Source organism: Kitasatospora sp. NPDC059327, assembly GCF_042752535.1.
Taxonomy (GTDB): Bacteria; Actinomycetota; Actinomycetes; order Streptomycetales; family Streptomycetaceae; genus Kitasatospora.
Genome location: NZ_JBHYYB010000023.1, coordinates 1 through 55,954 on the forward strand (window position 1 = coordinate 1; position 55,954 = coordinate 55,954).

Genomic DNA, 55,954 nt, shown 5'->3' on the forward strand with positions numbered 1-55,954 from the left:
GGGGGTCGGCGGCCGCCCCTGGCCCTGTGCGGGGGGCCCGCCCGCGGGGGGGGGGGGCCCCCCCCCGGGGGGGTGGGGGGGGCCCCCGCCGCCGGCTGTCCGCCGGCTCAGCCGTGCCGCGTGCCGTAGCGCAGGTGGAAGCGCTCGACGCGGCCGGCGGTGTCCAGGACACGGGACCGGCCGGTGAAGAAGGGGTGGCTCGCCGCGGAGATCTCGACGTCGACCACCGGACGGGTGGTGCCGTCCTCCCAGGTGGTCGTCCGGTCGCCGGTCAGGGTGGAGCGGGTCAGGAAGGTCGGACCGCCGGCCGTGTCGCGGAAGACGACCGGGCGGTAGGCGGGGTGGATGCCGGGCTTCATCAGCGGGGCTCCTCTCGGATCGCGGGGCGGGGGTCGGGGGGTGTGCCGGGCTCAGCGCTCCTCGCGGAAGTCGACGTGCCGGCGCGCGGCCGGGTCGAACTTGCGCAGCACGAGCCGGTCCGGGTCGGTGCGGCGGTTCTTGCGGGTCACGTACGTGAAGCCCGTTCCGGCCGTGGACCTGAGCCTGACGACGGGGCGCAGTTCGCTGCGGGCCATGGGTCCTCCTCCTGATGGGGGCGGCCCGGCGGGGCCGCCGAGGCGACCGGTCGGGCCGGTCGCCGAAATGGAAGTCGTTTTCGTGTCCGCTCCAACGCGGCCGCCACCCGGCCCATTCCCGGGCCGTCGGGGTCGGGCCGCGGGCCGTCGGGGATGCCGCCGTCGGCCGCGCGCGACCGCGTACGCGCGGGGGCTCGCGCCGACCGGCCCGCTCCGACCGCTCGCCCGTACGCCCGGGCCGGGCCCGTCCGGCGCCCGGTCGGATCCGCTCGGCGGGCGGATCGTGGTGCGGCTCCGTAGGCTCGACGCATGTCTGATGCGTACGCGGGCCGGCGGGAGCGTCTGAGGGAACACTGCAGTGCGACCGGGGCCGACGCGGCGCTGATCACCCGGGCGGCCAACGTGCGGTACCTGACCGGGTGCCCGCCGTGCGGCGCGACGCTGCTCCTCACCCGGGAGCAGGTGCTGCTGGCGCTGCCGGACGACCTGCCTCCGGACGACACCGGTGAGCACCTGATCGCCGAGGACGTCAGCCGGGTGCCGGTGGCGGCGGGGGCGGACACCGCGCTGGCCGCCGCCGCGGCCGCGGCCCGGCTCCGGGTCGGCGACCTCGCGGTGGAGGAGCACGACCTGACCGTCACCCGGCACCGGGCGGTGGCGGGCCTGGTCGAGGGCGTCCGGCTGGCCGACCTCGGCCAGGCGGTCGAGCGGCTGCGGGTGGTCAAGGACGAGCACGAGATCGCCGACCTGCGGATCGCGGCCGAGATCGCCGACCAGGCGCTCGGCGAACTGCTGGAGTCGATCCTGGTCGGCCGCACCGAGCGGCACCTGGCGATGGAACTGGAACGCCGGATGATCGACCACGGCGCGGACCGGGCGGCCTTCCCGGTCTCGGTCGGCACCGGCAGCCACTCCGGTCAGCAGGCCCACCAGCCCACCGACCGGCGGGTGGAGGAGGGCGACTTCCTCACCGTCGTCCTCGGCGCGCAGTACCGGGGGTACGGCGTCTCCACCGCCCGGACCTTCGTGATCGGCGCGGCCCCCGCGCCCTGGCAGGTGGAGCTGCACCGGCTGGTGTTCCGGGCCCAGCGGGCCGGGCGGGAGGCGCTCGGTCCGGGCGTCGAGCAGTACGTGCCCGACCAGGTCGCCCGGGAGATCCTCCACGCGGCCGGGCACACCGAGAGCTCGCCGCACCCCGTCGGGCACGGCATCGGGCTGGAGATCCGGGAGGCCCCGCGCCTCGGGCCGTCGGACATGGGTAAACTGGACAGCCGCGTGCCGGTCACCGTCGGTCCAGGGGTTCACCTCCCGGGCAGGGGCGGTGTCCGGATCGAGGACACGCTCGTGGTGCGCCCCCTCGAAGAGGGCGGGCCCGAGCTGCTCACCATCACCACCAAGGAGCTCCTCGCCCTGTGATCCGTGACCGCCCGGAGGCGGCCGCGGGCGGCAGGACGCACCCCTTGGTTCCTTGACAGCTATATCCAGGAGTAAGTGCGCCCGTGGCTTCCACGAACGATCTCAAGAACGGCATGGTTCTCAAGCTGGACGGCGGCAAGCTCTGGTCCGTCGTCGAGTTCCAGCACGTCAAGCCCGGTAAGGGCCCGGCCTTCGTGCGCACCAAGCTCAAGGAGGTCCTGACGGGCAAGGTCGTGGACAAGACCTTCAACGCCGGCACCAAGGTCGAGACCGCGAACGTCGACAAGCGCGGCATGCAGTTCTCGTACAAGGACGGCGAGAACTTCGTGTTCATGGACACGGACACCTACGACCAGACCACGATCGAGCCCGCCGTCGTCGGCGACGCCGCGAAGTACCTGCTGGAGGGCTTCGAGGCCCTGGTCGCCATGTACGAGGGCGCCCCGCTGTACATCGAGCTCCCGGCCTCGGTCGAGCTGACCATCTCCCACACCGAGCCGGGTGTCCAGGGCGACCGCTCCACCGGTGGCTCCAAGCCGGCCACCCTGGAGACCGGTGCCGAGATCGCCGTGCCGCTGTTCATCGTGACCGGCGAGAAGATCAAGGTCGACACCCGCGACGGCAGCTACCTCGGCCGGGTGAAGTAAGTCCGTGTCGGCCGCACGCAGCAAGGCCCGTACGCGAGCCTTCCAGATCCTCTTCGAGGCCGACCACCGCGGGGTCGACCCCCAGCGGGTTCTCGCCGACTGGGTGGCCCGGGCCCGGGAGCCCAAGCCGGACGAGGGCACCCCGCAGGTCGGTGAGTACACCATGGAGCTGATCGAGGGGTACGTCCAGCACGCCCGTCGGATCGACGACCTCATCTCCGAGTACGCGGTGGGCTGGACGCTCGACCGGATGCCGATCGTGGACCGCAACGTCCTGCGGCTCGGTGCGTACGAGCTCATCTGGGAGGACGGCGTCCCGGACGCGGTCGTCCTGGACGAGGCCGTCGAGATCGCCAAGGAGTTCTCCACGGACGACTCCCCGGCCTTCGTCAACGGCCTGCTCGCCCGCTTCCTGGAGCTCAAGCCGAGCATCCGCCGGTAGCGGCACCCGACGTACGGCCGCCGGACCCCGAACAGGGGTCCAGCGGCCGTCGTGCGTTCGGGCCGGGTGGCGTATGTTGGGGCTACTCGCCAGTAACCCTGGTGCGCCGGTGACCCCGCTCACCGGTGATCCCGCAGCGAAGGGCAGGCCACCCCCCATGACCACGGCGATCCGCAGCGAGTTCGACCAGGGCATCGCCCTCACCCGGCACCCGGCCGAGCCGGGCCGGTACGACGGCGACCTGGGCGCCGGCTGGCAGATCGGCGGCGGCGTCAACGGCGGGCTGCTGCTCGCGATGGCGGGCCACGCCCTCTCCCTGGAGCACGGCGGGCACGCCGACCCGGTCTCGATCAGCGGTTACTACCTCTCCGCCTCGCACCCCGGCCCGGCCACCGTCCGCACCGAGGTGCTCCGCAGCGGCCGCTCGCTCTCCACCGGTACCGCCTCGCTCAGTCAGGGCGGCGTGGAGCGGCTGCGGGTGGTCGCCACCCATGGCGACCTCGCCGACGCGGCCGGCGACGTGCGGACCACCGCGGTGCCGCCGCAGCTGCCGCCGCCGGACCAGTGCGTCGGCGTCGAGCACGCCCCCAAGGAGCTGATCGCGCAGGCCGCCCTGCTGGAGCGGTTCGACCTGCGGCTCGACCCGGCCACCATCGGCTGGGCACTCGGGCAGCCCTCCGGCAACGGCCGGATCCAGGGCTGGTTCCGGCTCGCCGACGGCCGCCAGCCCGACCCGCTGCTGCTTCTGCTGGTCGCCGACGCGCTGCCGCCGGTCACCTTCGACCTCGGCATGCCCGGCTGGGCCCCCACCATCGAGCTGACCGTCCACCTGCGGGCGAGGCCGGTGCCGGGCTGGCTGCGCGTCACCCACGCCACCCGCAACGTGGCCGGCGGCTACTTCGAGGAGGACGCCGAGGTCTGGGACGAGTCCGGCCGCCTCGTCGCCCAGTCCCGCCAGCTCGCCCGGGTCCCGCGCCCGGCGTGACCGGCGCGGCCCGGCGGACGTGCCGCGCCCGGCCCGGCGGGCGCGCGACACGCCGGTCTCACGGTCGGTTACATTCCTGTGACACGCCGTACGTGTGCGACACGCGGGGCTGGGGAGGACAAGGTCGGCGGCACCCCCGCCGCTGACCGCCACCGCCCCAGGAGCCTCCGATGAGCCGCAACGGCCGCGCCCGCCGCACCCCCGACTGCACCGCCGCCGGCCCCCGCCCGCGGGCGCGGGCGCGGCACGAGCGCCGCCGGACGGACGGCGCCGAGCAGGCCTTCGTCATCGGTGTCCTGACCAGCGCCGCCGACTTCGAGCGCGCCGGCGCCTGGCGCCTCTCCGACGCGCCGGACTACGGGACCTACCTGCGGGAGACCGCCGAGCTGCTCACCGAGGCCCGGCGCGGCTTCGACACCGTCCGGGCCCGGATGTTCCACCCGCAGGACTTCGAGGAGTTCTGCCTGCTGCACGGCCTCGACCCGGCCGAGCCGGGCGCCCGCGACCGCTACCTGGTCAATCCGCCGCTGCAGACCCAGCTGCTCGCCTACCAGGGCGAGGAGCTGGCCGGGGACTTCGTGCCCCGGCTGGTCCGGGCCCGGGAGAACGGGCTGACCCTGCGCCACGCGGACCTGCTGCTGGACGGCGGGCTCTACGAGGAGCGCGGCCGCGCCGTGCGGGAGGCGTACCAGCGCGGCGCCGAGGTGTTCCGGCGGATGCTGGTCGGCGCCGGCGCCGGGGTGTACGAGCTGCGCCTCGCGGTGGACGCGCCCGGCGGCCGGCTGACGGCCGCCGCCCGGGTGCTCCAGTGGGAGGACGGTGTGGTGCGGATCAACGACGAGGACCTGGAGCTGGTCTGCGCGGTGCTCTGCGCGGGTCTGGCCCGGGAGCTGCCGGGGCTGGCGGTGCTGCACGGCACGCGGGGTTCGACGGCGGACGGCGGGGGCCCCGAGGAGGCCGCCGACCGGTCCGGCGACGGGGTCGGTGGCGGGGCCGGCGACCAGCGCTTCCGCCGGACGGCGTGGGCCTGGACCAGTGGCGGGCAGGGCTGGGTGCCGCCCTCGGCGGCGGTGCGACTGGACGGGGTGGCGGCGGAGCCCGGGTACAGCCTGGGCACGGTCCGCTGAGCCCGGCCGTCGGGCCCGCGCCCGTGGCCCGACGCGCGACGGCGCGGCCCCCGGTCCGGGGTGCCGCGCCGTGACGTTTCTGCTGGGCCCTGCCTTGTTCCTGCTGGTGGAAGCCGGTGGGGCGAGCCTCAGCTCGCCTCCTCCTCGCGCACCGCACGGCGCGCGTCGGGGTTGAGCACGCCCCAGGAGATCAGCTGCTCGGTCAGGATCGACGGGGACTGGTCGTAGATCACGGCCAGGGTGCGCAGGTCGTCCTGGCGGATCGAGAGCACCTTGCCGTTGTAGTCGCCGCGCTGGCTCTGGATGGTCGCGGCGTAGCGCTGCAGGGGACCGGCCTTCTCGGAGGGGACCTGGGTCAGTCTCTCCAGATCCAGCACCAGGCGCGGCGGCGGCTCGGCCGCACCACCGGGCGTGCCGCCGGGCAGCAGCTCCTGCACCGGGACGCCGTAGAACTCCGCCAGCTCGGCCAGCCGCTGCACGGTGACCGCACGGTCACCGCGCTCGTACGAGCCGACGACGACTGCCTTCCAGCGCCCCTGGGACTTCTCCTCGACACCGTGCAGGGAGAGCCCCTGCTGAGTGCGGATCGCTCGGAGTTTTCCTCCGAGTTGCTTCGCGTAGTCGCTGGACATTGATCTCCCCGGACGAGATTGCTTCGCGTTCAGTGGTGGGTCACGGGCGATTGTCGACGCCGTTACCGGTGGGTTCGACGTCAGTCTCGTAACTCACTGTGAGGTTACGTAGAGTGAGGTAGCTGCGTCAAGCCGAATGGGGCAGTCGTGCGAATGGCCCGCGTCGGCGGTGCGTCGAGGACGTTAACCCGATGAAGCGGAATCATGGACGCCTGTTTGCGGTCCCGTGCGCTGGTACGATGACCGGAGCCCGCGCCGCGTCGGCGGGGGCGTTCCAGACATCCTTTAAGGCCCGTCCAGTGAGGCGGGGAAGGAGGTCCGCTTCGGCATGACCACACATCACGAATCCACGCCGCGTCCACCGCACCAGGTGCTGGACGGCACGGACATCGCCCGGGTGATCACCCGGATAGCGCACGAGATCGTCGAGCGCGCCAAGGGCGCGGAGGACGTCGTGCTGCTGGGCATCCACACCAGGGGCGTGCACCTCGCCCGCCGCCTGCGCGACCGGCTGGTCCAGATCACCGGCCGGGAGATCCCGTTCGGGACGCTGGACATCACCATGTACCGGGACGACCTGCGGCTGAAGCCCGCCCGCGCCCTGGAGCACACCGAGATCCCGGCCGGCGGCATCGACGGCAGGCTCGTCGTCCTGGTCGACGACGTGCTCTTCTCGGGCCGCACCATCCGGGCCGCGCTCGACGCGCTCAGCGACATCGGCCGCCCGCGCGCCGTGCAGCTCGCCGTCCTGGTCGACCGGGGCCACCGCGAGCTGCCGATCCGCGCCGACTACGTGGGCAAGAACCTCCCCACCTCGCTGCGCGAGGCGGTGCAGGTCCGCCTGGCCGACAGCGACGGCGTGGACGCCGTCCTGGTCGGCGACCGTGACCACGCGGCCTCCTCGCGGCCCACGCGCGGTGAGCGCACCCCGCCGGCCCCCGCCTCCCAGCCGTCCGCACCGCACCTCCCGGAGTAGCCCGCGTGAAGCGCCACCTCGTCTCCGCCGCCGATCTCACCCGCGACGACGCGCTGCTGATCCTGGACACCGCCGAGGAGCTGGCCCAGCTCTCCGGACGGGCCGTCAAGAAGCTGCCTACGCTCCGTGGTCGAACGGTCGTCAACCTCTTCTTCGAGGACTCCACCCGCACCAAGACCTCCTTCGAGGTCGCCGAGAAGCGGCTCTCCGCCGACGTCATCAACTTCTCCGCCAAGGGCTCCTCGGTCTCCAAGGGCGAGAGCCTCAAGGACACCGCGCTGACCCTGCAGGCGATGGGCGCGGACGCGGTCGTCATCCGGCACCACGCCTCCGGCGCGCCGGCCCGGCTCGCCCAGTCCGACTGGCTGCACGGCAGCGTCATCAACGCCGGTGACGGCACCCACGAGCACCCCACCCAGGCCCTGCTCGACGCCTTCACCATGCGCCGCCACCTCAACGCCGGCCTCGGGCACGACCTCGCGGGCCGCCGGGTGACCATCGTCGGCGACATCCTGCACAGCCGGGTCGCCCGCTCCAACGTGCACCTGCTCACCACCCTCGGCGCCCAGGTCACCTTCGTGGCCCCGCCGACCCTGGTGCCGATCGGCATCGAGAACTGGCCCTGCGAGGTCAGCTACGACCTGGAGAGCGTGCTCCCCAGGACCGACGCGCTGATGATGCTCCGGGTGCAGCGCGAGCGGATGAACGCCGCGTTCTTCCCGACCGAGCGCGAGTACAGCCGCCGCTACGGCCTGGACGGCAGCCGGATGGCGCAGCTGCCCGACCACGCCATCGTGATGCACCCGGGCCCGATGGTCCGCGGCATGGAGATCACCGCCGACGTCGCCGACTCGCCGCGCTGCACCGTGGTCGAGCAGGTCGCCAACGGCGTCTCCGTCCGGATGGCCGTCCTGTACCTGCTGCTCGGCGGCGCCACGCTCGCCGACGCCGCCCCCCGCACCGACTCCGTGGAGACCGCTCAGTGACCACCTACCTGATCCGCAACGCCCAGATCCTCGGCGGCGCCCCGCAGGACCTCCACCTCGCCGACGGCGTGGTCAAGGAGATCGGCACCGGCCTCGCGGTCGAGGCGGACATCGAGATCGACGCCACCGGCCTGATCGTCCTGCCCGGCCTGGTCGACCTGCACACCCACCTGCGCGAGCCCGGCCGCGAGGACGCCGAGACGGTGCTCACCGGCACCCAGGCCGCCGCGATGGGCGGTTTCACCGCCGTGCACGCGATGGCCAACACCTTCCCGGTGGCCGACACCGCCGGCGTCGTCGAGCAGGTCTGGCGGCTCGGCCAGGAGTCCGGCTACTGCGACGTGCGCCCGGTCGGCGCCGTCACCGTCGGCCTGGAGGGCAAGAAGCTCGCCGAGCTGGGCGCGATGCACGACTCGGCGGCCGAGGTGCGGGTCTTCTCCGACGACGGCAAGTGCGTGGACGACGCGGTGATCATGCGCCGGGCGTTGGAGTACGTGAAGGCCTTCGACGGGGTCGTCGCCCAGCACGCCCAGGAGCCGCGGCTCACCGAGGGCGCCCAGATGAACGAGGGCCAGGTCTCCGGCGAGCTCGGGCTCGGCGGCTGGCCGGCCGTCGCCGAGGAGGCGATCATCGCCCGCGACGTGCTGCTCGCCGCGCACGTCGGCTCCCGGCTGCACGTCTGCCACGTGTCGACGGCCGGTTCGGTGGAGATCATCCGCTGGGCCAAGGCCAAGGGCTGGAACGTCACCGCAGAGGTGACCCCGCACCACCTGCTGCTGACCGACGAGCTGGTCCGCTCCTACGACCCGGTGTACAAGGTGAACCCGCCGCTGCGCACCGCGGCCGACGTCCAGGCGCTGCGCAAGGCGCTCGCGGACGGCACCATCGACGCCGTCGCCACCGACCACGCCCCGCACCCGTCCGAGGACAAGGACTGCGAGTGGGCCGTCGCCGCGATGGGCATGGTCGGTCTGGAGACCGCGCTCTCGGTGGTGCAGCAGACCATGGTCGACACCGGCCTGCTGAACTGGGAGGGCGTCGCCGACCGGATGTCGCACCGCCCGGCCCGGATCGGCCGCCTCACCGGCCACGGGCGGCCCGTCTCGGTCGGTGAGCCCGCCAACCTGGTGCTGTTCGATCCCGCGTACCGTGGTGCCGTGAATCCCGACAGCTTCGCCACCCGCAGCCGCAACACCCCCTACCGCGGTCTGGACCTGCCCGGACGGGTGCACGCCACCTTCCTGCGCGGCGCCGCCACCGTGCTGGCCGGCGAGCTGGTCGAGCAGGGCGGGCTCGCGTGAGCACCGTCACCCGGCTCGCCCAGGAGCAGGCCAGGGTCACCGACTGGCCCGCGTACATCGGCTGGGCCGTCGGCCTGCTGCTGGTGATCGGGCTGATCTACTGGCTGATGCGCCAGGGCTGGAACTGGCGGCGCACCCTGCAGTCCGGCATCCCGCCGCTGCCCGCCGTGCCGGCTCGCGCCGGCCGGACCATCCTGGAGACCAGCGGCCGGTACCACGGCACCACCACCGCCGGGAACTGGCTGGACCGGGTCGTCGCGCACGGCCTGGGCACCCGCAGCCGCGCCGACCTGACCCTCGGCGCGGACGGCCTGCTGGTGCAGCGCCCCGGCGACATCGACTTCTGGATCCCGGCCGAGCACCTGACCGGCGCCCGGACGGACTCCGGGATCGCCGGCAAGGTCGTCCCGTCCGGACTCCTCGTCGTCACCTGGACGCACGAGGGCACCGCACTGGACTCCGGTTTCCGGGCCGACCACCCCGACGAGCACACCGCCTGGGTCGAGGCGATCGCTCACCTCGCAACACGTACGCAGACGAAGACGGAAGAGGCCGCTCAATGACCGCACCTGCCCCCACCACGCAGCGCCAACGGCGGGACCGTGTCCCCGCCGTGCTCGTCCTGGAGGACGGCCGGACCTTCCGCGGCCAGGCCTACGGCGCCATCGGCGAGACCTTCGGCGAGGCGGTCTTCAACACCGGCATGTCCGGTTACCAGGAGACCCTGACCGACCCCTCGTACCACCGCCAGGTGGTCGCGATGACCGCCCCGCAGATCGGCAACACCGGCTGGAACGACCAGGACGACGAGTCCCGCCGGATCTGGGTCGCCGGCTTCATCGTCCGCGACCCCGCCCGGGTCGCCTCCAACTGGCGCTCGCGCCGCTCGCTCGACGAGGAGCTCGTCAACCAGGGCGTCGTCGGCATCAGCGGCATCGACACCCGCGCCCTCACCCGCCACCTGCGCGAGCGCGGCGCGATGCGCTGCGGCATCTTCTCCGGCCCGGCGCTGGCGGACGACACCGCCCTGCTGGCCCGGGTGCAGCAGTCGCCCGAGATGAAGGGCGCCGACCTCTGCCCCGAGGTCGCCACCACCGAGGCGTACGTGGTGCCCGCCGTCGGCGAGAAGAGGTTCACCGTCGCCGCGCTGGACCTCGGTATCAAGGCGATGACCCCGCAGCGGATGGCCGAGCGCGGCATCGAGGTGCACGTGCTGCCGGCGAACTCCACCCTGGAGGACATCTACGCCGTCGACCCGGACGGCGTCTTCTTCTCCAACGGTCCGGGCGACCCGGCCACCGCCGACCACCAGGTCGCCGTGGCGCAGGGCGTGCTGGAGCGCAGGACCCCGTTCTTCGGGATCTGCTTCGGCAACCAGATCCTCGGCCGGGCGCTGGGCTTCGGCACCTACAAGCTCAAGTACGGCCACCGCGGCATCAACCAGCCGGTGCAGGACCGCACCACCGGCAAGGTCGAGGTCACCGCGCACAACCACGGCTTCGCCGTGAACGCGCCGCTGGACAAGGTGAGCGACACGCCCTTCGGCCGGGTCGAGGTCTCCCACGTCTGCCTGAACGACGACGTGGTCGAGGGCCTCCAGGCGCTGGACGTGCCCGCCTTCAGTGTCCAGTACCACCCCGAAGCGGCAGCCGGCCCGCACGACGCGGCCTACCTCTTCGACCGGTTCGTCGAGCTCATGCGAGGCGACGACAAGAACAGTGTTGAGCTCATGGAGGGCCAGCGTGCCTAAGCGCACCGACATCAAGTCCGTCCTGGTCATCGGGTCCGGCCCGATCGTGATCGGCCAGGCCGCCGAGTTCGACTACTCGGGCACGCAGGCCTGCCGGGTGCTCAAGGCCGAGGGCCTGCGGGTCATCCTGGTCAACTCCAACCCGGCCACGATCATGACCGACCCGGAGATCGCCGACGCCACCTACGTCGAGCCGATCACCCCGGAGTTCGTCGAGAAGATCATCGCCAAGGAGCGCCCCGACGCGCTGCTGCCGACCCTCGGCGGGCAGACCGCGCTCAACACCGCGATCGCGCTGGACGCCAACGGCGTCCTCGCCAAGTACAACGTCGAGCTGATCGGCGCGAAGGTCGACTCGATCCACAAGGGCGAGGACCGCGAGCTCTTCAAGGGCGTCGTCGAGGCCGTCAACGCCAAGATCGGCCACGGCGAGTCCGCCCGCTCGGTGATCTGCCACACCATGGACGAGGTGCTGGCCGGGGTCGACACGCTCGGCGGCGGCTACCCGGTCGTGGTCCGCCCCTCCTTCACCATGGGCGGCGCCGGCTCCGGCTTCGCCCACAACGAGGAGGAGCTGCGCCGGATCGCCGGCCAGGGCCTGACCCTCTCGCCGACCACCGAGGTGCTCCTGGAGGAGTCCATCCTCGGCTGGAAGGAGTACGAGCTGGAGCTGATGCGCGACAAGAACGACAACGTCGTGGTCGTCTGCTCCATCGAGAACTTCGACCCGATGGGCGTGCACACCGGCGACTCGATCACCGTCGCCCCGGCGATGACGCTGACCGACCGCGAGTACCAGATCCTGCGCGACGTCGGCATCGCCGTCATCCGCGAGGTCGGCGTCGACACCGGCGGCTGCAACATCCAGTTCGCGGTCGACCCCGTGGACGGCCGGGTCATCGTCATCGAGATGAACCCGCGCGTCTCGCGCTCCTCGGCGCTGGCCTCGAAGGCGACCGGCTTCCCGATCGCCAAGATCGCCGCGAAGCTCGCCGTCGGCTACACCCTGGACGAGATCCCCAACGACATCACCGAGCAGACGCCGGCGTCGTTCGAGCCGACCCTCGACTACGTCGTGGTGAAGGTCCCGCGGTTCGCGTTCGAGAAGTTCCCGAGCGCCGACGCGACGCTGACCACCACCATGAAGTCGGTCGGCGAGGCCATGGCCATGGGCCGCAACTTCCCCGAGGCGCTCAACAAGGCGCTCCGCTCGCTGGAGAAGAAGGGCTCCCAGTTCACCTGGGCCGGCCCGGTCGGCGACAAGGCCGCGCTGCTGGAGAAGGCCGTGGTCCCGACCGACGGCCGGATCAACACCGTCATGGAGGCCGTCCGGGCCGGCGCCACCCCGGAGGAGGTGTTCGAGGCCACCAAGATCGACCCGTGGTTCGTCGACCAGCTCTTCCTGCTGGACGAGATCGCCGCCGAGCTGGCCGAGGCCGACAAGCTCACCCCCGAGCTGCTGCGCCACGCCAAGCGGCACGGCTTCTCCGACCAGCAGATCGGCGAGATCCGCGGGCTGCGCCCCGACGTGGTCCGCGAGGTCCGGCACGCGCTCGGCATCCGCCCGGTGTTCAAGACCGTCGACACCTGCGCCGCCGAGTTCGCCGCCAAGACCCCGTACTTCTACTCGTCCTACGACGAGGAGAGCGAGGTCGCCCCCCGCACCAAGCCCGCGGTGATCATCCTCGGCTCGGGCCCGAACCGCATCGGCCAGGGCATCGAGTTCGACTACTCCTGCGTGCACGCCTCCTTCGCGCTGGCCGCCGCCGGGTACGAGACCGTCATGGTCAACTGCAACCCGGAGACCGTCTCCACCGACTACGACACCTCCGACCGGCTCTACTTCGAGCCGCTCACCCTGGAGGACGTGCTGGAGATCGTCCACGCCGAGCAGCAGGCCGGACCGCTGGCCGGCGTGATCGTCCAGCTCGGCGGCCAGACCCCGCTCGGCCTGGCGCAGGCGCTCAAGGACAACGGCGTGCCGATCGTCGGCACCCAGCCCGAGGCGATCGACCTCGCCGAGGAGCGCGGCGCGTTCGGTCGTGTGCTGCGCGACGCGGGCCTGCCCGCCCCCAAGCACGGCACCGCCTTCTCCTTCGAGGAGGCCAAGGCGATCGCGGACGAGATCGGCTACCCGGTGCTGGCCCGCCCCTCGTACGTGCTGGGCGGCCGCGGCATGGAGATCGTCTACGACGAGCCCTCGCTGGCCTCCTACCTGGAGCGGCACGCCGGTCTGATCTCCGAGCACCCGGTGCTGATCGACCGCTTCCTCGACGACGCGGTGGAGATCGACGTCGACGCGCTCTACGACGGCACCGAGCTCTACCTCGGCGGCGTGATGGAGCACATCGAGGAGGCCGGCATCCACTCCGGCGACTCCGCCTGCGCGCTGCCCCCGATCACCCTCGGCGGCTACGACATCAAGCGGCTGCGGACCTCCACCGAGGCGATCGCCCGCGGCGTCGGCGTGCGCGGTCTGATCAACATCCAGTTCGCCCTCTCCGGCGACATCCTCTACGTGCTGGAGGCCAACCCGCGCGCCTCCCGCACGGTGCCGTTCACCTCCAAGGCCACGGCGGTGCCGCTGGCCAAGGCCGCCGCCCGGATCTCGCTCGGCGCCACCGTGGCCGAGCTGCGCGCCGAGGGCCTGCTCCCGGCCGAGGGCGACGGCGGCACCCTGCCCGCCGACTGCCCGATCTCCGTCAAGGAGGCCGTGATGCCGTGGAGCCGCTTCCGCGACATCCACGGCCGCGGCGTGGACACCGTGCTCGGCCCGGAGATGCGCTCCACCGGCGAGGTCATGGGCATCGACAAGGTCTTCGGCACGGCGTACGCCAAGTCGCAGGCCGGTGCCTACGGCGCGCTGCCGACCAAGGGCAAGGTCTTCGTCTCCGTCGCCAACCGGGACAAGCGCAACCTGGTCTTCCCGGCCCGCGCGCTGGTCGGCCTCGGCTTCGAGCTGCTCGCCACCGCCGGTACCGCCGAGGTGCTGCAGCGCGGCGGCATCCCCGCCACCGTGGTGCGCAAGCACAGCGAGGGCGAGGGCCCGAACGGCGAGCAGACCATCGTCCAGCTGATCCACGCCGGTGAGGTCGACCTCATCATCAACACGCCGTACGGCACCGGTGGCCGTCTCGACGGCTACGAGATCCGCACCGCCGCCGTCTCGCGCGGCGTGCCGTGCCTGACCACCGTCCAGGCCATGGGCGCGGCCGTCCAGGGCATCGACGCGCTGCTGCGCGACGAGGTCGGGGTGATGTCGCTCCAGGAGCACGCCCAGCTGATCAACGCCGGTCGCGCGAAGTAGGACCGACGCAGTGGGGGGCACCGGACCGACGGGTGCCCCCCACTTCCCTTGCCAGCTTCCCCCAGCCCTCGGCCGGGGGTACCCCCAGGCCCGCCACCACCGTTCTTTCGACGGGCTGGGCCCGCCCCCGACGGAGACCGTCTTGTACAAGCTCCTGTTCGACCTCGTCTTCAAGAAGATGGACCCCGAGAAGGCCCACCACCTGGCCTTCTTCTGGATCCGACTGGCCTCCTCGGTGCCCGGCCTGCGCGGCCTCGCGCGGCTGGCGCTCGCCCCGCGCGACCGCGCGCTGCGGACCACCGCCCTCGGTCTCGACCTGCCCGGCCCGTTCGGCCTCGCGGCCGGCTTCGACAAGAACGGCGTCGGCATCGACGGACTGTCGATGCTCGGCTTCGACTACGTCGAGATCGGCACCGTCACCGGTGAGCCGCAGCCCGGCAACCCGGCCCCGCGCCTGTTCCGCCTGGTCGAGGACCGCGCGCTGATCAACCGGATGGGCTTCAACAACCAGGGCTCGGCCCGGGTCGCCGCCCGCCTCGCGCAGCGCCCGCACACCAGCTCCACCCCGGTCGTCGGCATCAACATCGGCAAGACCAAGCTGGTCGAGGAGGCCGACGCGGTCGCCGACTACGTGAAGTCGACCGAGCGGCTGGCCAAGTACGCCGACTACCTGGTGGTCAACGTCAGCTCCCCGAACACCCCGGGCCTGCGCGACCTCCAGGCCGTCTCGCACCTCGGCCCGCTGCTCGCCGCCGTCCGCGAGGCCGCCGACCGCTCCACCGCGCACCACGTGCCGCTGCTGGTCAAGATCGCCCCGGACCTGGCCGACGAGGACGTCGACGCGGTCGCCGACCTCGCGCTGGAGCTGGGTCTGGACGGCATCATCGCCACCAACACCACGATCGGCCGCGAGGGCCTGCGCGAGAGTGCCGCCCGGATCGAGGAGATCGGCATGGGTGGCCTGTCCGGCGCCCCGCTCAAGGCCCGCGCGCTGGAGGTGCTGCAGCGCCTGCGCGCCCGCACCGAGGGCCGGCTGACCCTGGTCTCGGTCGGCGGCGTCGAGACCGCCGAGGACGCCTGGCAGCGCATCATCCACGGCGCCGACCTGGTCCAGGGCTACAGCGCCTTCATCTACCAGGGCCCGTTCTGGTGCCGGCGCGTCCACAAGGGCCTCTCGGCGCGCGTCCGGGCCGGCGGCTTCCGCGACCTGGCGGCCGCCGTCGGCAGCGCCAAGGCCTCCTGAGGCCCGCCGGCGGGCCGCACGCCCCCGCCACCCCCCTCACCCACGTTCCACGCCCCGGAAGGACGTCATGACCCTCGCCCCCTTCGGCGCCCGCCTGCGCCACGCCCTCGACACCCGCGGCCAGCTCTGCGTCGGCATCGACCCGCACACCTCCCTGCTCGCCGCCTGGGGCCTGGACGACTCCGTGGCGGGCCTGGAGACCTTCAGCCGCACGGTGGTGGAGGCCCTGGCCGACCGGGTGGCCGTGCTCAAGCCCCAGGCGGCCTTCTTCGAGCGCTTCGGCTCCAAGGGCGTCGCGGTGCTGGAGAAGTCCGTCGAGGAGGCCAGGGCGGCGGGCGCGCTGGTCCTGATGGACGCCAAGCGCGGCGACATCGGCTCCACCATGGCCGCCTACGCCGAGGCCTTCCTGGCGCCGGGCAGCCCGCTCTTCTCGGACGCCGTCACCGTCAGCCCCTACCTGGGCTTCGGCTCGCTGCGCCCCGCGCTCGACCTGGCGGCGGCCAACGGCGCCGGGGTGTTCGCGCTGGCGCTCACCTCCAACCCGGAGGGCGCCGAGGTGCAGCGCGCGACCGGCGCGGACGGCGCCTCGGTGGCGGCCTCGGTGCTACGGCAGCTGGCCGCCGAGAACGCCGGCGCCGAGCCGCTCGGCTCCTTCGGCGCGGTGGTCGGCGCGACGCTGGCCGACGCCGGTGTCGACCTGGCGATCAACGGCCCGCTGCTGGCCCCGGGGATCGGTGCCCAGGGCGCCACGATGGCCGACCTGCCGCGGGTGTTCGGCGCCTCGGTGCGCAACGTGGTGCCCAGCGTCAGCCGCGACGTCCTGCGGCACGGCCCGTCGGTGCCGGCCCTGCGGGAGGCCGCGGAGCGCTTCGTCGGGGAGTACGCGGACGCGGTGGAGTAGCGGGCGCCGCCGCGTCGTCGGAGGGCGCGCGACGGCCGCCGCGAAGGTGGCGTGATGTGCTGCGATGGCGCGACGGGGTGGCGCGAGGTCTCCGGACTTGACGTGAGCGCCGTCACATCGGCGGCCCCAAAGGTCCGCAATCGCGGTCATTTTGCCCGGGAAAGTCCTGGTCGGCCTTGGCTGACCAGGACTTTTCGTGTTCTTTTCCTGACGCGGCGCCGCAATCCGGGTAGTGTCCGGCGATAGGTCATCGAAGAGCCGCGATTCCCGTTGCTCTCGCAGGTCAGGAGCCGTGAGGTTCCCCTGTGGCCGGTGCCCTGGGAACCAAACCAGTCATAGCTCAATCCCTTCCTTCCACACCCTGAGGTGAACGGCGTGGCTCTTCCGCCCCTTACCCCTGAACAGCGCACCGCCGCGCTCGCCAAGGCCGCCGAGGCTCGCCGGGAGCGCGCCGAGGTCAAGAATCGGCTCAAGCACTCCGGCGCCTCCCTGCACGAGGTGATCAAGGCCGGCAAGGCCGACAACGACGTGATCGGCAAGATGAAGGTCTCCGCGCTGCTGGAGTCCCTCCCCGGCGTGGGCAAGGTCCGCGCCAAGCAGATCATGGAGCGCCTCGGCATCAGCGAGAGCCGTCGTGTCCGTGGCCTCGGTACGAACCAGATCGCCTCCCTGGAGCGGGAGTTCGGCGGCGGTGCCGCCTGACCGTGCCCCCGTGGTCCCGGGAGCGTCCGCGATCCGGGATAATCGGTGCATGAGTGAGCGTCCGCGGCTGACCGTGCTCTCCGGCCCCTCGGGGGTCGGCAAGAGCACGGTCGTCGCTCATATGAGGAAGCAGCACCCCGAAGTCTGGCTCTCGGTGTCGGCGACGACCCGCCACCCGAGGCCGGGCGAGCAGCACGGGGTCCAGTACCACTTCGTCGACAACGACGAGTTCGACAAGCTGATCGCCAACGGTGAGCTGCTGGAGTGGGCCGTGTTCGCGGGCAACCGCTACGGCACCCCGCGCCAGGCCGTGCTGGAGAAGCTGGAAGCCGGCGTGCCGGTCCTGCTGGAGATCGACCTGCAGGGTGCCCGCCAGGTGCGCGAGTCGATGCCCGAGGCGCAGCTGGTCTTCCTGGCTCCGCCGAGCTGGGACGAGCTGGTCCGCCGGCTCACCGGCCGGGGCACCGAGCCGCAGGACGTGATCGAGAAGCGGCTGGAGGCGGCCACCGTCGAGCTGGCCGCCGAGCCGGAGTTCGACACGAGTCTTGTCAACACCTCGGTCGAGCAGGTAGCGGCCGAACTGCTAGCCTTGCTCGGTGTAGCCTGACCTGTCTGTCTTTTCCACCCTTTCGGAAGGTTTTAGCGTGTCCTCTTCGATGACCGCGCCCGAGGGCATCATCAACCCGCCGATCGATGAGCTGCTTGAGGCCACCGACTCCAAGTACAGCCTCGTGATCTACGCCGCCAAGCGCGCGCGCCAGATCAACGCGTACTACTCGCAGCTCGGTGAGGGCCTGCTGGAGTACGTCGGCCCGCTGGTCGACACCCACGTGCACGAGAAGCCGCTGTCGATCGCGCTGCGCGAGATCAACGCCGGCATGCTCACCGCCGAGGCGGTCGAGGCGGCCTGACCCGGTCCCCTCATGCTGTTCGAAGGGCCCGCCGGACTCGTTCCGGCGGGCCCTTCGGCGTTCCCGCGGCGGGACGGGGTGCACCGCGCCGCCGTCCGGCGGGGGGCCGTAGGGTGAGCACGTCCCGAGCGAGGAGAGAGTGGGAAGCATGAGCGCGAGCACGGACCGGGCGGTCGCCCCGCGCGTCGTCCTCGGCGTCAGTGGCGGCATCGCCGCCTACAAGGCGTGCGAGGTGCTGCGGCGGTTCACCGAATCCGGCCACCAGGTCACCGTGGTGCCCACCGAGGCCGCGCTGCACTTCGTCGGCGAGGCCACCTGGGCCGCGCTCTCCGGCCGGCCGGCCGCCACCGAGACCTGGGAGCGGGTCCACGAGGTGCCGCACGTGCGGATCGGGCAGAGCGCCGACCTCGTCGTGGTCGCTCCGGCGACCGCCGACCTGATGGCGAAGGCCGCCCACGGGCTGGCCGACGACCTGCTGACCAACACCCTGCTCACCGCGCGCTGCCCGGTCGTCCTGGCGCCCGCGATGCACACCGAGATGTGGGAGCACCCGGCGACCCGGGAGAACGTCGCCACGCTGCGCCGCCGGGGTGTCGTCGTGCTGGAGCCCGCCGTCGGACGGCTCACCGGCAAGGACACCGGCAAGGGGCGGCTGCCCGAGCCGTCCGCGATCGTCGACGCCTGCCGGGCGCTGCTGCGCCGGGGCGTCGCCGCCGCCGATCTGGTCGGCCGGCACGTGGTGGTCTCGGCGGGCGGCACCCGTGAGCCGCTGGACCCGGTGCGCTACCTCGGCAACCGCTCCTCCGGCAAGCAGGGCTACGCGCTCGCCGCGACCGCCGCCGCGCGCGGCGCCCGGGTGACCCTGCTCTCGGCCAACGCGGAGCTGCCCGACCCGGCCGGGGTGGACGTGGTGCACGTCTCCACCGCGCTGGAGCTGCGGGAGGCCGCGGTGAAGGCGGTCCAGGACGCCGACGCGGTGGTGATGGCCGCCGCGGTGGCCGATTTCCGACCGGCCGAGTACGCCGCCGGCAAGATCAAGAAGGTCGACGGGGTCGAGCCGGCGCCGGTCGCGCTGGTCCGCAACCCGGACATCCTGGCCGAGCTGTCGGCCCGCCGACCCCGTTCGGGCCAACTGGTGGTGGGTTTCGCGGCGGAGACCGACGACGTGCTGGCGAACGGTCGCGCCAAGCTCGCGCGCAAGGGCTGTGACCTGCTGGTGGTGAACGAGGTCGGCAACGGCAAGGCGTTCGGCACGGACGTCAACGAGGCCGTGGTGCTGGGCTCGGACGGCAGTGAGACGGCCGTGCCGGTGGGGCCGAAGGAGGCGCTCGCCGACGTGGTCTGGGACCTGGTCGTGAAGCGGTGGCAACCGGTCGCCGACTGATCTCAAGAGGTGGGCATCCGGTCTCCTTTTCCGGAATCGAGTCCCGATAGCCGGTAGCTGACCGTTACACTCCAGGAATCAAGTCTTTCCGGATGTCCCCGGTTCGCCGGGGGCCTTCAGTCAGCAGCCGCTGCAACCCCAGGGAGCGCTGTGTCTCGCCGCCTGTTCACCTCGGAATCCGTGACCGAGGGACACCCCGACAAGATCGCTGACCAGATCAGCGACACCATCCTTGACGCTCTCCTGCGAGAGGACCCGACGTCCCGGGTCGCCGTGGAGACGCTCATCACCACCGGCCAGGTGCATGTGGCCGGCGAGGTGACCACCAAGGCGTACGCGCCGATCGCGCAGCTCGTCCGGGACAAGATCCTGGAGATCGGCTACGACAGCTCCAAGAAGGGCTTCGACGGCGCCTCCTGCGGCGTCTCGGTGTCCATCGGTGCCCAGTCGCCCGACATCGCACAGGGTGTCGACACGGCGTACGAGGCCCGGGTGGAGGGTGACGAGGACGACCTGGACAAGCAGGGCGCCGGTGACCAGGGCCTGATGTTCGGCTACGCGTCCGACGAGACGCCCGAGCTCATGCCGCTGCCGATCACGCTGGCCCACCGCCTCGCGCGTCGCCTCTCCGAGGTCCGCAAGAACGGGACCATCCCGTACCTGCGCCCCGACGGCAAGACCCAGGTCACCATCGAGTACGACGGCGACAAGGCCGTCCGCCTCGACACCGTGGTCGTCTCCTCGCAGCACGCGAGCGACATCGACCTCGACTCGCTGCTCACCCCGGACATCCGCGAGTTCGTCGTGGAGCCGGAGCTCAAGGCGCTCGCCGAGCAGGGCATCAAGCTGGTGACCGAGGGCTACCGCCTGCTGGTCAACCCGACCGGGCGTTTCGAGATCGGCGGCCCGATGGGCGACGCCGGCCTCACCGGCCGCAAGATCATCATCGACACCTACGGCGGCTTCGCCCGTCACGGTGGCGGCGCCTTCTCGGGCAAGGACCCGTCCAAGGTGGACCGCTCGGCCGCCTACGCGATGCGCTGGGTGGCGAAGAACATCGTCGCCGCCGGCCTCGCCAGCCGCGCCGAGGTGCAGGTCGCGTACGCGATCGGCAAGGCCGAGCCGGTCGGCCTCTTCGTGGAGACCTTCGGTACCGAGACGGTGCCGGTGCTCGCCATCCAGAAGGCCGTCACCGACGTGTTCGACCTCCGTCCGGCCGCGATCATCCGCGACCTGGACCTGCTCCGCCCGATCTACTCGCAGACCGCCGCGTACGGCCACTTCGGCCGTGAGCTGCCGGACTTCACCTGGGAGCGGACCGACCGGGTCGAGCAGCTGAAGAAGGCCGTGCAGGACTGACCCGCGGTCGGCTGATCGGATCGGACCGCAGGCGGCGGTCGCCCCGAACCGGGGCGGCCGCCGCCTGCGGCGTTGTGGTGCGCGGTGCGGGCGCCGCGGGCGTCCTGTCGGTGTGACCTGGTAGTACTGGGAGCGATGAGCAACACGCAGGGGAGTGACGAGGCCGGGGCGGCGCCGGAGCAGCTTGCCTTCATCCGGGACACGGTCCGCCGGGCCAAGCCCCGGACCTGGCGCGGGGCCAAGCGGGCCGAGCACCTGCCGGTGGCCCGGGTGGTGGTCGACAAGGGCGTCCTGACCATCGACAAGTTCTTCGACTACGAGGTGCCCGCCGTGATGGCGCAGGACGCCCGGCCCGGCGTCCGGGTGCGGGTGCGGTTCGGGGCGCGGGTGGTGAAGGGGCAGCGCGAGGGCGGGGAGCTGCACGACGGGTTCATCGTCGAGCGGCTGGAGAAGAGCGACTTCCCCGGTCCGCTGGCGCCGCTGGCCCAGGTGCTCTCGCCCGAACCGGTGCTGACCCCGCAGCTGCTGCGGCTCTGCCGCACCGTCGCCGACCGGTACGCGGGCACCCTGGCCGACGTCCTCCAGCTGGCCGTCCCGCCCCGGCACGCCAAGGCCGAGGCCGAGCCCTCCCCGCCGCCCGCGCCGCTGCCGCCGGCGCCGCAGCCCGGCGGCTGGTCCCGCTACCCGGCCGGACCCGACTTCCTCGCCTCGCTGGCCGGCGGCGGCCAGCCGCGCGCGGTCTGGACGGCGCTGCCCGGCCCCGGCTGGCCGTACGAGATCGCCCGGGCCGTCGCGGCCACACTGGCGGGCGGGCGCGGCGCGCTGGTCGTCCTGCCGGAGGGCCGGTCGGTGGCGCGGGTGGACCAGGCGCTGACCGAGCTGCTGGGCGAGGGCACGCACGCGACCCTGGTGGCCGACCTCGGCCCCCGCGAGCGCTACCGGCGCTGGCTGACGGTGAGCCGCGGTTCGGTGCGCGCCGCCATCGGCACGCGCGCCGCCATGTTCGCGCCGGTGCGCGATCTCGGGCTGGTCGTCGTCTGGTCGGACGGCGACGGCAGCCACAGCGATCCGCGCAGCCCGCACCCGCACGTGCGGGAGGTCGCGCTGCTGCGCGCGGCGGAGGAGGGCGCGGGCGTCCTGCTGGGCGGGCACGCCGTCACGGTCGAGGGCGCGCAGCTGGTCAGCACCGGCTGGGCCCGGCCGCTGGTGGCCGACCGGGAGACCGTCCGGCAGGTGGCGCCGAGGGTGCGCACCGTCACCGACCAGGACCAGCACCGGGACGCCGGCGCCCAGGCCGCCCGGCTGCCCTCGGTGGCCTGGGAGGCGGCGCGGGAGGCGCTGGCGAGCGGTGGCCCGGTGCTCATCCAGGTGCCGCGCCGCGGCTACGTGCCCCGGCTGTCCTGCGGGAACTGCCGGGCTCCCGCGCGCTGCCGCCGGTGCGAGGGCCCACTGGAGTCGCCGGCGGCCGACGCCCCGCTGCGGTGCGGGTGGTGCGGGGAGGACGCGGCCGACTGGCACTGCCAGGAGTGCGGCTCGTTCCGGCTGCGGGCCCAGGTGATCGGTGCCCGGCGGACGGCGGAGGAACTGGGCAAGGCCTTCCCGCGGATCCCGGTGCGGACCTCCGGGCGGGACGCGGTGCTGGCGACCGTCCCGGCGGAGCCCGCGCTGGTGATCTCCACCCCGGGGGCCGAGCCGGTGGTCGAGGGCGGCAGCGGCTACGCGGCCGCGCTGCTGCTGGACGGCTGGGCGCTGCTCGGCCGGCCGGACCTGCGGGCGGGGGAGGAGACGCTGCGGCTCTGGCTGGCCGCCGCCGCGCTGGTGAAGCCGTCGACGGAGGGCGGCACGGTGGTCGTGGTGGCCGAGCCGACCGCGCGGCCGGTGCAGGCGCTGGTCCGCTGGGACCCGCTCGGCCACGCCGGGCTGGAGCTGGAGGAGCGGGCGCAGCTGCACTTCCCCCCGGTGTCGCGGATGGCCTCGGTCAGTGGCAGCCCGGCGGCGGTGGCGGATCTGCTCGGGCTGATCCGGCTGCCCTCCGAGGCGGATGTGCTGGGGCCGGTGCCGGGGCCCGCGCTGCGGGGGGAGGAGCAGGAGCGGGCGCTGCTGCGGGTGCCGCCCGGGCAGGGCGCGGCGCTGGCGGCGGCGCTGAAGGCGGCGCAGATCGCGCGGATCGCGCTGCGAACGCCTGAGGTGGTGAAGGTGCGGATCGATCCGACCGACATCGGCTGAGCCGGCCGGTGCGGTGGTCGGAGGGGGCGTGCGGGATCCGGTGGGTGCGCGCGGGGCTCGCGGGCGCCCGGTCCCGGCCCGAGGGCCCGTGCGGTGCGGCGCGCTCGCCCGGACCGCACGGACCCCTGGGGGCTCAGCCGCGCAGCGGGATGCCGGGGCGGTCCAGCGGGCCCCGGTCGTGGGTAGGGCGGTCGTGCGCGGACCGTTCCAGCGCGGCCCGGTCCAGGGCGCTGCGGTCCAGGCCGCCCTGGCGGGCCGCGGGGACGGTCGCGGCCAGTCCGGTCGGCGCGGGCGCGGCGGCCGGCACCTCCTCGGAGCGGTCCGGCCGGGCCGCTCCCGGCACCCCCGGGACGGCGCCGGCGGGCACCCCACCGGCCGCCAGCAGCTCGCTGGTCGGCCGGCGCATCCCGTAGCGCCGGTGCACCGCCTGCTTGGTGACCCCGAGAGCCGAGCCCACCGAGTCCCAGGAGAAGCCCAGCGCGCGGTCGAACTCGACCGCCGCCGCCACCAGCGTCTCCACGCTCTCGCGCAGCTCCTGCGCCAGCCGCACCGTCGGCGCGGGCGCCCGCCCGTACACCACGAACCCGGCCGAGGTGCTGGGGCGGCGCGGACGGTAGACGTTGCCCAACTGGGCGGTCAGCGTCCGCAGCGCGTCGACCTGCCGCCGCACCCGCTCGATGTCCCGCACCAGCAGGTGCAGGCTCGCCCGCGCCCGGGCGTCGTGATTGATCTGCTCGGCCATGGCCTACGTGCCACCTTCCGTACGGTTCAGCTCGGCCGGAACGCGGTGTCCCGCACGTTCCGGCCCCGGTCAATCTCACTTGACCAACGCCGGACCGGCCGCCGGGGTCACGCAGCCGGGCCGACTCGGGATATGCCAGAACACCCTGCCGGGGGCCGAAGACCTGCGCGGCAGCGGGCCGGAGGGGCGGGCAGTGCCCCGGTCCGATTGCATAGAATCGGTCGGCGGCCGGCTCGTGCGCGGGTCCGCGCCCGGCGCGTCCGGGGGGCGGGGCGCGCGAACGCCCGCCGTCCCGAACGACCGCAGTCCTGAACGCCCGCAGTCCCGAACGACCGCAGTCCTGAACGCCCGCAGTCCCGAACGCCCGCAGTCCTGAACGCCCGCAGTCCCGAACGCCCGCAGTCCTGAACGCCTGCAAGCCCGCATGCCCGAACCCCCGACGGACAGGAGCCCGTACGCCGTGGCGATCCAGCCGATCCGCATCTTCGGAGACCCCGTCCTGCGGGCGACCGCCCAGCCGGTGACCACCTTCGACAAGGAACTGCGCACCCTGGTCCGGGACCTCACCGAGACCATGCTCGACGCGCCCGGCGCCGGCCTGGCCGCCCCCCAACTCGGGGTTTCCCTCAGGGTGTTCACCTATCACGTGGACGGCGTCGTCGGTCACCTGATCAACCCCGACCTGTCGTTGACCGAGGAGGAGCAGGACGGCCCGGAGGGCTGCCTCTCGCTGCCCGGCCTGCGCTACGACACCAAGCGCGCGTACGGCGTGGTCGCCAAGGGCTTCACCATGTACGGCGATCCGATCACCGTCGAGGGCACCCAGTTGCTCGCCCGCTGCATCCAGCACGAGACCGACCACCTCGACGGCATCATCTTCATCGACCGCCTCGACCGCGAGCGGCGCAAGGAAGCGCTGAAGGCGATCCGCGAGGCGGACTGGGGCGAGGGCCCCGCGCCCGTCGTCCGGGTCTCCCCGCACAGCACCTTCGGCTCCGCTCGCTGACCGCCGCCGGGCCGGCACTGCTACCGAATTCCCTTTACCAGAAAGGCACTTGATGCGCCTCGTGTTCGCCGGCACCCCCGAGGTCGCCGTTCCCGCCCTGGACGCCCTGCTCGCCTCCGACCGGCACGAGGTCGTCGCGGTGGTCACCCGCCCCGACGCCCCCGCCGGACGCGGCCGCAAGCTGGTCGCCAGCCCCGTCGCCCAGCGCGCCGAGGAGGCCGGGATCGAGGTCCTCAAGCCGGTGAAGCCCAGCGACCCGGAGTTCATCGCGCGCCTCACCGAACTCGCCCCCGACTGCTGCCCGGTGGTCGCGTACGGCGCGCTGCTGCGCCCCGGCGCGCTGGAGATCCCCGCGCACGGCTGGGTCAACCTGCACTTCTCGCTGCTCCCGGCCTGGCGCGGCGCCGCCCCCGTGCAGCACGCGGTGCTGGCCGGCGACGAGGTCACCGGCGCGTCCACCTTCCGGATCGAGCAGGGCCTCGACTCCGGCCCGGTCTACGGCGTCATCACCGAGGAGATCCGCCCGACCGACACCAGCGGCGAGCTGCTCGACCGCCTCGCGCACTCCGGCGCCCGCCTGCTGGCCGCCACCATGGACGGCATCGCCGACGGCTCCCTGCACGCCGTCCCGCAGCCCGTCGACGGCATCACGCTCGCGCCGAAGATCAACGTCGAGGACGCCCGGATCGACTGGGCTCACCCCGCGCTGCGGATCGACCGGGTGGTGCGCGGCTGCGCCCCCGCCCCCGGTGCCTGGACGCTCTTCCGCGGTGAGCGGCTCAAGGTGTCCGGCCCGGTGAAGCTGGTGACGGACGCCGCCGCGCTCACCCCCGGCGAGCTGGCCGTCGGCAAGAACAGCGTCCGCGTCGGAACCGGCAGCCATGAGATCGAGCTCGGTGAGGTGCAGCCGCAGGGCAAGAAGCCGATGCGTGCCGCCGACTGGGCGCGGGGGGCGCGGATCGAGTCCGGCGAGCGCTTCGGGGACACCGCGGGCTGACGCCGCGAGCCGACACCGCCCGGGACCGCCGCACCGCCGGACCGGCCGGTCATGACCGGTCATGACCGGTCATGACCGGTCACGGCCGGGCCGGGCGGCCGGCGCACGGGGGTGTACCGTCAAACTGGCACCCCTCGGGGGCCACCGTTCGTCCGATAACCACCGCAGCACTTTGAGGCACCTGTGAGCACACCCAGCGCCGGCCGCGCGCCCCGTCCGCACCGTCGTCCCAAGAAGGACCCGGCGCGCATCGTCGCCTTCCGCGCCCTGCGGGCCGTCGACGAGCGCGACGCCTACGCCAACCTGATCCTGCCCTCGCTGCTGCGCGAAGCCGAGCAGAAGGGCATGGACCGGCGCGACGCCGCCCTCGCCACCGAACTCGTCTACGGCACCCTGCGCCTCCAGGGCACCTACGACGCGGTCATCGCCGCCTGCATCGACCGTCCGCTGAGCAAGGTCGACCCGCCGGTCCTGGACGTCCTGTCGCTCGGCGCCCACCAGCTGCTCACCACCCGCATCCCCAGCCACGCCGCCGTCTCGGCCACCGTCGAGCTGGCCCGGGTGGTCCTCGGTGACGGCAAGGCCAAGTTCGTCAACGCCGTGCTGCGCCGGATCAGCGCCCACGACCTGGACACCTGGATCGGCAAGGTCGCCCCGCCCTACGAGAAGGACGCCGAGGACCACCTGGCCGTCGTCCACTCGCACCCGCGCTGGGTCGTCGCGGCCCTCTGGGACTCGCTCGGCCGCTGGCAGCCGGACGCCGCCGGCCGCACCGCGATCGAGGAGCTGCTGCGCGCCGACAACGAGCGGCCCGAGGTGACCCTGGTCGCCCGCCCGGGCCGGATCGCGGTGACCGACCTCGCCGAGGCCCTGCCCGAGGCCGAGCCCGGCCGCTGGTCCCCGTTCGCGCTCCGGCTCGCCGAGGGCGGCGACCCGGGCACGCTCCCCGCCGTCCAGGAGAACCGCGCCGGTGTCCAGGACGAGGGCAGCCAGCTGGTCGCGCTCGCGCTGGCCGCGGCACCGGTCGACGGCCCGGACCGGCTCTGGCTGGACGGCTGCGCCGGCCCCGGCGGCAAGGCCGCGCTGCTCGCCGCCCTGGCCGCCGAGCGCGGCGCCGCCCTGGTGGCCAGCGAGAAGCAGCCGCACCGGGCCCGGCTGGTCGCCCGCGCGCTGGAGGGCAACCCCGGCCCGTACACCGTGATCGCCGCCGACGGCACCCGCCCCGCCTGGCGGGCCGACGGGTTCGACCGGGTGCTCGTGGACGTCCCCTGCTCAGGTCTCGGCGCACTGCGCCGCCGTCCGGAGGCGCGCTGGCGCCGCCGGCCGCAGGACATGGCCGCCTTCGGTCCGCTCCAGCGCGACCTGCTCCGTGGGGCCATCGACGCCACCCGGGTCGGCGGCGTCGTCGGCTACGCGACCTGCTCGCCGCACCTCGCCGAGACCCGGGCCGTCGTGGACGACGTGCTGCGCGAGCAGGGCGGCCGGGTGGAGTGGATCGACGCCCGCCCGCTGCTGCCCGGGGTGCCGGCCCTGGGCGACGGCCCGGACGTCCAGCTCTGGCCGCACCTGCACGGGACGGACGCGATGTACCTGGCGCTGCTGCGCCGCACCGCCTGACGCACGCGGTGCCGGAGGGGCGCCCGGGCCGCCGTCGGGGGAGATCCCCGGTGGCGGGCCGGGCGCCCCTCGGCGTTGGCGGGGGCGATCGGTCGGGCCTGGGCCGAGGCCGGTGCTGAGCGGTGTCGGAGGACCGGGTGAGGCCCCGGGGTCAGGCTTCCGGGAGGGACCGGCCCAGGGCGCGCCGCTTCCGTGCGAAGGCGAGGGTGCGGCGGCTCGTGACAGTGTCCGGGTGGTCCTCGCCGAGGAGCTGTTCGCGTTCGGCGAGGACGGCTTCCAGCAGACGGACGGCGCGGTCGAGGTCCCCGGCTTCGAGGTAGGCGGTGGCGAGGTTGTCGCGGCTGGTGAGGGTGCGGCGGTGGGTGGGGCCGAGAACCTGCTCGGACTGGGTGAGGGTGGTTTCCAGCAGTGGGACGGCGCGGTCGAGGTCGCCGGCCGCGAGGTAGGCGGAGGCCAGATTGTTGCGGCTGACCAGGGTGGCGGGGTCGTCTGGGCCGAGGACTTGCTCGTACTGGGTGAGGGTGGTTTTCAGGAGCGGGAGGGCACGGTTGAGGTCGCCGGCCCAGCGGTAGGCGGAGGCGAGGTTGTTGCGCGTGCTGAGAGTGTCGGGGGCGAGGGGGCCGAGGACCTGCTCGTGTTGGGTGAGGGTGGTTTTCAGGAGCGGGAGGGCACGGTTGAAGTCGCCGGCCGAGCGGTAGGCGGAGGCGAGGTTGTTGCGGCTGACCAGGGTGGAGGGGTGGAGGGGGCCGAGGACTTCTTCCCGGGCGGCGAGCGTGCCTTCGAGCAGCGGGAGGGCCCGTCCGAGGTCGCCGGCCTCCTCGTACGCGTAGGCGAGGTTGTGGCGGCAGGTCAGGGTCTTGAGGTGGGTCTCCCCGAGAGTCCGCTCGTGCAGGGCCAGGTCGGCGAGCAGCAGGGGGATGGCGCGGGCGCTGTGGCCCAGATCGTGGAGGTACTGGGCGGCGGACTGGTAGTGGTCGGTCGTGAGGGCGTCGGGGAACTCGGCCTTGGCGGTACCGGCCAGCGCTATGAGGTGGGGGAGCACGGCGTCCCAGGCGGGGGAGGGGTTGCCGTCCGGCTCGGGGAGGTCGTCGAGGGCACGGGCGACGGCGTCCTCGGCCTCGGCGCGGCCGGGCCGGTCGGGGGCACCGCGCAGGACGGTCTGGACGAGGCGGTGGATGCCGACGCTGGTCGGGGTGAGGGTGACCATGCTGTACGAGGCGAGGGTGCCGAGGGCTTCGGCGACGGCGTCCTCGTGCGCGTCCTCGTCCGGATCCTCGCCGGTGTCCTCGTGCTCGGTGAGCCGGCTCAGCAGGGTCACGGGGATGTCGTCGGGGGCGAGCCAGGCCAGGGTGTGCAGGACGGTGACGGCGAGCGGATCGTGGTCGGCGAGGGCCGCGAGGGTCTGCGTCCAGACGCGCGCGATGGTGCGCCGGGCGTCGACGCCGTCGGCGGCCTTGTCGAGCTTGCTGCCCAGTCGGCGGCGGTAGGCGGCGATGTCCACCGTGCGGTTGCGGGCCAGGTACGCGCCGGCCTGGTCGAGGGCGAGCGGGAGGTGTCCGAGGTCGGCGGCGAGCAGCCGGGCCTCGCGGAGTTCGCGCGGGTCGGGGTCGGGGCCGCAGAGGAGGGCCGCGGCCTCGTCGGGGGCCAGCACACCGAGGGCGCGGGTGGGGGTGCCGCGGGGCCAGCCGGTGGCCCGGCGGGTGGTGACGAGCAGGTGGCCACCGGTCAGTGAGCCGAGGTAGGGGTGCAGGTCGCGGGGGTCCTCGGCGTTGTCCAGGACGAGCAGCCAGCCCTGGTGCCAGTGCAGCCAGTTGAGCGCCCAGGTGGCCTGTTCCCGTTCCGAGGCGTGCGGGGCCCAGGCGGGGGCGAGGCGTGCGGCGAGGGCCGCGAGGGACTGTTCGATGCGGGCCGGGGACTCGGCGTGGATCCACCAGAGCAGGGTGTAGGAGGTGCGGTGCAGATGGGCGTAGGACAGCGCGAGGGTGGTCTTGCCGATGCCGCCGAGGCCGTGGACGGTCGGCGACTGGGTGACGGCGGAGCTGCCGTCGGTGTCCAGGACGCGGCGCAGCCAGGCGAGTTCCTCCGCGCGGCCGACGCAGACCGGTCGCGGGCCGAGGTTGTTGCACTCGGGCGGCGCCGGGGTGTCGCGGGCGGAGGCGAGGACGACGGGGGGCAGCACGAGGTCGCCGGTGACGGCGGTGCCGATGGTGTGGGCGGCGACGGACCGCGGGCCGGTGGCGGCGGCGAGGGGGTCGGGAGCGGTCACGAGTCGGTGCGGTGCCCGTCGCCGGTGATGGCGGTGCCGATGGTGTGGGCGGCGACGGAGCGCTCGCCGACGGCGGTGACGGTGATCGTACCGGTGGACTGATGGCTGATCAGTTCGCGCATGTCGCGGCGCAGTTCGGTGTCCTCGCGCAGGGCCGCCCGCAGGTGCAGGCGCAGCGCTGCGGTGGCCGACTCCGGGTCCTCCTCCGCGTCCGCCACGGCGGCCTCCAGTGCGGCGCGCTCGGCCGCGTCACCGCGTCGCCAGACGCGCTGGAGCAGGCGGCGGCCGGCGTTGGCGGTGGCGTCCGCCGCGGCGTCCTCGGCCCGGGTGAGGACGGTGGTCCCGTAGGCGCCGAGCGCCCCCGTGAGGAACGGGCCCGTCTGGGTCAGCAGTTCGGCGATCTCGGTGCTCAACTGGTCCACCCCGAGGAGAAGTCGGTCGATTGTCGGCGACCATTGTGGCACCCGGGTGGCGGTGGTGGTGCCGCTCGGCCTTCGCCGCCGGTCGGGGTACTCGCGGGGCCGGGGTGGTCACCGTTCCGGGGGGCCGGGGTGGTCGGGGGTGGTCACCGCTCCGGGGTGGTGAGCGGCCGGTCGGTGAGGCCGGTGCCACCGAGGCGGGTGGTCAGATCGGCGAACAGGGCGATGTCCTCCGGGTTCCAGGAGGGCGCGGCGAACACCTGGTCGGCGACGTGTTCCGCCGTGGCGCGCATGTTCCGGAGCAGGGTACGGCCGGTGTCGGTGAGTGCCGCGTAGGCGACCCGGGCGTCCCGGGCGTCCGGTTCGCGGGTCACCAGGCCGATGCGCTCCAGCGGGGCGAGCCCCCGGGTGACCCCGGAGGCGGTGAGGCCGAGTGCCTCGGCGAGGTCGACCCGGCGCATCCGTCCGTCGGGTGCCTGGCCCAGCCGCAGCAGCAGGGTGAAATCGGCCAGGCTGACCCCGTGCAGCCCGCCCAGGCTCGCGTCGAACCGCCGTACCAGGGCCGCCTGGGCCCGGACCAGGCGCAGGGCCGCGTCCAGCGTGGAACTCATTGCCACCTCCTTGACTACTCAAGTATATCCCCTGGATCCGGCGATGGTCGAGGAGGTGGCGGAGCGGGAGTGCGGGATCAGGCGGTGCGGGCGGCGCGGCGTTGGCGCTTGCCCACGGCCGCCTGGGAGAGGTCCTCGGCCTGGGAACGGAGGTTCTTGTAGCCGTAGCCGCGTTCGTCGAGCCAGGCCCGCGCCGCCTCCTCGGCGCGTTCGGCGGCCGCCAGGATGTCCTCCTCGGCCTCGCCCGAGTCCAGGAAGCGGAAGGTGAAGGCGGGTCGGGCGGCGAGCTCGTAGCTGAGATGGCCCTCGGGCGTGAACGAGGCGTAGAGGACGTCGTGCTCGCCCGCGCGGGCGAGGAGTTCGGCGTGCTGGTCGGCGTCGAGGCCGTCGAAGGAGCCGCGGACGGTGACGCGGAAGGTGCGAGTGGTCATCCCTCGACCCTAGCCAGCGGGGTCGGTCCGGTTCCACCGCGTTTTCGCCGGCGGCCCCGGTCGGGGCGGGGCCGCCGGACGCGGGGCCGGGCCCCGACCCGGGCGTCCGGGTGGGGCCCGACCGGGGCTCGGGGCGGGGCTCAGGCCTCGCGCAGGGCGGGCGCCTCGGGCGCGGCGGGCACGACGTCGGCGTCGTCGGAGCCCGCCCCGGGTGCGGTCGGCTCCTCGGCGCTCGGCGCGCCGTCCTTCCCGGCCAGGGCCGGCCAGCGGATCTGGGTGGCGCAGAGCGAGACGACGGCGGCCGACGCGGCCACCGCGGCCATGCCCCAGACCAGGCCGCCGGCGTCGGCGATGAAGCCGATCACCGCCGGTCCGGCCAGCAGGCCGGTCGTCCCGGTGGCGGCGACCAGCGCCAGCGCGTCCGAGCCCTGCCGGGCCGCGGCCACGTAGATGCAGGGCGTCACGGCCGCGACGCCCAGCCCCACGCAGGCGAACCCGAGGAGCGTCGGCACCACGCCGCCGGCCAGCAGGGCGAGCGCCAGGCCGGTACCGGCGAGCAGACTGCCGAACCGCACGATCCGTCCGTCGCCGAAGCGGGTGCGCCAGCCGTCGGCGAAGATCCGGGCCGTCACCATCATCACCGAGACGACCGCGATGCCCAGCGGTGCCAGCTGGGGCGAGGCGTTGACGACGTCCTTCAGGTAGAGGGCCGACCAGTCGTTCATGGCGCCCTCGGTGACGGTGCCGAAGACCATCGCCAGACCCATCCAGATCGTCACCCGGGAGGGCAGGCCGAGCCCGCGCTTCTTCTTCGGCGTCTGCGGCTCCGCGCTCTCGGGCGACTCCTCCCCGGTCGTCCGGTCGTCCGTCAGCATGCCGGTCTGGGCCAGCCCGAGCAGCAGCAGGAGGACGACGGCGGCCAGGCCGAAGTGTGCGGAGAGGGTGGTGGTGAAGGCACTGACGCCGGAGGCGAGCAGGGCGGCGAGCAGCGAGCCGGCGCTGAACGTGGCGTGCAGCCTGGACATCGCGGTCCGCCGGTACCTCACCTCCAGGGCGGCGCCCTGCGCGTTCATCGCGACGTTGAGGCAGCCGACGGCGACGCCGTCGAAGCAGGCGACCGCCAGGGTCACCGGGTAGTTCGGCGCCACGGTCAGGCCGAGCAGGACCAGGCCCAGGGCGACCGCCGACAGGGTGGCGAGCAGCCGGGAGCCCAGTCGCTTCATCAGCACCGCGACCAGCGGGAAGGACGCCGCCGCGCCCACGCCGCAGACCATCAGCAGCAGGCCCAGTTCGGACTCGCTCAGGTCGAGCCGGGTCTTGAGCGCGGGCAGGCGGGAGACCCAGGTCGCGTACTGGAAGCCGAGGAAGCAGAACAGTGCCGCGATGGCCAGCTGTGCTCGGCGGTAGTCGTCGCGGAGGCGGAACGTGTTCATCGGACCACTTCGTCTTTCAGGGGCGACCCGGGGAGCGGGTCGTAGGGGTGCTGCGGCGCCCCGGTGCGCGCCGCGGGGAGCGGGGCCGGGGGGAGGGGAACCGCCTGGAGGGGAGCCGTCGGGGGGAGGGGAGCCGCCCGGACGGGGGCAGGGGGGAGCGGGGCGGGGCCGGGCGGTCCCGGCCGGAGGGGCATCGACATGTACACCGCCTGCGCGCCGTAGCTCGCCGGGAGTTCGACCGACCGGTCGGCGCGGTACCCCAGCGGCGCCCAGAAGGCTTCGCTGCCCAGGACGGCCACCAGGGAGACGGTCGCGAACCGCCGCGCCCGCGCGGTCTCGGTGAGCTGGGCGAGCACCAGCCGTGCCAGCCCCCGGCCGCGCAACTCCTCGGCGATCACGAGGTCGTGCAGATGGATGTTGGTCGACCGGGCGCCGGGTACCTCCGCCCGGCTCAGGTCCGGGCACCGCAGGCGCGGGTAGGGCAGGGCGAGCAGGTAGCCGCCGACCCGCCCCCGGTGCTCCACGGCGAAGCAGGTGGCCGGCGAGACCCGGGCCCTGGACTGCAGCGCCGCCCGCCCCTCGGACAGGCCGCTCGGGCCGTAGGTCCGGGCCTCCAGCGCCACCACCTCGTCCCAGTGCTCGGCGGCCAGCAGCCGGACGCGGACGTCCTCGGCGATCTCCTCGGCCGTCACGCGGAACCTCCCGCCGAGGCGCCGGCGCCTGCCCCGGAGGCGTCGGCGCCGCCGACACAGGTGTACGGGAGCGGCGCGAACCCGTTGAATCCCTGGGTCGTGTAGGCCGTGGAGTAGGCGCCGCAGGAGAAGATCCAGACCGGATCGCCGGAGGCGACGGCCGCCGGCACCGCGACCAGGCCCTCCTGGTCGGCGTACGCGTCGTCGCTGTCGCAGGTCGGGCCCGCGACGACGGCCGGTACGTACCCGGCGTCGGGCGCGGACGGACCGGGGTGGGAGGGGAACTCCATCCGGTACTGCAACTCGTCCATCTCGTACAGCCCGTTGAACTTGCCGCAGCCCAGGTACAGCCAGCGCGCGCGCCCGCCGTCGAGCTGCTCCCGCGAGGTCAGCCGGGCCACGTGGGTCCGGATGGCGCCGTGGTCCGCGACCAGGTGGCGCCCCGGCTCCAGGAGGAACTCCAGGGGCGAGGCCGACGCCTTCCGGAGCCGCTGGATGCCCTCCCGGATGACGACGAACATCTTGTCCACCGGCGGATCGAGCGGCCGCCCCCGCTTGTCGAGGACGCCCAGGGCGGGCAGCCCGCCGCCGAGGTTGACGTGGTCCAGCAGGATCCCCCGCGCGCCGAGCGCCTCGATCACGGCGGCGAGCGAGTCCACCGCGCTCTGCCAGGCGTCGGAGGTCATCTGCTGCGACCCGACGTGGACGGAGAGACCGGACGGTGTCAGCCCCGCCGCGCGCGCCGCCTCCAGGACCAGCACGGCGTCGGCGGCCGAGCAGCCGAACTTGCGGCTCAGGCCCCAGAGCGCGCCGTCCCCGGTGGTCGCGACCCGGCAGAACACCCGGGCGCCGGGGGCGTGGACGGCGATCGCCGCCACGTCCTCCAGGCTGTCCGTCGCGAAGTCCCGGACGCCGAGCCGGTAGGCCTCGGCGATGTTGCGGTCGGACTTGATGGTGTTGCCGTAGTGGATCCGCTCGACCGGGACGCCGGTGCGCAGCGCCTGGGCGATCTCCTGCGGGCCGGCCGCGTCGAAGCCGGCGCCGAGGCCCGCCAAGTGGGCCAGGACCTCGTCCACCGGGCACGCCTTCATGGCGAACCGGACGGCGACGCACGGCAGTTCGTGGAGCAGCGCGGTGTACTGGCCCGCTATCCCGTCCAGGTTGTAGAAGATCCGGTCGTCGGTCGCGGCCGCCAGGGCGGCGCGCAGGGAACTGTTCTCAGACATCGTCGATCACTCCAGGCCCGGCCGGCGGGCCGACAGCTCGGGGCCGGCGGCCCGGCAGGCCCGCACCAGCGGGCCCCAAGCCTCGATCAGCAGGGCGAAGTCCTCGGTGTCCGCCCGCGCCTCGTCGAGCAGGCGGTCCCGCAGGGGGGCCAGGTGGTCGGCGAACTCGGCGTACCTGCCGCCGAGTCGCCGGTAGGAGCGGTCGAGGACGGCGAGCCGGCGGACGTTCTCCGCGCGGTCCGTGCCGATGCTGCGCCGGACGGAGTCGGCGATGACGCGGACCCGGAGGCGGTGCTCGTCGTCGAGCAGCGCGCCGCCCGCCGCCTCCATGTCGGAGTACACCGGGTGGAGGTAGAGCATGGAGAGCAGGAACTTGGTGAACCGCAGCTGGTAGGCGGTGAATCCGGGGCCCGTCCGCCGCTCGGGGGTGTAGTAGTTCACGATGTGCCGGTTGTGCACCACTCCGGGCAGCGTGGCGTCGCGCACCACGTGCAGCAGGAAGTAGTCGCTGCCGATGGTGTCGGTCGCGGACGGCAACGGGAGGCGCTCGTAGACCTCGTGGTCGAAGCCGACGTTGCACAGGTCGATCCGGAAGACGTCCGGGAGGTCCAGGAGCGCGCGGTCGTGGGTGAACGGCTCGGTGCCGCCGCCGGTGAACGAGTCGTCGACCAGCTCCTGACGCTCCCGCGCGGACGCTCCGGTCGGTGCCCAGAGGCCGACGACCTCGTCGTACACGGCCTGGTCCAGCTCGCGGATCTCGCCGATGTCGACGGACAGTTCACCGATGAAGGAGCCGCCGACCAGGGACACAGGCTTCCCGGCGTGCGCCGGGTCCAGCGCGTTCTCGGTGACATCGGCCGCCGCGTCGGCCGCGCGCCTCCCGAGGGACAGCAGCTCGTGGTGGATCGGGAAGACCGGCCGGCCGTCCAGGACCTGGTAGTCGCCGTCCGAGTCCCGGCGGTGGACGGAGCGGCAGCCGAGGGCGGCCGCGATCAGGAACGCCCGGTTGGTGCAGGCACCGTAGGAGACGGCGTCCGGGAGCATCAGATCGAGCACCCGGGCCGGCTCGGCGACCCCCGAGGCGTCGATCACCCGCCGCAGGAACGCCCGCTGCCGGGCCTCGTCGAGGTGGTGCACGACCACGCCCGCCGTCGGCGGCAGCGCGGCCACGGCCTTGGCGTGCAGGGCGAAGGTCGACTCGTCGGAGGAGTCCAGGACCAGCAGGTGCACCTCGACGCCGAACTGCCCGGCGGCGTAGACCGCCTCCTCGCCGATCGACGCGATGGTGTGGGCGCACGCCCGGTTGGTGGGGAGGGTCAGGCACACCCGGCCCCCGTCGGCGGTCCGGCTCACGCGTCGCCGTCCCGGCCGCCGTGCCAGGACTCCAGGCCCAGCAGCTTCGCGCCGAGGTCGCTGAGCTCGGCCTTGCCGTAGCGCAGCGACTCGTGCTTGCGCGCGTCGCCGACCAGCGTCCTGTTCCACGTCGGGGTGGAGAGGTCGCGCCAGGAGGCGATCCGCGAGGCCTTCAGCTCCTCGTGCTCCTCCAGCGCGGGCATCATCGACAGGTACTGGACGGCCCGGACACCCCGATCGGAGGTGTTGCGGGCCACCCCGTGGGCGAGCATGCCGTTCCAGATCAGCAGGTCACCGGCCTTCAGGTCGGGCCGGACCACCGGGAACTCCGCACGGTCGATGTCGGGCCGGATCGGGTCGCGGTCGGCCGGCTGGGCGGCCTGCCACTGGTTGAAGCGCCGGAACAGCTCGGGGTCGCACTGGAAGCCGCCGTGGTCCGGCCGGGTGTCGTTCAGCGCGATGATCCCCTGGACGCGCTGCGGCAGGGTGCCGAGCGTGGTGTCGACGTCCCAGTGCAGCTCGATGTCGAAGCCCTTGTCCGTCGGCTCGATCAGCGCGCGGTCCCGGTTCCCGGTGTTCGGCGGGTTGAGGTTGAGCCGGTCCAGCGTCACCCAGAGCTCTTCGCAGTCCCAGACGTCGACGAAGGCGTCGTAGACCCGCCGGGCCTGGCGGCTGTCCCAGATCAGCTGGTGCTGGTAGGCCTCGACGAAGCCGTAGATGTACAGGTGCTGGGCCAGCTCGTCGGTGAACTCCCGCTCCTCGTACCAGGTTTCCGGCCGCTCCCGGTCAAGGCCCTGGAAGTCCCAGGCGAAGTCCAGCAGCTGCTTCGCCGCCTCGGCGGGGATCGCCTCCCGGACGACGACATATCCGTACGTCTGCCAGAAGGAGTAGTCCTCCTCGGACAGCACCCGCAGGGGCCGCGACTTCTCGATGTCCTTCAGCGGTGTCCTGGCGAGGTAGGTCTCGCCGTCGTTGCTGAAGTACGGGGTGTCGGAGGCGGCCCGGTACAGGTATCCGTCAGGCTTCGGCATGCAATCACTCCAGGAGTCGGGAAACAACCGCGGCCGGGTCGAACCGCCTGGTCAGGGGCGGCTCGTCGTCCCGTCCGCTCCGCCGCTCCCGGGCCGTTCCGCGTACGGGGACACCGCCGCGGGGCGGGCGTCGCAGGACGGCCGACCGGCGGCAACGGGTGCTCGGGCACGGACGGTTCGGGCGCAGCGGCCACGAACGGCCGGCGGGGGACGGCAGCGGGAAGAGCGCAGCCGAAGGCGCCGGTCGGGGTGAGGGTGAAGGTGAAGCGAGGGTGAGGGTGTGCTGGTGGGAGGTGCGCTTGGCGGGTGGTCGAACTGTCGAACTGTCGAACTGTCGGGCTGTCGGGCGAAGGGGTGCGGGTGGCACGGAGGTTGCGGTTCTCGCGGCTCCCGGCGGCGCTCACTGCTCGCGCGGTTCCTGCGGGATCTGCGGGCCCGATGGGGCCGTCGGGGCTTTCGGGTCCATGGACGGACCGCCCGTTTCCCGCCGGGGCAAGGCCGGGATTCCTTCCTCCTTTTGTGCTCGGAGTCCTGTGCGGGTCGTTGACTCCCTCGGTGGACACGCGGTGGAGCCGACCAACTCGCGCATCCGGCAAGGGGCCTCGCCAGGGCTTCCCACCTCGTCGAACTTTCTTTCCCCTACGGTGGACTAGACCAACTTGTGGTGTCAACCCTTGTCCGCGAGAGCGTGGATGACGCCGTGACGATCGGCCGGACCGGCGGTGACCAGCGCAAAAGCGGCCGGTGTGGCGCGGGCGGCGACGACTGCCCGAAGGGGTCGGCTTGGTTGCCCTTTGAGGCAGCGCGGTGCGGGGCGGGCCCGGTCGGCGTCGCGGTGCCGGGTGCCGGGTGCCGGGTGCCGGGTGCCGGGTGCCGGGTTCGGGGTTCGGTGCCGGCTGCGCCTGGGCCGGCGGGGACTACCGGTCGCGGCCGGTCGCGGGCCGGGGGACGACGGGGGTGGCGTCCGGCCGGGAGGCCGCGGCGGTGTCCCGGTCCTCCTGCGCCGTCCAGGCGAGCAGGAGCCGCAGGGCGTCCTCGGAGGGGCTCCCGGGCTCGGGCGCGTAGGTGATCAGCGCCTGGGTCGGGTCGTCGGCGGCGCGCAGGGTCTCATAGGCCAGTTCGAGCGTGCCGACGACCGGGTGATGGAAGCGCTTGACCCCGGACGTCTTGTCCCGCACCGGATGCTCGGCCCACCAGCGGCGGAACTCGTCGCTCTTCACGGCGAGTTCGCCGATCAGCTCGCGCAGCCTCGGATCCTCGGGCCGATGGCCCGCCTCCATCCTCAGATAGGCCACGTTGCCACGCGCGCACGCCTCCCAATCCGCGTACAGGGAACGGGACTCGGGGTGCAGGAAGGTGATCCTGGCGATGTTGCGCGCGGCGGGTTCGAGGGCGTCGAAGTCGCCGAGGAGCGCGCCGGCCGCCCGGTTCCAGGCCAGGACGTCCATCCGCTGCCCCATCACCAGGGCCGGTAGCTCCGGCAGGGACCGCAGCAGGGTCGCCAGCATCGGCCGGACGTGCTGCGGCCGGGCCGCCGGCGGAGCGGTCCGTCGTGCCCCGGCGGCCGGGCGTGCGATCCGGTGCAGATGCCCGGTCTCCTGCTCCTCCAGCCGCAGTGCACGGGCCAGCGCGTCGAGCACCGCGGGCGAGACGTTGCGGACCCGCCCCTGTTCCATCCGGGTGTAGTAGTCGACGCTGACGCCGGCGAGTTCGGCGATCTCCTCGCGGCGCAGCCCCGCGACCCGGCGCCGACCGCCCGCGCCGGGCAGGCCGACCTCCTGGGGCAGGAGCCGGGCGCGGCGGGAACGCAGGAAGTCGCCGAGGGCGGTCGGGGAACTCATGCCCCGATTCTGACTGATGCGCCGCCGCTTTGCCTGGCCCTGCCAGGACCAGGTTCGGCGGCGGCGGCGGGGGGCGGGGGGCGGGGTCGGAGGTCGGGGTTGGGGTCGGAGGTGGGGTCGGAGGTGGGGGTGGGTCGGTGGTCGGCCACCCGGGTGGGGGCCGGCGCCCGGCGGGGCGCCCGGGTCCTCAGTGGCCGGCGACGCTGAGGACGATCTTGCCCTGGAGGTGTCCCTGCTCGGCGTGGCGGTGGGCGGCGGCCGCCTCCCGCAGGGGGAAGACGCGGTCGATGCCGACCCGGACCTCCCCGGCATCGAGCAGCTCCGCCAGCGCGGCGAGGTCGGCGCCACTCGAACGGACCTGCCACATACCGTCGTTGATCGCGATGCCGAGTGCGGTGGCCCGCTCGCGGTGGTACTCACCGGGGAAGACGGGGGCGATCCGGCCGCCGCGTCGGACGGTCGGCAGGAGCCGGTGCGCTTCGGGTCCGCCGACGGTGTCGATCAGCAGATCGGCGTCGCGGACGACCTCCTCGACGGGGGTGCGGGTGTAGTCGACGAAGCGGTCCACGCCGAGGCCGTGCAGGAACTCCTCGTGGCGGCCGGAGGCGACGCCGATCACCTCCTCCGCGCCGGCCGCCCTGACGAGCTGGACGGCGAAGTGGCCGACGCCGCCGGCGGCGCCGTTGACCAGGACGGTGTGGCCGGGCCGGGATCCCAGGTGCTCGAAGACGAACTGATAGGCCGTCAGTCCGGCCATCGGCACGGCGGCGGCCTCGACGTGCCCGAGGCTGCTCGGCCTGGCGGCCAGGTGGTGGGCGGGCGCGACGGCGTACTCGGCGTAACCCGAGGGGAGACCGGGGAAATTGACCAGCCCGAAGACCTCGTCCCCGGGCTGCCAGGCGGTGACGCCCTCGCCGAGCGCCGCGACCACGCCCGAGATGTCGCTGCCCAGGATCAGAGGTGGTGTCCAGGTGGGCCGGATCCCGGGCGGGAGGTTCGCGAAGCCGCGGCGCGCGTACCAGTCGGGCGGGTTGACGCCCGCCGCGTGGACGCGCACCAGCACCTCGCCCGGTCCGGGTTCGGGTCGGGCCACCTCCTCGTACACCAGCTCCTCGGGCTCGCCGAAGGCGTGCAGCCGGACGGCGCCCATCGTTGCCGTGCCCATGTTTCTCCCCATTCACCGGGCCGACCGCTCCGGGTAGAATCCGGAGCGCTGCTCCGGAAAGGAAACCGGAGCGGTGCTCCATTTGTCAACGGCGAGGATCAGCATGCCCATCGAGCCACCTCCGGGCGCGGCGCGCGCTCCGCGCGCCGATGCCCGGCGCAACCGCGACCGCGTCCTCGAAGCGGCGGCCGAGGTCGTCGCCGAACAGGGCACCCAGGCCTCGCTGCGGGACGTCGCCCGCCGGGCCGAGGTCGGACTCGGCACGCTCTACCGGCACTTCCCGACCAGGGACGCCCTGTTGGAGACCCTGCTGCGCCGGCGCTTCGAGCTGCTCGCCGAACGGGCCGAGGTCCTGGCCGCCGCCGGGCCGCCCGAGCGCGCGCTGGCCGACTGGCTGTACGAGTTCACGCTCGGCGCCGGTGCGTACCAGGGCCTCCCGGCCACCCTGATGGCCACCCTGAGCGACGTCGAATCTCCCCTGCACGCCTCCTGTCTGACGATGCGCCAGGCCGGTGGCCGGCTACTGCTGGCCGCTCAGGAGGCCGGTGACATCCGCGCGGACGTGGCAGCCGTCGACCTGTTCGCCCTGGTCAACGCGCTCGGATGGATCACCGACCAGGCTCCGGGCCTCGTCGAGCGCCGGGAGCACCTGTTCCGTCTGGTGATGGACGGCCTGCGGCCCCGGGGGTAGCGCGAGGCGTGGCCGGTGGTGGGTGGCCTGCCCTGCCGGGCCGTCGCGGGTGGTGAGTTCGTGGGTGCACCGCTGAACCTCCGGCGCGGTCCGCCGGCCCGGACGGGCGTGGCGGCGGCGGTCTCCGGACCTGAACCCGCCGATCCCGCGGGGTCGTTGTGATCCGGCCGATCGAGGGGGGATTCAGTCGGGGACCGTGTGCCGTACGCCGGCCGCTCCCTTCCGGGGTCGGCCGGCATCGGCGTTGGTGCCGGACGGGTCCTCGGCCGTCCGCCCCTCGGCCGTCCGGCTGTCCGCCGTCCGCCCCTCGGCGGTCCGGCCGTCGGCCCAGGTGAGGGTGGAGACGAGGGAGCGGAAGGCGGCCCGGTAGGTACGCGGGCTGGTGCCCGTGTGGTGCAGGAAGTGGTGGCGCAGGTTGGCGGGCGTGCCCAGCCCGGTGCGGGCGGCGATGCGTTCGACCGGCTCGTCGCCGCGCTCCAGCAGGCGCTGGGCCCGCTGGACGCGCGCGCGGAGCAGGTACTGGAGCGGGGGCAGCCCGGTCTCGGCGCGGAAGCGCCTGGTCAGGCCGCGGACGGTCAGGCCCGCGTGGTCGGCGAGGTCGTGCACGGTCAGCGGGCGGTCGAGGTGGGCCTCCAGCCACCGGATCGTGGGTCCGAGGCGGGAGCCGCCCCGGCCGGCCGTGCCGACGGCGGATGCTGCGGACGCGGTGACGGTGGCGACCGGTTCGGCTGTCTCGGCGGCTTCGGTGGGTTCGGCGGCTTCGGTGGGTTCGTGGAGCTGGAGGAAGACCTGCCGCTCCGTCTCCACGGCGACCGCCTCGCCGTGGTCCAGCGTGATCAGCCGCAGACAGAGGTCGACACCGCCGAGCACGCCCGCCGCGCTGAAGAACGGCGCCGCGTCCACGACCGCGCCCTCCGGGTCGACCTCGACCCGGGGGTGGCGCTCCGCCAGTTCCGCGGCGTACCGGCGGCCCGTCGCGGCCCGCCGGCCGTCGAGCAGTCCGGTGGCGGCCAGGGTGAACGTTCCGGTCCCGATCGCGCCGATCCGGCTGCCCCGGCCCGCGGCCGCCCGCAGTGCGTCGACCACCCCGGACGGCGGCTCGTCGCGGAAGCCGTCGTGCCCGGGGAGCAGCACGGTGTCCGCGTCCGCCAGCCCCTCCAGGCCCCAGGGCGTGTCGAGCCGGAAGGGCGCCGGCGCGGCCGTCGCGCGGAAGCCCGGCCCCGCGCAGTACCGCACCTCGTACGCGACGTGCGGGTGGTGCCGCGCGGCGGTGCCGAAGGAGACCCCCGGCCCGGTGAGCTGATGGCCCGGTACTCCGTCGAGGGCGAGGACTGCGATCACTGGCATGTCCGGAATTTAGCCGAGGGTGACACCGGGGCCGCTGTTCCGGGCGCCGGCCGGTGCGCAGGATGGGCGGTACGCGGCGCCGGAAGCGGGGGGCCGCCCGGCCGCCACCACCGGTGCGGTCGTACCACCCCGTCGTCCGTCCGCGTCGAAGCGCGGTTTCGCGCGGCCCGGGTACCCCGCGTACCCCGGCGTACCACTCATGCCTCCGAAGGAAGGGACCTTCCATGTCCAGCATCAGTTCTCTGACGCGCCGGGTGGCGCGTGCCGCCACCGTCGCGCTGGCCGCGACGGTCTGCGCCACCGCCATGACCGGCAGTGCCGGTGCCATCGTCCACGGGCAGGACGCCGACGGGCGGTACCCGTTCATGGCCTCGATCCCGCTGACGGCGCCGGCGGCGGGTCTGCTCGACGGCGTCTGCGGCGCGACCCTGATCCACCCGCGGTGGGTGCTGACGGCGGGCCACTGCGTCGACACCCGGCCCGAGGTCGGCGTGGTCCTGGGCGGGACCGTCCGCGTCGGTTCGGACCACCGCACGTCCGGCGGCACCGTGCGGTCCATGGAGCGGATCGTCACCCACCCCGGCTACGCGATCGGCGCGGGCGGGGGCGGCGCCAACAAGGACGACCTCGCGCTGATCCGGCTGGACCGGCCGGTCACCGAGCAGCCCCTTCGGATCGCCGACCGCCCGGCCCGGCCCGGTACCCCGACCAGGCTGCTCGGCTTCGGCAGCGTCGCTGACGTGGACACCCCGCAGAAGGCCGAGTTCGCCGACCGGCTGCAGCAGTTGGAGACCCGTCGGGGAGCCGTCGACGAGTGCGCCCCCGGCCGCGCGGGGTGGCTGCGCCTCTGCACGGTCAGCCAGGTGCCGGGCGCCATGGCCTGCTTCGGGGACTCGGGCGGTCCGCAGCTCCAGAAGGGCCGCGGCGGGCGCTGGGAGCTGGTCGGTGCCACCTCGGGCGACGGGGACACCGACCCGACCTGTTCGACGGGCCCCGGCCTGTACAGCAGCGTCCCCGCGTACGCGAGCTGGATCTGGAAGACGATCCACCAGACCGACTGACGGTGGGTCGTGCCCCGGTCGCCCTGGACGGCCGGGGCCCTGATCCCGACTTCGACTACATTCCGGGTATGTCGGTCATCGCCGTACTCGTCCTCGACGGGCTGCCCGGACACCACCTCACCACCCCGGGGCTGGTGTTCGGGACGGCCGCGCGCGAGCACCCGGGCGTCGCCTACGAGGTGCGGCTGTGCGCCGCCCCCGGCCCCCTGGGCATCGGGCTCCCGGCGCCGCTGCCCATCGCCGTCCCGCACGGGTTGGAGGGCCTCGCCGACGCGGATGTCGTCCTGGTGCCCGGTCACGACGGGTCCCGGGCGCAGCCGCCACCCGGGGCCGGGGTGGTCGACGCGCTGCGGGGCGCCGCAGCCCGGGGCAGCCGCATCGGCGCGGTCGGCACGGGAGTGTTCACGCTCGCCGCCACCGGTCTGCTCGACGGCCGGCGGGCGACCACCGGCTGGCGCCACACCGAGGAACTCGCGCGGCTGCACCCCCGGATCGAGGTCGACCCGGCCGGGTCGGTCGTGGCCGACGGCCCCTTCCTCACCTCCGCCGGGATCTTCGGCGGTATGGACGTCTGCCTGCGCCTGCTGGCACAGGACCACGGCGAGCGGACGGCCGGTGAGACGTCCAGGGAACTCCTCACGCCCCTGCTCCGGCACGCGGACCGCGTCCAGGAGGACATCGACCGCGAACGCGCGGGCAGTGCCGGCATCGAGCCGACCCTGCGCTGGCTGAAGGCCCGCCTCCACCTCCCGCTGACCCCCGCCGACATCGCCGCGCACGCCGGGATCAGCGTCAGCAGCCTCAACCGCCGCTTCCGCGCCCAGGCCGGCGTCAGCCCGCCGCGGTACCTGCTGCGCCTGCGGCTGGACCGGGCCCGCGACCTGCTCGTGGACACCGACGAGCCGGTGGAGCGGGTGGCGGCCCTCGCCGGGTTCACGTCGGCCGCGAGCCTGCGGCACCACTTCGCCCGGCAGACCGGCAGCACGCCCCGCGCCTACCGCGCGCGGCACCGGTCGGTCATGTCCGCGGTGGGGTGACTTCCGGGCGGAGGCCCTCGATCACGGATTCGGTCAGGCGGGGTGCCTGCGCTCAGCCCTGTGGATCGTCGCGGGGGCGGATCCGGGCCGGGTCAGCCCGACGGGGCAGGTGCGTTCCTCCGCCGTCGCCACCAGCGGTGTGTGGCGCGGCTCGCCTCGTGCCGGGCCTGTGCGGCGACCAACCTGTCCCTCATCGCCGTGGTGTCCGGGTGGGTCGGTCCGAGGGTCGGTTCGGTCAGCGCGAGCGCGTCGTGCAGGGCCTCCTCGTCGTCGACGGAGTGTCGGAGGAGCTTGACGGGGATGTCGTCGGGTGCCAGCCAGGCGAGGGTGCTCAGAAGGGTGACGGCGAGCGGGTTGCGATTCTGGAGAGTCCGTACCGTGTGGGCCCAGATCCTGGCGATGGTGCGTTCCGGGTCCGTCCCGTCCGCGGCCTTGTGGAGTTTGGTGTCGAGGCTTCGGCGATACGCGTCGATGGTAACGGTCGGGTGTTCGGCGAGGTAGGCGCCGGCCTGGTCGAGGGCGAGGGGCAGGTACCCGAACTCGGCGGCAAGGGCCGCGGCTTCATGCCGCTCACGGGGGCACGGTGTGCGGCCTCCCATGGAGAGGGTGAGGAGCAGCTCGGTGGCTCGCTCCGGGGCGAGCGCTCCGAGTTCACAGGTGGGGATGGAGCGTGGCCAGCCGGTGGTGCGACGGGTGGTGATGAGGTGGTGGCCACCGGCGAGCGCGCCGATATAGGGGTCGAGGTCCCGTGGTGCCTCGGCGTTGTCGAAGACGAGCAGCCATCGGGGGTGCCAGTGGAGCCACGCGGTGGCCCAGGCGACGCACTCCTTCTCGGTGGCCTTGCCGGCCCAGGAAGGATGGAGAAGTACGGCGAGGGCGGCGAGGGACTGTTCGATCCTGTTGGGGGATTCGGCGTTGATCCACCAGATGAGCGTGTAGTCCTGGCGGTGCCGGTGGGCGTACATCAGGGCGAGGGTGGTCTTGCCGATGCCCCCGAGCCCGTGGACGGTCGGTGGTCGGCTGACCGCGGTGCCGCCGTCGGTCGTGAGGGCGCGGCGCAGCCAGGCGAGTTCGTCGTCGCGGCCGATACAGATCGGCTGGGGTGCGAGGTTGCCGGCACCGGGCGGTGCGACGATGTCCCGAGTGGCGTTGAGGACATCGGTGGGCAGTGAGGTGCACATCGCCACTGAAGGCCGCACCGATGGAATCAGCCGCGACTGCACGGTGGCCCGAAGCGGTGATCGGTCGATTCGGTTCGATCACGACGCGCTCGCCGTGACGACCGCGCGTGCGGCGCTCAACAGTTTCACCCCGAGGAGAAGTCGGCCGAAGCTTGGCGGCCATTGTCGCACCTGGTGCGGTCGGTCGACGCCCGAACTCGGTCACGTGGCTTGAGTGGTGGCGGGTTCACCCTGGACGTGGGCGGTGTGCGGATGTGGACAGGGGGTCGGGCGCTGCGGCGGGGGAGGGGTTGGAGCTGCTCCCGGTTCCCCGTTCGGGTGGTGACGGGTGGATTCCCTGGCGTTCGGGCCGGGTTGGGGGTTAGCGTGCGGCTATGACCGAGCTTGTCCGCCGTCGTCACGTCGACTACGGCCGCCTGTCCAGCGCGAGTTGTCCGCTCGGCCGCTGACGCACGGTTCTCCGCACGCCGCTGCCGTGCGCCTCTGATCTGCGCGCTCCCGTGTCCGGCTGTCGCCGTCCGGTCCCGCCCGGGGCACGACCCGGAGCGACACCCGACCTCACCCGGGCGCCGACGTCGTCGTTCGCCGCGCCCGTCCGCGTGCCCGTCCTTGACCTCCTCCGCCGTCGCAACTCCGCCCTCGAAGGGGACAGCCATGACCGAACCCGGTACCGCCACCGAGCACTACCTCCGCAACAACGCGGCCTACGCGGTCGACTTCCAGGGGCCGCTGCCGCTGCCGCCGGCCCGCCAGAGCGCCGTCCTGGCCTGCATGGACGCCCGGCTCGACGTCTACGCGGCGCTCGGGCTGGACGAGGGCGACTCGCACGTGATCCGCAACGCCGGCGGTGTCGCCACCGACGACGCGATCCGGTCGCTGGCGATCAGTCAGCGGCTGTTGGGGACCAGGGAGATCATCCTGATCCACCACACCGACTGCGGGATGCTGACATTCGGCGACGACGCCTTCCGCGAGTCGATCCGGGAGGAGACGGGCATCAAGCCGCCGTGGGCGGCGGAGGCCTTCGCCGATCTGGAGACGGACGTCCGGCAGTCCGCTGCCCGGATCCGGAACAGCCCGTTCGTCCCGAAGACCGACGCGCTGCGCGGCTTCGTCCTCGACATCGCGACCGGCAAGCTGGCGGAGGTCGTGCTGTAGCGGGGGGCACCCCGCCCCCCGGTGCCCCGCGCCCGCACGGGCCGGGGCACCGGGCGCGGGCGAGGGGACGGTCTCAGCCGAGGGAGACGGCCTCGACCTCGCGGCGCGCGTTGGTGAAGCAGAGGACTCCGCCGACCAGCGCGGGCACCCCGTCGCCGTCCGGGCTCAGGCTCATGGGGTAGGGCGGGCCCAGTGCCCGTCCGGTCGCCGCGTTCCGGGTCGTCAGACCGGTGTGTCCGATGGTGTGGACGGCTCCGGCCGTGACGAAGGGCGCGACGAGCAGCGTCCCCTTCTTCGGTCGGCGGGGCCACATGTCGTGCCCGGTGGCCGGCTCCACGGCCGCGAGCGTGGTCGCGTTCTCGACCAGGAGGACGCGGCCCTCCGCCACGGTCGGCGGGTGGGTGATGTCGGGGGCGCTCCACCTGGTCCGGCCGTCCTCGGCGGCCACGGCGTGCAGGTGGCGGTCCTGGGTCCGCAGGAAGACCGTGCCACCCGCGACCGTGAGATCGGCGGGTGCGCCCTCGAACCACGCGGAGATCCACCGCTCGGAGCCGGTCGCCGCGTCGATGGCGTGGAGGCGGAGCCGCGGCGGCGCCGTCTCGATCACGTGGACGGTCCCGGCGGACACCGACCACAGCTCGGACAGCGGCGCGTCCGTCGGATACAGCCAGTGCCCGCTCCCGTCCTCCTCGTGCAGTCCCGCCACGCGGTCCGGGACGCGTCCGGTGCCGGACGCCCTGGCGCCCAGGGCGACCACGTGACCGGCCGTCGTCCGTGGCGCGGAGACGATGTGACAGTCCATCTCCGTCATGGTCCAGAGCCGGTCCCTGCGCCGCAGGTCCATCGCCACGACGAGGCCGTCCGGGCCGACGGTGAGGACGGTCCCGCCGGAGACACTCGTCCTGCCTTCGTGGAGCGAGAGGCGGGGGCTCCAGCGGTGCCGCCGTCCGGTCCGCAGCTCGACCGTGTTGATCTCCCGGTTCAGGCCCTGGAAGCAGAGGTGTCCCGCGCCGAGGAGGGGGCCGGAGCCGGTCCCGGTCGTGACGAGGGGCCGTCGGTGCCCGTCGCGGGAGTCGAGGAGGTGGAGCTGGGTGCCGGTGCGCACCACAAGGGCGTCGTCCAGGATCAACGGCTGGTGGACCGGGGCCGGTTCGGACCGGTCCTTGCCCGGCGGCGACCCGATCGGGACCGGACCCCACACCCGTGCGGGGGGCTTGCGGCCGGGCTCCTTCCGGCTCCGCGCCGGAGCCTTGCGCGCCGGCGGACGCGGTGCGTCGTCGGCTCCCGGCGGGTGCGGCGGTGACGCGGGCGGCACGGTCGGCGCGGTCGGCGCGGTCGGTTCGGGGGCCGGGCGCGTACCGACCACGGTGACGGTGATGTGCTGGGCCTGGAACACGTGGCCGTGCACGGTCGCGTGGCCGGAGACCCGGTTGATCGTCGCCGGCGGCGGGTGCGGGGCCTCTCCCGTCCTGCCCATCGGCGGATCCTCCTCGTGCCCTGCGCAGTGCGACCGTCGGATGCCCACACCTACTCGATCCGCCCCGGCGCCCGCCAGTCCATCGGCGCCCCGGCCGCCGCCGCCCCGTCCCGGCGTCACCGGCAGGCCTCCCGCGCTCCGGTGAACCCGCAGGTCGGAGGGGTTGGCGCGGCGCCGGCCCGGTTCGGGACGGCCCCGACACTCCGTTCGGTCCTCGTCCACCGGTCCGGTCGCCCCGCGCCGGAGGCCACCGGGCGTCCAAGCGGCCTCCGGGCGCCCGCGGCGACAGGAACCGCCGGCAGCGGGCAGGATGGTCGGATGGACACGGTGACCATCAGCGACGAGGACCGCCGGCTGCTCGGATCCTGGGCGGCCGAGCGCGCCGAACGGGTACTGCCGCTGTTCGAGGCGAAGGCCCCGGCCGACACCCGCCCCCGTGAAGCTGTCGAGGGCATCCGGGCCTTCACCCGCGAGGGGAGGCGGACGGCGCAGCTGCGTTCGGTCGCCGTCGCGGCCCTCGCGGCCGCCCGGGAGGTCGGCGACCCGGTCGCCACGGCGGCCGCCCGCGCCGCGGGCTACGCGGCGGCGAGCCCCTACATCCACCCGATCGCCACCCCGCACCAGGCGAAGCACGCGCTCGCGCCGGCGATGTACGCGGCGCTCGCCCGTGAGCTGGCGGCGGGCGGCGACCCCGGCGTGGGGGACGAGGAGCTTCGCCGGGCGATCGAGCAGGTGCCGCGGGCGGTCGCGGACATCGTGCGGCAGATGCCGGTCTTCGTCCCCGGCCGCGGCCGGCTGGACGCGTTCCGCGACCGCCTCGAAACCGCCCTGCGGGGCTGAGTGGCGGAGCCGCGCCGCACCCCGCGGGGCTGTGGGGAGGCCCCGTTGTCGCGCTCGGTCGGTCAGGGGATCGCCCGACCGGTTCGCCGGCCTCGACCTCACTCCCGTCGAGATCGGTGGCGCATCGGCCGGTGAGCGGCGGGGCACGGCGCCGGAGCGGCAAGGACGGCAGCGCCAGGGGTGCCCCCGCCCCCGTTCCCGCCTCTGCCCCCGCCCCTGCTCCCGTCGCCGCCTCCGCTGACGCGGGCTCGGATCGCCCCCGGGGAACGGGGGTTGGGGGCCAGGGCCCCCGAGCGCCCCGGTGCCTCGCAAACCTCCACCCCCGCCCCTGTGACGCGGATCACTCCAGATCCAGAACCCGTGCGCCGGATCCGTCGTCTGGCTGGTGTGAGATCACGCAGGAGAGCACTGGACCAGCTGGACGAGGAACGCCTCCTCCGGCTGGTCGCCAAGGGTGACCGCGCGGCGTTCGACGAGCTGTACCGGCGCACGTCGCCGTGGCTGGCCGTGCGGCTGCGCCGGCGCTGCGCGGACGAGCAGATCGTCGCCGAGGTCATGCAGGAGACCTATCTGGCGGTGTGGCGCGCGGCCGGCGCGTTCGCCGGGAGCACGGTCGGCGGCACGGCCGTCGGGTGGCTGTGGACGATCGCGGCGCGTCGCCTGGTCGACGCGTTCCGGCGCCGTGCCCACCACGCGGAGCCGCCGGTTGCCGCCGCCGGGGCGGTGGTGGTGCCCGCGGCGGAGGACGAGGTGCTCGCCCGGACCGTCGGCGGCGACGTCGGCGACGCGCTGCGGCAACTGGCGCCGGAACTGCGCCAGGTCCTCCAGGCGATGGTGCTCGACGGGCTCACCGTCCGGGAGACGGCCGTCCTGCTCAGACTGCCCGAAGGCACGGTCAAGACCCGCGCCCGCCGGGCCCGGATCGCGATGCGGAAGGCGATGGCATGAGCGACGATCACGCGTCCACGCGGTTGATCGACGACTACGCACGTGGTGACGCGGCGATGGCCGCGGACACGGTGTGGGCCCTGGAGGCCCATCTGGAGACCTGCGCGACCTGCCGGGGCCGGCTGTCCGCCGCCGTGGCGACCGGGGCACCCGGCATCGCCGCGCTCGTCGACAGCGTCCGGGCCGGGCTGGAACCGCGGCTGACCCCTGTGGGCCGGGCGCCCTCGCGACGACTCCGCCCGGGGTGGGTGTCGGCCTGGATGACACCGGCGATGACCCCGTGGCTGGTCATGACCGTCACGGTGGTCCTGCTGGCGCTGCTGCTGGACGTGGCCGGCCCGCCGTCGCGGCTCGGCGACGCCTCGCCGGTCCTGCTGGTCGCGCCCGTGCTGCCGCTGTGCGGGGTCGCCGCCTCCTGGTCGCGCGGCCTGGACCCGGCCTACGAACTGACGGCCTCGACCGCCCGGGCCGGTCTGCCCCTGCTGCTCAGGCGCACCACGGCGGTCCTCCTGGTGGCCCTGCCCGGGCTCCTGCTGGAGGGGTGGCTGACCGGCGCCATGACGGCAGCGCAGTGGCTGCTGCCCTCGCTGGCCTTCACCTCCACCGCCCTGGCGCTGGGCAGCGTGGTCGGCGTGACCCGCGCCGCCGCCGCGCTGGTGGCCCTGTGGGGGGTGGTCGTCGTCGGACCGGCCTGGTCCACCGGCCACGTCCCCCTCGTCCTGGCGGCGGACCGGCTGCCCTTCTGGGGGCTGCTCCTCGCCCTGGGCAGCGGCGCCGTGATCGCCCGCAGAAACGCCTACGCGACCCTCTGACAACGTTGTCGACCCTTGGAAGGACCCACCGCATGACACCCACGACGAGCGTGGTCGACACCGCGCCGAAGACGTACGCCTGGGAGGTCCGGGCCACCGGCCTGAGCGTCCGGGCCGGGCGGAAGACGGCCGTGGACGGGCTCGACCTCTCCCTCGGCCTCGGTACGCACGGCCTGCTCGGGCCCAACGGGGCGGGCAAGACCACCCTGATCCGGGCCCTGGCCACCGTGCTGCGCCCCGCCGGGGGCGAACTGGAGCTGCTCGGCGACCCGGTGGGCCGGATCGGTGACCACCGGGCGCTGCGCCGCCGGATCGGCTACCTGCCGCAGGAGTTCGGCTACTACAAGCGCTTCACGGTGCGCGAGTTCGTCGAGTACATGGCCTGGTTGAAGGAGGTCCCGAAGGCGGACATCCCCGGGGCCGTCCAGCGGGCGGTGGAACGGGTCGGTCTGGCGGACCGCGCCGACCACCGGATGAAGACGCTGTCCGGCGGCATGGTCCGGCGGGCCGGCATCGCCCAGGCCATCGTCAACGACCCCGTGCTGTTGCTGCTGGACGAGCCGACGGTCGGCCTGGACCCGGCGCAGCGGCTGCGCTTCCGCGAGCTGCTGCAGGAACTGGGCCGCGACACCTGTGTGGTGGTCTCCACCCACCTGGTCGAGGACGTCGCGGCCGCCTGTACCGACGTGGTGCTCTTCGCCGACGGCCGGCTCGTCTTCCAGGGACCGCCGGAGGTGCTGGCCGCCGCGGGCGGCCCCGAGTACCCGGGCGACAGCCCCCTGGAGCGCGGCTACTCGGCGCTGCTCAGCCACTCCGAGCGGCCCGGGGGCACCTGGTGAGCGCACGTGTGCTGCGGACCGAGCTCAGGCGCTCGGCCGCCCCGTGGGGCGGCGTCCTCATCCTGGGGGCCAGTCTGGCGGTCTTCTGCCTGATCGACGGGATCTGGTGGCGGGGCGCCACCGGGTGGACGGCCCAGTGGACCTCGATGGCCCTGTGGACCCGGTCCCTGCTGGGCTTCTGGTGGCCGCTCGTGGTGGGCCTCGGGGCGCTGTACGGGCTGCGGGACTCCCGCTCGCGGATGGGCGAACTGCTGCTGACCACGCCGCGGCCGGCCTGGCGCCGGGCGGCGCTGCCGGCCGGCGCGCTGGCGCTCGCGCTGGCGGTGGGCTTCGGCCTCCTCGTCCTGGTGGGCGGGGTCCAGGTGGTCCTGGGCGGCACCACCTACCTGCCGCTCGGCTGGGTGCCGATCTCCTTGGTGGCGACGCTGGCGCTGGTCGCCGGCGCGGTGTTCGGGATGGGCGTCGCGCGGGCCCTGCCCTTCGCGCTCACCCCGCCGGCCCTGGTGGTGGCCGTCCTCCTGACGGCGGGTCTCCTGCTGCGGCCGAACGCCGAGGGTGAACGGCCCGCCAGCCGCGCGCCGAACCTGCTCGCCCAGCTCTCCCCGGTGACCGCGGAACCGCGGGAGCTGCTGCTGACCCTGTCCGGCTCCACGCACCTCGGGCAGACGCTCTGGCTGCTCGGTCTGCTCGGCACCGGCTTCGCGCTGCTGGTGGCCGCGAGCCGCCGGGCGCGGCTGCTCGCGGTGGTTCCCGTCCTGGCCGGCGCCGCGCTGGCCCTGCTGGTCCTGCCGGCCCAGCCACGGGACACCTATGTCGTCGACCGGGCCGGCGCGGCGCCGGTCTGCGACGGTCCGGTGTGCGTGACGACGGTGAACCGGCACCGCCTGCCCGGGCTCGCGCCGCAGGGCGAGGAGGCCCTGCGGGTGCTGCGCGACGCCCTGGGGGACAAGGCACCGGGCACGGTGCGGGAGGACACCGCACTGCGCTCGCTCGGGGAGAACCGCCGGCTCTCCGGCGACGTGCTGCTGGTGGACTTCGACGAAACGCTGATGGGCGAGGCGGAGGGCCCGCGGCTGACCCGCGTCCTGGTCTCCCAGGGCCTGGCCCCGAACTGTTACGGGCACAACTCCCGCGAGGGCGGCGGTCTGGAGGACATCGCCGTCCAGAGCCTCGCCGCGAGCTGGGCGCTCGGTGACGCCCGGATCGAACCGCTGGAACCGAGGGAGGCCGACCCGTACGCGCGCACGGCCTGGGAGCGGGCCGACGCCGCCTGGGCGAAGCTGACGGCGCTGCCGCCGGCCGAACAGCGCGCGCGGATGGCCGAGCTGCGCGAGGCCGCGATCTCCTGCGCGCCGGGCGATCCGTTCACGGCACTGCTGGGGGAGGCGGCCCGATGAGATGGCTGGTGCTGTACGGACGTGCACGGCAGGTGCCGGCCTCGGCCGCCGTGTGCGCGCTCACCGCCCTGGCCCTGTGGTCCCTCGCCCCGGGCAGCGGTGAGGGACGGGTGGACCTGGCGACCGTGGTCCTGGTGCTCACCGCGAACGTGGCGGCCGCCGGGCTGGGGCTCGGCGGGCAGGACGTCCTGCTGGAGCGGACGGCCGCGATCCGGTGGGTGACCCGCCGGGCCGCGCACGTCCTGCTGATCGGCGCGGTCGCCGGTGCGGCGCTGCTGGCGGTCCAGGCGGCCGGCCCCGAACTGGCTCCCGTCGCGCTCGTCGCCCGGGACAGTGCGGGTCTGGTCGGCCTGGCCGCGCTCGGCGCGACGGTGTTCGGGGCGCAGTTCGCGTGGACCCTGCCGACCGGTTGGCTCGGCCTGATCCTCTTCGGTACGGTGCCGGCCGGCAGGGTGGGGGAGGTGACCGGTTGGATGCTGATGCCGCCCGGCACCACGGCGTCCACCTGGACGGCGCTGGCCCTGCTGGTCACCGGCACGGTGCTGTACGCGGTGGCGGGCCCGCGCCGCTGACCGGCCCCGGCCCACGCGGGTGGCCGCACCGGGCCCACGCGGCCCCGCCTGCCCCCGGCCCGCCCCGCACGAGGGGCGGGCCGGGGGCACGCCCGCTGCCCCGGTCCGCTGCCCCGGTCGGTGGACCGTGGCCGGTCGCCGAAAATCGGCTTGGGCGGCGTCCGGGCCCTGGTTAGCGTGGTGCGTATGACGCAGAATCCGGTACCCGAGGACTGGCGCGCGGCCAACCGCGCGAACTGGGACGAGCGTGTCCCGATCCACGCCGACGGAGCGTTCTACGACGTCCCCGGCTTCGTCGCGGGGCGGGAGGTGCTCCGGGAGTTCGAACTCGCCGAGGTCGGCGAGGTCGCCGGGAGGAGCCTGGTCCACCTCCAGTGCCACATCGGTCTGGACACCCTGGCGTGGGCCCGGCGCGGGGCCACCGTCACCGGGCTGGACTTCTCCGAGCCGGCCGTCGCCGTGGCCGAGGGCCTCGCCAAGGAGATCGGCGCGACCACGGCCCGTTTCGTCGCCGCCGACGTGTACGACGCCGTCGAGGTGCTGGACGGGCGGACCTTCGACATCGTCTACACCGGTCTGGGGGCCCTGTGCTGGCTCCCGGACATCGACCGCTGGGCCCGTACGGCGGCGGCGCTCGTCGCTCCCGGCGGCTTCCTCTACCTCGCCGAGTTCCACCCGTTCGCCGACATCCTGGCCGAGGACGGCCGGACGGTGGAGACCGACTACTTCCGCCGCGACCCGATGGTCTGGGACGAGCCGGGCACCTACGCCGACCTGGGCGCGGCGACCACCGCGAACGTGACCGTCGAGTGGCAGCACGGCGTCGGCGAGGTCCTCAGCGCGCTGGTCACCGCCGGTCTGCGGGTGGAGTTCCTGCACGAGCACGACCTCACCCTGTTCCCGCGCTTCCCGGTGCTGGAGCGGGACGGCGGCCGCTACCGCTTCCCCGAGGGGCAGCCGCGCGTCCCGCTGATCTACTCGATCCGCGCGAGCCGGCCGGAGCGGATCCGCGCGAGCCGGCCGGAGTAGCGGGGCCGGCCGTCCCCGGCGTCGGTCGGAGTGGGGCCACGCCGGCCCCGGAAACGGCGCTGCCGCGCCGCCCGGTGGTCCGGGCGGCGCGGCAGGCTCTCCGTCTCCGCGGAGCGGGCCGGAGCCGGGGGCTCAGGCCGAGAAGTAGCCGATCAGGTCGGCGACCACGTCGGTGGCGCCCCACTGGTTGGTGAACGACACCCGCCCGTCCACCACGGGCACCATCACCAGCGCGGACACGACCTCACCCGGCCGGTAGTTGATGTTCGAGGCGTCCGGACGTTCCGTCCCGTGCGGGTAGACCGTCAGGAAGCTGGTGTTGGTGGGCCACACCACGGTGACGTTCATCAGCACCTCGGTGACGCCGGTCGAGGGCACGCCCTCGACCCCGGCCACCTTCAGGCTGACCACGTCGCCCGCCCCGCCCAGGGAGCCGATCCGGGCGCCCTCGCCGGTGCGGGTGTCCATCAGCCGCACCAGGTCGGACGCCGTGTAGGTGGCGCCCGTGCCGGAGTAGTACCCGACGACGTCGACCCCGAGGTCGACCTCGCCCCAGGCGTTGTAGAGGTCCACCTTGCCGTCCGTGCCCACCGGGACGGTCACCAGGTTGGAGACGTTCTGCCCGGTGGTGAAGCTCACGGTCGGCAGGTCGGGCACCGGCCGGCCGCTCGGGTACACCGAGATGGCGCTGGTGCGGGTGGGGTTGACGGCCGTCACGTTCATCACGACCGCGGTGACGCCGGTGGCGGGGATCCCGCCGACGCCGGCGACCTGCAGGGTCACCACACCGCCCTGACGGACCCGGCCGGCCGGGGCGCCGACGCCCGAGACGGTGTTGAGGATCCGCGACGGCGGGACGGGGACGAACCGGCCCTTGGCCGCGGCCGGGGCGGCCTTGACGGTGAACGCGTTGGCGAGCACCGTGCGGTAGCCGTCGGCCTGGATGTCGTAGCTGCCCGGCGCGAGGCCGTTGGTGTCCACCAGGACGTGCAGCGAGGTGCCGTTGGCGTTGACCGAGAGCGGGGTCACGTACGGCTGTGAGGAGACGCCGTCGCGCCGCAGGGCCAGCTTGCTGCCCAGGGTGAGGCCGTAGCCGCGGAGCTCCACCTGGACCCGCGTCCCGGCCGCGCCGGTGGCGGGGCTCACCGAGCCCACCGTCAGGGAGGCCGTCGGAGGGGCGCAGGTGGGGTACTCGCAGGTGCCCTGGAAGCTGTACTCGACCGGCGTCGCCGTCCGGCCGGGGCTGATCACCAGGACGGCCCGGCCGCCCTCGGCGGCGCTGGTGCTCTGGCACCGGGCCCCGAACACGCCGTAGTTGTTGCCGCACTGGTAGTCGAGGTCGCCGGTGGTCCACTTGCCGGGGTTCAGCAGCCGGACGAACGGCTGGAGGCTCCCGGTCGCGCTGGTGGTGCCGGAGACCGTGAAGGACTGCGAGGGCTGCATGTCGACCACCGCGCAGTACGCGGTGGACGACTCGGTGAGCACCCCGCTGCGGGTCGGGAACCCGGTGATCGACACCTGGTGCGCGGTGCACTCCGGCGCCCAGCCGGCCGAGGTGCCGACCGTCCAGGTGTCCACGTTGGCGTGGATCGTGGTGCCGCTGTACCCGGCCGCGACCACGACCATGGTGTACGAGGTCGAGCCGGTGAGCTGGCAGGGGTTCACCGCGCCGGCCCACTGGGTGCAGACGAGCTTGCCGTCGGCGTCGACGACCTGCGACTGGATCGTGCCGTCCGCGGTGCGCGCCGACAGCCACAGCTTGTCCGTGGCGGCCGCGGTGACCCGCACGCAGCGGGCGTCCAGCGCCGAGGTGAGCTCGATCGGGAGGGACGGCCCGCCGAAGGAGGTGGACGTCGGCGTGAGGC

General features: G+C 73.9%; 52 protein-coding genes (1 of these 52 cut by a window edge). 33 read left to right on the forward strand and 19 right to left on the reverse strand.

What is annotated here, in order from left to right:
• Positions 1 to 107 precede the first annotated feature (107 nt).
• Complete coding sequence (locus ACFXHB_RS16365) at positions 108 to 359, reverse strand: type B 50S ribosomal protein L31 (RefSeq protein WP_380574885.1); 252 nt, start codon at positions 357 to 359, stop codon at positions 108 to 110.
• A gap of 51 nt (positions 360 to 410) precedes the next feature.
• Positions 411 to 575 (reverse strand): 50S ribosomal protein L33, encoded by a 165-nt coding sequence (gene rpmG, locus ACFXHB_RS16370; protein ID WP_380574887.1) that lies wholly within the window; start codon positions 573 to 575, stop codon positions 411 to 413.
• A gap of 309 nt (positions 576 to 884) precedes the next feature.
• Between rpmG and ACFXHB_RS16375 the strand changes: the two genes are divergently transcribed.
• The 5 genes from ACFXHB_RS16375 to ACFXHB_RS16395 all read left to right on the forward strand — a co-directional run bounded on the left by ACFXHB_RS16375 (position 885) and on the right by ACFXHB_RS16395 (position 5,192).
• Positions 885 to 1,991, forward strand: coding sequence for a M24 family metallopeptidase (locus ACFXHB_RS16375; protein ID WP_380574888.1), 1,107 nt, complete (start codon positions 885 to 887; stop codon positions 1,989 to 1,991).
• 83 nt (positions 1,992 to 2,074) lie between these two features.
• A complete protein-coding gene (gene efp, locus ACFXHB_RS16380) occupies positions 2,075 to 2,638 on the forward strand; it encodes an elongation factor P (protein ID WP_380574890.1) in 564 nt (187 codons plus the stop codon).
• A gap of 4 nt (positions 2,639 to 2,642) precedes the next feature.
• A complete protein-coding gene (gene nusB, locus ACFXHB_RS16385; RefSeq protein WP_329486782.1) occupies positions 2,643 to 3,080 on the forward strand; it encodes a transcription antitermination factor NusB in 438 nt (145 codons plus the stop codon).
• 157 nt (positions 3,081 to 3,237) lie between these two features.
• The gene (locus tag ACFXHB_RS16390) at positions 3,238 to 4,065 is read left to right on the forward strand and encodes a thioesterase family protein (protein WP_380574891.1); all 828 of its coding nucleotides are present in this window, start codon (positions 3,238 to 3,240) and stop codon (positions 4,063 to 4,065) included.
• A 170-nt stretch (positions 4,066 to 4,235) separates the two neighbouring features.
• Positions 4,236 to 5,192, forward strand: coding sequence for a hypothetical protein (locus ACFXHB_RS16395; protein WP_380574892.1), 957 nt, complete (start codon positions 4,236 to 4,238; stop codon positions 5,190 to 5,192).
• Positions 5,193 to 5,320: 128 nt separating this feature from the next.
• Here the strand turns inward: ACFXHB_RS16395 and ACFXHB_RS16400 are convergent, their stop codons facing one another.
• Complete coding sequence (locus ACFXHB_RS16400) at positions 5,321 to 5,824, reverse strand: transcriptional regulator (protein WP_031072501.1); 504 nt, start codon at positions 5,822 to 5,824, stop codon at positions 5,321 to 5,323.
• 328 nt (positions 5,825 to 6,152) lie between these two features.
• On the opposite strand from ACFXHB_RS16400, the gene pyrR reads away from it, so the two are divergent.
• The 14 genes from pyrR to ACFXHB_RS16470 all read left to right on the forward strand — a co-directional run bounded on the left by pyrR (position 6,153) and on the right by ACFXHB_RS16470 (position 22,870).
• Positions 6,153 to 6,800 (forward strand): bifunctional pyr operon transcriptional regulator/uracil phosphoribosyltransferase PyrR, encoded by a 648-nt coding sequence (gene pyrR, locus ACFXHB_RS16405; RefSeq protein ID WP_380574893.1) that lies wholly within the window; start codon positions 6,153 to 6,155, stop codon positions 6,798 to 6,800.
• Between the two features lie 5 nt (positions 6,801 to 6,805).
• Positions 6,806 to 7,786 (forward strand): aspartate carbamoyltransferase catalytic subunit, encoded by a 981-nt coding sequence (locus ACFXHB_RS16410; RefSeq protein WP_380574894.1) that lies wholly within the window; start codon positions 6,806 to 6,808, stop codon positions 7,784 to 7,786.
• The gene (locus ACFXHB_RS16415) at positions 7,783 to 9,087 is read left to right on the forward strand and encodes a dihydroorotase (protein ID WP_380574896.1); all 1,305 of its coding nucleotides are present in this window, start codon (positions 7,783 to 7,785) and stop codon (positions 9,085 to 9,087) included. Before ACFXHB_RS16410 ends, ACFXHB_RS16415 begins: the two co-directional genes overlap by 4 nt.
• A complete protein-coding gene (locus ACFXHB_RS16420; protein ID WP_380574897.1) occupies positions 9,084 to 9,650 on the forward strand; it encodes a hypothetical protein in 567 nt (188 codons plus the stop codon). Before ACFXHB_RS16415 ends, ACFXHB_RS16420 begins: the two co-directional genes overlap by 4 nt.
• On the forward strand, positions 9,647 to 10,837 hold the full coding sequence (gene carA / locus ACFXHB_RS16425) for a glutamine-hydrolyzing carbamoyl-phosphate synthase small subunit (protein WP_380574898.1): 1,191 nt from the start codon (positions 9,647 to 9,649) through the stop codon (positions 10,835 to 10,837). The genes ACFXHB_RS16420 and carA overlap by 4 nt, the downstream gene beginning before the upstream one ends.
• Positions 10,830 to 14,144: a carbamoyl-phosphate synthase large subunit gene (gene carB, locus ACFXHB_RS16430; RefSeq protein WP_380574899.1), complete on the forward strand. Its 3,315-nt coding sequence runs from the start codon at positions 10,830 to 10,832 to the stop codon at positions 14,142 to 14,144. The genes carA and carB overlap by 8 nt, the downstream gene beginning before the upstream one ends.
• A gap of 142 nt (positions 14,145 to 14,286) precedes the next feature.
• The gene (locus ACFXHB_RS16435) at positions 14,287 to 15,387 is read left to right on the forward strand and encodes a quinone-dependent dihydroorotate dehydrogenase (protein WP_380574900.1); all 1,101 of its coding nucleotides are present in this window, start codon (positions 14,287 to 14,289) and stop codon (positions 15,385 to 15,387) included.
• Between the two features lie 67 nt (positions 15,388 to 15,454).
• Complete coding sequence (pyrF, locus tag ACFXHB_RS16440; protein ID WP_380574901.1) at positions 15,455 to 16,288, forward strand: orotidine-5'-phosphate decarboxylase; 834 nt, start codon at positions 15,455 to 15,457, stop codon at positions 16,286 to 16,288.
• A gap of 375 nt (positions 16,289 to 16,663) precedes the next feature.
• Positions 16,664 to 16,990, forward strand: a complete 327-nt coding sequence (gene mihF / locus ACFXHB_RS16445) for an integration host factor, actinobacterial type (RefSeq protein ID WP_030056187.1) — start codon at positions 16,664 to 16,666, stop codon at positions 16,988 to 16,990.
• 49 nt (positions 16,991 to 17,039) lie between these two features.
• Positions 17,040 to 17,597: a guanylate kinase gene (gene gmk / locus ACFXHB_RS16450; RefSeq protein ID WP_380574902.1), complete on the forward strand. Its 558-nt coding sequence runs from the start codon at positions 17,040 to 17,042 to the stop codon at positions 17,595 to 17,597.
• Between the two features lie 37 nt (positions 17,598 to 17,634).
• Positions 17,635 to 17,901, forward strand: coding sequence for a DNA-directed RNA polymerase subunit omega (rpoZ, locus tag ACFXHB_RS16455; RefSeq protein ID WP_030056185.1), 267 nt, complete (start codon positions 17,635 to 17,637; stop codon positions 17,899 to 17,901).
• 148 nt (positions 17,902 to 18,049) lie between these two features.
• On the forward strand, positions 18,050 to 19,285 hold the full coding sequence (gene coaBC / locus ACFXHB_RS16460; RefSeq protein WP_380574905.1) for a bifunctional phosphopantothenoylcysteine decarboxylase/phosphopantothenate--cysteine ligase CoaBC: 1,236 nt from the start codon (positions 18,050 to 18,052) through the stop codon (positions 19,283 to 19,285).
• Between the two features lie 150 nt (positions 19,286 to 19,435).
• Complete coding sequence (gene metK, locus ACFXHB_RS16465) at positions 19,436 to 20,644, forward strand: methionine adenosyltransferase (protein ID WP_380574907.1); 1,209 nt, start codon at positions 19,436 to 19,438, stop codon at positions 20,642 to 20,644.
• A gap of 135 nt (positions 20,645 to 20,779) precedes the next feature.
• Positions 20,780 to 22,870, forward strand: a complete 2,091-nt coding sequence (locus ACFXHB_RS16470; RefSeq protein ID WP_380574909.1) for a primosomal protein N' — start codon at positions 20,780 to 20,782, stop codon at positions 22,868 to 22,870.
• 133 nt (positions 22,871 to 23,003) lie between these two features.
• On the opposite strand, the gene ACFXHB_RS16475 is transcribed toward ACFXHB_RS16470, so the two are convergent.
• The gene (locus tag ACFXHB_RS16475; protein ID WP_380574910.1) at positions 23,004 to 23,612 is read right to left on the reverse strand and encodes a hypothetical protein; all 609 of its coding nucleotides are present in this window, start codon (positions 23,610 to 23,612) and stop codon (positions 23,004 to 23,006) included.
• Between the two features lie 460 nt (positions 23,613 to 24,072).
• On the opposite strand from ACFXHB_RS16475, the gene def reads away from it, so the two are divergent.
• From def to ACFXHB_RS16490, 3 genes are all read left to right on the forward strand, one after another.
• Entirely contained in the window at positions 24,073 to 24,618 is a 546-nt protein-coding gene (gene def, locus ACFXHB_RS16480) for a peptide deformylase (RefSeq protein ID WP_380574911.1), read from the forward strand.
• A gap of 52 nt (positions 24,619 to 24,670) precedes the next feature.
• A complete protein-coding gene (gene fmt / locus ACFXHB_RS16485) occupies positions 24,671 to 25,615 on the forward strand; it encodes a methionyl-tRNA formyltransferase (RefSeq protein WP_380574912.1) in 945 nt (314 codons plus the stop codon).
• Positions 25,616 to 25,798: 183 nt separating this feature from the next.
• A complete protein-coding gene (locus tag ACFXHB_RS16490) occupies positions 25,799 to 27,232 on the forward strand; it encodes an RsmB/NOP family class I SAM-dependent RNA methyltransferase (RefSeq protein ID WP_380574913.1) in 1,434 nt (477 codons plus the stop codon).
• A 151-nt stretch (positions 27,233 to 27,383) separates the two neighbouring features.
• On the opposite strand, the gene ACFXHB_RS16495 is transcribed toward ACFXHB_RS16490, so the two are convergent.
• The 11 genes from ACFXHB_RS16495 to ACFXHB_RS16545 all read right to left on the reverse strand — a co-directional run bounded on the left by ACFXHB_RS16495 (position 27,384) and on the right by ACFXHB_RS16545 (position 39,700).
• Complete coding sequence (locus ACFXHB_RS16495; RefSeq protein ID WP_380574914.1) at positions 27,384 to 29,498, reverse strand: tetratricopeptide repeat protein; 2,115 nt, start codon at positions 29,496 to 29,498, stop codon at positions 27,384 to 27,386.
• Complete coding sequence (locus ACFXHB_RS16500) at positions 29,495 to 29,911, reverse strand: hypothetical protein (RefSeq protein ID WP_380574915.1); 417 nt, start codon at positions 29,909 to 29,911, stop codon at positions 29,495 to 29,497. The genes ACFXHB_RS16495 and ACFXHB_RS16500 overlap by 4 nt, the downstream gene beginning before the upstream one ends.
• 152 nt (positions 29,912 to 30,063) lie before the next feature.
• The gene (locus ACFXHB_RS16505) at positions 30,064 to 30,528 is read right to left on the reverse strand and encodes a MarR family winged helix-turn-helix transcriptional regulator (protein ID WP_380574916.1); all 465 of its coding nucleotides are present in this window, start codon (positions 30,526 to 30,528) and stop codon (positions 30,064 to 30,066) included.
• Positions 30,529 to 30,605: 77 nt separating this feature from the next.
• Complete coding sequence (locus ACFXHB_RS16510) at positions 30,606 to 30,959, reverse strand: DUF6204 family protein (protein ID WP_380574917.1); 354 nt, start codon at positions 30,957 to 30,959, stop codon at positions 30,606 to 30,608.
• A 140-nt stretch (positions 30,960 to 31,099) separates the two neighbouring features.
• Positions 31,100 to 32,392, reverse strand: a complete 1,293-nt coding sequence (locus tag ACFXHB_RS16515) for an MFS transporter (RefSeq protein ID WP_380574919.1) — start codon at positions 32,390 to 32,392, stop codon at positions 31,100 to 31,102.
• Positions 32,389 to 33,084, reverse strand: coding sequence for a GNAT family N-acetyltransferase (locus ACFXHB_RS16520; protein ID WP_380574921.1), 696 nt, complete (start codon positions 33,082 to 33,084; stop codon positions 32,389 to 32,391). Before ACFXHB_RS16520 ends, ACFXHB_RS16515 begins: the two co-directional genes overlap by 4 nt.
• The gene (locus ACFXHB_RS16525; RefSeq protein ID WP_380574922.1) at positions 33,081 to 34,310 is read right to left on the reverse strand and encodes a type III PLP-dependent enzyme; all 1,230 of its coding nucleotides are present in this window, start codon (positions 34,308 to 34,310) and stop codon (positions 33,081 to 33,083) included. The genes ACFXHB_RS16520 and ACFXHB_RS16525 overlap by 4 nt, the downstream gene beginning before the upstream one ends.
• Before the next feature lie 6 nt (positions 34,311 to 34,316).
• On the reverse strand, positions 34,317 to 35,663 hold the full coding sequence (locus tag ACFXHB_RS16530) for a DUF6271 family protein (RefSeq protein ID WP_380574924.1): 1,347 nt from the start codon (positions 35,661 to 35,663) through the stop codon (positions 34,317 to 34,319).
• Positions 35,660 to 36,694: a phytanoyl-CoA dioxygenase family protein gene (locus ACFXHB_RS16535; protein ID WP_380574925.1), complete on the reverse strand. Its 1,035-nt coding sequence runs from the start codon at positions 36,692 to 36,694 to the stop codon at positions 35,660 to 35,662. The genes ACFXHB_RS16530 and ACFXHB_RS16535 overlap by 4 nt, the downstream gene beginning before the upstream one ends.
• A 917-nt stretch (positions 36,695 to 37,611) precedes the next feature.
• Complete coding sequence (locus tag ACFXHB_RS16540; protein ID WP_380574926.1) at positions 37,612 to 38,535, reverse strand: helix-turn-helix transcriptional regulator; 924 nt, start codon at positions 38,533 to 38,535, stop codon at positions 37,612 to 37,614.
• 187 nt (positions 38,536 to 38,722) lie between these two features.
• Complete coding sequence (locus ACFXHB_RS16545) at positions 38,723 to 39,700, reverse strand: NADP-dependent oxidoreductase (RefSeq protein ID WP_380574927.1); 978 nt, start codon at positions 39,698 to 39,700, stop codon at positions 38,723 to 38,725.
• 103 nt (positions 39,701 to 39,803) lie between these two features.
• On the opposite strand from ACFXHB_RS16545, the gene ACFXHB_RS16550 reads away from it, so the two are divergent.
• The gene (locus ACFXHB_RS16550) at positions 39,804 to 40,391 is read left to right on the forward strand and encodes a TetR/AcrR family transcriptional regulator (RefSeq protein ID WP_380574929.1); all 588 of its coding nucleotides are present in this window, start codon (positions 39,804 to 39,806) and stop codon (positions 40,389 to 40,391) included.
• Between the two features lie 183 nt (positions 40,392 to 40,574).
• On the opposite strand, the gene ACFXHB_RS16555 is transcribed toward ACFXHB_RS16550, so the two are convergent.
• A complete protein-coding gene (locus tag ACFXHB_RS16555) occupies positions 40,575 to 41,738 on the reverse strand; it encodes a GlxA family transcriptional regulator (RefSeq protein WP_380574930.1) in 1,164 nt (387 codons plus the stop codon).
• A gap of 224 nt (positions 41,739 to 41,962) precedes the next feature.
• Between ACFXHB_RS16555 and ACFXHB_RS16560 the strand changes: the two genes are divergently transcribed.
• Positions 41,963 to 42,799 (forward strand): S1 family peptidase, encoded by an 837-nt coding sequence (locus ACFXHB_RS16560; RefSeq protein ID WP_380574932.1) that lies wholly within the window; start codon positions 41,963 to 41,965, stop codon positions 42,797 to 42,799.
• Positions 42,800 to 42,867: 68 nt separating this feature from the next.
• The gene (locus tag ACFXHB_RS16565) at positions 42,868 to 43,836 is read left to right on the forward strand and encodes a GlxA family transcriptional regulator (RefSeq protein WP_380574934.1); all 969 of its coding nucleotides are present in this window, start codon (positions 42,868 to 42,870) and stop codon (positions 43,834 to 43,836) included.
• 92 nt (positions 43,837 to 43,928) lie between these two features.
• On the opposite strand, the gene ACFXHB_RS16570 is transcribed toward ACFXHB_RS16565, so the two are convergent.
• A complete protein-coding gene (locus ACFXHB_RS16570; RefSeq protein WP_380574935.1) occupies positions 43,929 to 45,017 on the reverse strand; it encodes a hypothetical protein in 1,089 nt (362 codons plus the stop codon).
• A 654-nt stretch (positions 45,018 to 45,671) separates the two neighbouring features.
• Here ACFXHB_RS16570 and ACFXHB_RS16575 point away from each other — a divergent pair.
• On the forward strand, positions 45,672 to 46,175 hold the full coding sequence (locus tag ACFXHB_RS16575) for a beta-class carbonic anhydrase (RefSeq protein ID WP_380574936.1): 504 nt from the start codon (positions 45,672 to 45,674) through the stop codon (positions 46,173 to 46,175).
• 73 nt (positions 46,176 to 46,248) lie between these two features.
• Here ACFXHB_RS16575 and ACFXHB_RS16580 read toward each other — a convergent pair whose 3' ends face one another.
• Entirely contained in the window at positions 46,249 to 47,652 is a 1,404-nt protein-coding gene (locus tag ACFXHB_RS16580; protein WP_380574937.1) for a PQQ-binding-like beta-propeller repeat protein, read from the reverse strand.
• Between the two features lie 318 nt (positions 47,653 to 47,970).
• Between ACFXHB_RS16580 and ACFXHB_RS16585 the strand changes: the two genes are divergently transcribed.
• The 7 genes from ACFXHB_RS16585 to ACFXHB_RS16615 all read left to right on the forward strand — a co-directional run bounded on the left by ACFXHB_RS16585 (position 47,971) and on the right by ACFXHB_RS16615 (position 54,089).
• On the forward strand, positions 47,971 to 48,492 hold the full coding sequence (locus ACFXHB_RS16585) for a putative immunity protein (RefSeq protein WP_380574938.1): 522 nt from the start codon (positions 47,971 to 47,973) through the stop codon (positions 48,490 to 48,492).
• A 387-nt stretch (positions 48,493 to 48,879) separates the two neighbouring features.
• Positions 48,880 to 49,440 carry an RNA polymerase sigma factor gene (locus tag ACFXHB_RS16590; RefSeq protein WP_380574939.1) on the forward strand — a complete coding sequence of 187 codons (561 nt, stop codon included), beginning with the start codon at positions 48,880 to 48,882 and terminating at the stop codon, positions 49,438 to 49,440.
• On the forward strand, positions 49,437 to 50,252 hold the full coding sequence (locus ACFXHB_RS16595; RefSeq protein ID WP_380574940.1) for a zf-HC2 domain-containing protein: 816 nt from the start codon (positions 49,437 to 49,439) through the stop codon (positions 50,250 to 50,252). Before ACFXHB_RS16590 ends, ACFXHB_RS16595 begins: the two co-directional genes overlap by 4 nt.
• 32 nt (positions 50,253 to 50,284) lie before the next feature.
• Positions 50,285 to 51,091 (forward strand): ATP-binding cassette domain-containing protein, encoded by an 807-nt coding sequence (locus tag ACFXHB_RS16600; protein ID WP_380574941.1) that lies wholly within the window; start codon positions 50,285 to 50,287, stop codon positions 51,089 to 51,091.
• Positions 51,088 to 52,488, forward strand: a complete 1,401-nt coding sequence (locus ACFXHB_RS16605) for a hypothetical protein (protein ID WP_380574942.1) — start codon at positions 51,088 to 51,090, stop codon at positions 52,486 to 52,488. Before ACFXHB_RS16600 ends, ACFXHB_RS16605 begins: the two co-directional genes overlap by 4 nt.
• A complete protein-coding gene (locus ACFXHB_RS16610; protein WP_380574943.1) occupies positions 52,485 to 53,060 on the forward strand; it encodes a hypothetical protein in 576 nt (191 codons plus the stop codon). The genes ACFXHB_RS16605 and ACFXHB_RS16610 overlap by 4 nt, the downstream gene beginning before the upstream one ends.
• A 186-nt stretch (positions 53,061 to 53,246) precedes the next feature.
• Positions 53,247 to 54,089, forward strand: coding sequence for a class I SAM-dependent methyltransferase (locus tag ACFXHB_RS16615; protein WP_380574945.1), 843 nt, complete (start codon positions 53,247 to 53,249; stop codon positions 54,087 to 54,089).
• A gap of 132 nt (positions 54,090 to 54,221) precedes the next feature.
• Here the strand turns inward: ACFXHB_RS16615 and ACFXHB_RS16620 are convergent, their stop codons facing one another.
• Positions 54,222 to 55,954 carry the 3' portion of a hypothetical protein gene (locus ACFXHB_RS16620; RefSeq protein ID WP_380574946.1) on the reverse strand. It continues 1,927 nt past the right edge of the window, so 1,733 of the gene's 3,660 nt are visible here — the last part of the coding sequence; its start codon lies off the right edge, out of view — the gene reads right to left on this strand; the stop codon is at positions 54,222 to 54,224.

What these genes read in the sequence shown, in the direction of transcription:
- ACFXHB_RS16365 (WP_380574885.1), bottom strand. Translation starts at nt 359, where the DNA reads ATGAAGCCCGGCATCCACCCCGCCTACCGCCCGGTCGTCTTCCGCGAC.
- rpmG (WP_380574887.1), bottom strand. Translation starts at nt 575, where the DNA reads ATGGCCCGCAGCGAACTGCGCCCCGTCGTCAGGCTCAGGTCCACGGCC.
- ACFXHB_RS16375 (WP_380574888.1), top strand. Translation starts at nt 885, where the DNA reads ATGTCTGATGCGTACGCGGGCCGGCGGGAGCGTCTGAGGGAACACTGC.
- ACFXHB_RS16390 (WP_380574891.1), top strand. Translation starts at nt 3,238, where the DNA reads ATGACCACGGCGATCCGCAGCGAGTTCGACCAGGGCATCGCCCTCACC.
- ACFXHB_RS16395 (WP_380574892.1), top strand. Translation starts at nt 4,236, where the DNA reads ATGAGCCGCAACGGCCGCGCCCGCCGCACCCCCGACTGCACCGCCGCC.
- ACFXHB_RS16400 (WP_031072501.1), bottom strand. Translation starts at nt 5,824, where the DNA reads ATGTCCAGCGACTACGCGAAGCAACTCGGAGGAAAACTCCGAGCGATC.
- pyrR (WP_380574893.1), top strand. Translation starts at nt 6,153, where the DNA reads ATGACCACACATCACGAATCCACGCCGCGTCCACCGCACCAGGTGCTG.
- carA (WP_380574898.1), top strand. Translation starts at nt 9,647, where the DNA reads ATGACCGCACCTGCCCCCACCACGCAGCGCCAACGGCGGGACCGTGTC.
- pyrF (WP_380574901.1), top strand. Translation starts at nt 15,455, where the DNA reads ATGACCCTCGCCCCCTTCGGCGCCCGCCTGCGCCACGCCCTCGACACC.
- gmk (WP_380574902.1), top strand. Translation starts at nt 17,040, where the DNA reads ATGAGTGAGCGTCCGCGGCTGACCGTGCTCTCCGGCCCCTCGGGGGTC.
- coaBC (WP_380574905.1), top strand. Translation starts at nt 18,050, where the DNA reads ATGAGCGCGAGCACGGACCGGGCGGTCGCCCCGCGCGTCGTCCTCGGC.
- ACFXHB_RS16470 (WP_380574909.1), top strand. Translation starts at nt 20,780, where the DNA reads ATGAGCAACACGCAGGGGAGTGACGAGGCCGGGGCGGCGCCGGAGCAG.
- ACFXHB_RS16475 (WP_380574910.1), bottom strand. Translation starts at nt 23,612, where the DNA reads ATGGCCGAGCAGATCAATCACGACGCCCGGGCGCGGGCGAGCCTGCAC.
- fmt (WP_380574912.1), top strand. Translation starts at nt 24,671, where the DNA reads ATGCGCCTCGTGTTCGCCGGCACCCCCGAGGTCGCCGTTCCCGCCCTG.
- ACFXHB_RS16505 (WP_380574916.1), bottom strand. Translation starts at nt 30,528, where the DNA reads ATGAGTTCCACGCTGGACGCGGCCCTGCGCCTGGTCCGGGCCCAGGCG.
- ACFXHB_RS16510 (WP_380574917.1), bottom strand. Translation starts at nt 30,959, where the DNA reads ATGACCACTCGCACCTTCCGCGTCACCGTCCGCGGCTCCTTCGACGGC.
- ACFXHB_RS16515 (WP_380574919.1), bottom strand. Translation starts at nt 32,392, where the DNA reads ATGAACACGTTCCGCCTCCGCGACGACTACCGCCGAGCACAGCTGGCC.
- ACFXHB_RS16525 (WP_380574922.1), bottom strand. Translation starts at nt 34,310, where the DNA reads ATGTCTGAGAACAGTTCCCTGCGCGCCGCCCTGGCGGCCGCGACCGAC.
- ACFXHB_RS16535 (WP_380574925.1), bottom strand. Translation starts at nt 36,694, where the DNA reads ATGCCGAAGCCTGACGGATACCTGTACCGGGCCGCCTCCGACACCCCG.
- ACFXHB_RS16540 (WP_380574926.1), bottom strand. Translation starts at nt 38,535, where the DNA reads ATGAGTTCCCCGACCGCCCTCGGCGACTTCCTGCGTTCCCGCCGCGCC.
- ACFXHB_RS16545 (WP_380574927.1), bottom strand. Translation starts at nt 39,700, where the DNA reads ATGGGCACGGCAACGATGGGCGCCGTCCGGCTGCACGCCTTCGGCGAG.
- ACFXHB_RS16550 (WP_380574929.1), top strand. Translation starts at nt 39,804, where the DNA reads ATGCCCATCGAGCCACCTCCGGGCGCGGCGCGCGCTCCGCGCGCCGAT.
- ACFXHB_RS16555 (WP_380574930.1), bottom strand. Translation starts at nt 41,738, where the DNA reads ATGCCAGTGATCGCAGTCCTCGCCCTCGACGGAGTACCGGGCCATCAG.
- ACFXHB_RS16560 (WP_380574932.1), top strand. Translation starts at nt 41,963, where the DNA reads ATGTCCAGCATCAGTTCTCTGACGCGCCGGGTGGCGCGTGCCGCCACC.
- ACFXHB_RS16565 (WP_380574934.1), top strand. Translation starts at nt 42,868, where the DNA reads ATGTCGGTCATCGCCGTACTCGTCCTCGACGGGCTGCCCGGACACCAC.
- ACFXHB_RS16570 (WP_380574935.1), bottom strand. Translation starts at nt 45,017, where the DNA reads ATGTGCACCTCACTGCCCACCGATGTCCTCAACGCCACTCGGGACATC.
- ACFXHB_RS16575 (WP_380574936.1), top strand. Translation starts at nt 45,672, where the DNA reads ATGACCGAACCCGGTACCGCCACCGAGCACTACCTCCGCAACAACGCG.
- ACFXHB_RS16580 (WP_380574937.1), bottom strand. Translation starts at nt 47,652, where the DNA reads ATGGGCAGGACGGGAGAGGCCCCGCACCCGCCGCCGGCGACGATCAAC.
- ACFXHB_RS16585 (WP_380574938.1), top strand. Translation starts at nt 47,971, where the DNA reads ATGGACACGGTGACCATCAGCGACGAGGACCGCCGGCTGCTCGGATCC.
- ACFXHB_RS16595 (WP_380574940.1), top strand. Translation starts at nt 49,437, where the DNA reads ATGAGCGACGATCACGCGTCCACGCGGTTGATCGACGACTACGCACGT.
- ACFXHB_RS16600 (WP_380574941.1), top strand. Translation starts at nt 50,285, where the DNA reads ATGACACCCACGACGAGCGTGGTCGACACCGCGCCGAAGACGTACGCC.
- ACFXHB_RS16610 (WP_380574943.1), top strand. Translation starts at nt 52,485, where the DNA reads ATGAGATGGCTGGTGCTGTACGGACGTGCACGGCAGGTGCCGGCCTCG.
- ACFXHB_RS16615 (WP_380574945.1), top strand. Translation starts at nt 53,247, where the DNA reads ATGACGCAGAATCCGGTACCCGAGGACTGGCGCGCGGCCAACCGCGCG.